The following is a 57,671-nucleotide window of genomic DNA, read 5'->3' on the forward strand; positions in this document are numbered from 1 at the left end:
GGCGACGCCGGTGCGGGCGACGCCGGTGCGGGCGACGCCGGTGCGGGCGACGCCGGTGCGGGCGACGCCGGTGCGGGTGACGCCGGCGCGGGTGAGGCAGGTGCGGGCGATGACGGTGCGGCCGGACGGTCGCCCGACACGTCGACGGCCTCGGTGGCACGCCCCGCCAGCACCGCCTGCGCCCCCGGGCTCAGCGAAGCGGCGGCAGCGCGGGGGGCCTCGCTCACGACCTGGATTCGCTCGATCGCGCGGAGTGGTTCAGGGGCGAGCGACACCATCGCCGTCGCGTAGACACGGAATGCCCCCAGGTCGGGATTCGGGGAGGCAAGCTCCTGGCGCATCGCCTTCTGCATCTCGGCGTCGGCCGAGACGTAGCCGCGCAGCCCGGCCAGCAGCTGCATCAGCGCCAGCTCATAGTCCTCGTTGCTGTCGAATTCCAGCTCCCGACGGTTGGTCCGGTACGGGACGATCTGCTGGTACAGCTGCGACACCTCGAAGCTCCGGGTGAGGAGCTCGGGGAAGCCGGCGCGAATGTTCTGGACCAGGCGGCGGTAGAGGCGTTCGAGCTCGTCCATCGGGGGCTCTTGCGGAAAGCGGCACGTGCAGCATAACGAGGCGCGCGGGACGGCGCACGCCCTAGCGCTTCTCGAGCCGATCCATCTGCGCGTCGACGTCCTGGTTGTACTTGCCGCGGGCCGAGCCTCCGACGCGCTCGATCGTGCGCGTCACGACGTCCTCGTCGTGCGCTCGGGCATCCTTGAAGCCGAAGCTGTATCCGGCAGCGAAGCCAACGGCGAGGATGAAGACGATCTTGAGCATGGGGGATACCCTGTCGGGAACGGTCCTCTCACGGACGCCCCGCGCCGACGGAGGGTAACCGCGACGCCGGGCGGAACCCGGCGGGGTCGGGGAAGGGCTCGAGCCGCATCCGGTTCGCCGCCGTGCTCACCACGGCCGCCCAGGCCTCATACCCCGACTCCACGAGGCCCGGGGAATTCGTCTGCTCGCTCGCCGCCCGCATCGCCAGGTGGTTGGCATACTCGTTCTGCGCGTGCCCGGCGTGTCCTCGCACCCAGCGCCATTCCACCTCATGGCCGTCGACCGACTGCACGGCCTCCTGCCAGAGTTCGAGGTTCTCGATGGGGCCCGCCTTGCGCTTCCAGCCGCGCCGGGCCCAGTCGTGCACCCACTGCGTCATGCCGTCCACGATGTAGCGTGAGTCCGTCGTGAAGACGACGCGAAAGAACGTCCCCTTGTGCGCGATCGCACGAAATGCCTCGATCACCGACCGGAGGGCCATCCGGTTGTTGGTCGTCGCCGGCTCCGACACCCACGCGTCGCGGCGGACGATCGTGCCGCTGGCGCGGGCGTACTCCACCAGGATTCCCGCTCCCCCCGGGTTCTCCCCCTCGCGCCCGTTCCCGAGGCACGATTCGTCGGCGTAGATCGCGACCAGGGGATGGGCGTGGCGCGCCGCCACGCCGGGCGCGGCGCTCGAGATCGTTCTCGCCATCAGCGCACGACCTCGAAGGTGTCGATCTCGTCGAGCATCAATACGATGGTATCGCCGGTGGTGGGGTGGATGGCCTCGATCGCCTCGCGCCCCTCGCGCAGGAAGAGGCGCGACGGGACGACGAGGTACTCCGTCCCGCGACGGATCACCGAGAGTCGGCGCCCCAGGGTGACGGCGCGCTCCAGCGCATCGTAGTCGGATGGGGAGAGGCGCGCCATCACGCCACCTCCCCGCGCAGCCAGTCGTGCGCAAGGCGTGTGAGGACGCGCGTGGCGCGCTCCACCTCGTCCAGTGGCACCCATTCCTCGTCGGCGTGGGCGAGCGAGATATCCCCCGGGCCATAGCAGATCGCGGGGATCCCCGCGTCGTTGAGGATCGCGGCGTCGGTCCACGCGCTCATGCCCTCGTGCAGCACCGACTCCCCCTCGGCCCGCATCGCCTCCTCGAGCGCCCGCACGATGGGGGCGCCTGCCGGCACGTCGCTCGGTCCCTGCGTGAGGACGTGTCGGAGCGTGACGTCGAGCGTCGCGTCGTAGGCGGCCACGCGCTGGCGCACCTCCTCGAACTCGCGCATCACCTGCTCCGTCGTCTCCCCCGGGAGGGTCCGGCGCTCGACGCGCAGCGTGCAGCGCTCGGGGTAGGTGGACCACCCCGTGCCGCCGGCAATGGTCGCCGCGTGCAGCGAGGCGTGACCGAGGAGCGGGTGTGTGCGGCGGTCGAGCACCTCGCGTTGCAGCTGGTCGAAGGCGGCGAGCACCAGCCCGGCATGACGGATGGCGTCGATGCCGATGTCGTAGCGGCTCCCGTGCGCGGCGCGCCCGCGGAAATCGAGTTCGGCCCAGACGAAGCCCCGGTGCGCCGGGTTCACCGCCAGGCGCGTGGGCTCGGTGACGATCGCCGCATCGGCGCGCACCCCCGACGCCACGAGGGCGCGCGTCCCCAGGCTCTCGTACTCCTCGTCCACGACGGCCGTGACGATGATCTCGCCGCCCAGCCCCTGCCGCGCGGCGCGGGCGGCCGCGGCGCACATCGCCGCCACCCCCCCCTTCATGTCGGCGCTCCCGCGGCCGAACAGCTGCCCGTCGCGCTCCTCGGCATCGAAGGGTGCGTGCCGCATCCCCTCCACGCCGACCACGTCCAGGTGCCCGTTGAAGAGGAGGGTGCGGCCGCCCGGACGCCCGATGCGCGCCACCACGTTGGGGCGTCCGGGGGCCGCCTCGGCGAGCGAGACCGCGAAGCCCCAGTCACGGAGCGTGGCAGCGAGGGCGTGCGCGACCGGTCCCTCGCCCTCGGCGCCGTTGACAAGTGACGGATTGCGGGAGTCGATGCGGACGAGCTGTCGGAGCAGGGCGACCGGGTCGCCCGACGGGATGGAGGTCACGTGGTCGTGGCGGGGGAAGATGGGGGGCCGGCGACGCTGCCGGTTGCCTCGGCGGGCCACCATGAGGCGCCGTGCACGTCGACGGAGAGGTGAAGGGGGGTGGCGAGCGCCTGGACTGCCTGGCGCACGGCGTGCTCGCCTCCGCGGGGGGCGATGACGAGGACACACCCGCCTCCCGAGGCCCCCAGCGCCTTCCCCCCGAGCGCGCCGGCGCCGGAGGCCGCCTCGAGGATGCGGTCTATGCCCGGAGTGGTGATCGCCGGGTGCAACGCGCGCTGGTGCTCCCAGTGCTCGCCGACGAGGGCGCCGAGCGAGTCGATGTCGCCCGCGGACAGCGCCCCCGCCATCGACATCGCGAGGGCCTTCATGCGCGCGAGCGCGTGCAGCACGCGGCGGTCGCGCGCTCGGTAGGCGTCGAGCACGGCGGTGATCGTGTCGCCGGAGATGCGCGATTGTCCCGTGTAGACCACCACGCAGCGCGATTCGAGCGCGCTGACCGTGTCCCCGGCCAGGGGGAGCGGGCGGACCGTGGTGTCGGCACCGAAGGTGAGGGCCAGCGCCCCGCCGAAGGCGGCCGCGTAGTGATCCTGTCGTCCGCCGGCGATGTGCAGGTCCTCGACCTCGACGCGTCGACTCGCCTCGGCGAGCGCCGCCCGGTCGAGGTGGAGGGCTTCGGGCGCGACCAGGCCCGCGCCCGCGGCGCGCGTCGCCTGCCACGCCGCGATCGCGGTCATCATGGCGACCCCGGCGGCCGACGACCCGCCGAGCCCCGCGCCTAACGGGAAGTCGTTGTGGATGGTGGCGCGCACGTCCTCCAGTCCCGCGGCGCGCAGGGCCGCGCGCGCCAGGCGCCGATCCCCGTCGACCGGCGACGCGGCTCCCGGCTCCCCGTCACCCGCCAGGCGGACCGTCGAGTAGCGGGTGACGGCGAGGTTGCACACGAAGCCCCCCTCTTCTTCCGGGTACGGGGGGACATCGGTCCAGCCGCCGCCGAAATCGATGCGGGTGGGGGCACGGGCCACGAGGACAGGCATGCCCCAAAACAAGCACACGGCGCGACGTCTCGCGACGTCGCGCCGTGCACAGGCCGATCGGACGCCCGATGGGACGCCCGATGGGACGCCCGGGGGTCCGAAGCCCGAAGGCTACCGCTTCTTCGGGGGCGACTTTGCCGGGGCCGCCTTGGCCGGAGTGGCCTTGGCAGGGGCAGCCTTGGGGGGGGTGGCGACCTTCGCGACCGTCTTGGCCGCCGGAGCGCTCTTGGTCGCGCCCTTGGCCGCAGGCTTCGTCGCCGGAGGCTTCGCGGCCGCGGTGGGCTTGGCGGCCGGGGCGGGCTTGCCCGCGGCTGGAGCCTTGGCCGCCGGTGCCGCCTTCGTGGGCGCCGCCGGCTTGGGGGGCTCTACCGTCGGGGGACGGACCTTGGGGACGACCGGGTGAGCGAAGTGGTTGATTGCCGCCTCGATCGCTGGCGCCTTCCTGGTCGCCTCGTCCTTGGCGGCTTCGACCTTGGGGGCAGGCTTGGGGAGGGCCCCGTGCGCCGCCTCCACTTCCCGCATCAGCTTGTCGGCCTCGTCCTGCGACATCTGGCCGCGCCGGACCATATACTGGACCAGGTCTCGGGCACTCTCGATGGCGAAGGCCGTGAGGCCGGCGGCGGCCCCGATGACCTCGCGCATGGTGGCGGTCATCCGGCTCCCAGCCTCGAGAGAGATCTCGTGCGCCTTGGCCGCCATCTCGGCCATCGTGTCGCGCACATCCTGCCCTCGGTGCCCTGGACCACGCTTGGGGGGAGTGGGCGCCGGTGCGGCGAGCTCCTCGGTCTCCGGGCTATCGTCAGTAGACGCCATATTTTCGGGCATGAAGCGGGTGTTCCGGCGACATGGTCAGGGGGCGGCGCGTGTCCCGCCGCACTCCCGGGACCTCTTGTCGAGCGCGACCGCGCCCGCCAAGTCGAGAAAATCGGTGCCGAAGGCGGCGGTAAGTATATGATTTTTCGTGGCCTACGCAAGTCGCGCCGCCGCTGCGCTGCGCCGAAATCGCGTCCGAAGCTCCGGTGTAACCCCAGTATAGCCGCGCCACTAACTAGACATCAAGGCAACTGTCATGCTACAGGGAATCAGAATCCTCGACCTGAGCCGAGTTCTCGCGGCCCCGTTGGCCACCATGACTCTCGCCGACCTAGGTGCAGAGGTCATCAAGGTCGAACGTCCGGAAATCGGGGACGAGACCCGCGCCTGGGGGCCTCCGTTCGACTCGCGGGGCGAGGCGGCCTACTACTTGGCGGTCAACCGGAACAAGCTTGGGGTGGCGCTCGACCTGAATGTCCCCGGGGACCGTGACGTACTCGAGTCACTCATCCGGGGGGCCGACGTCGTGGTCGACAACTATCGCCGCGGTACGCTGGAGCGGAAGGGACTCGCTCCGGAGCGCTTCCTGGCCGAGGTTCCGTCGCTCATCTGGTGTACCCTGACCGGCTTCGGCCCCGACTCGGATCGTCCGGGCTACGACTATGTCGTGCAGGCGGAGTCCGGGTGGATGGCAATCACGGGGGAGCCGGAGGGAGAGCCCATGAAGACGGGGGTGGCGCTGGCCGATGTGACGGCCGGGAAGGATGCCACCATTGCGATCCTCGGCGCCCTGGTGGCGCGCGCCCGCGCGACGGTCGCGCTCCCGGTGGAGCAGCGTCGCCTCTTCGTTTCGCTCTGGCACAGTGCCACGGCAGCGTTGGTGAACGTGGCGCAGAACGTCCTGGTGTCGGGGCGCGATGCCGGGCGTTGGGGAAACGCGCACCCCAATCTCGTCCCGTACCAGCTCTTTCGTGCTGCTGACCGGCACATCGTGATAGCGGTCGGCAACGATGGGCAGTGGCAGTCCTGCTGCCGCGCGCTTGGTCTCGCGTCGCTCGCCGACGATGCCACGTTGGCGACGAACAGTGGGCGACTGGCCAACCGGGCGCGGGTCGTCTCCGCGATCATGCAGCGCGTGGCCGAGCGTCCGGCAGCCGAGTGGCTGGCGGCGTTGGAGCAGGGCGGTGTGCCATGCGGTGTCGTGAAGGGGGTCGCCGAGGCATTGGCGGGGCGCGAGGCATCGGCGCTCACCGGCGTGTCGCCCGCAGTGCCCGGGGCGGTGCGACTGCCGCCGCCTAGGCTGGACGAGCACGGGGCGCTCGTGCGGCAGCATGGGTGGGGGGTGTTTGCGCGGGTGTAGGGGGGGAGGCGACGTCGCCGCTTTGGGGTGAGGGCAATCGTGTTACGCGATCGCGCGTCTTTCGTCATTCAGGTGTGACTGCCCTCGCACACGCCACCGTGCCCCGAACGGGACTATCGAGAGCCGGGAAAAGCGGTTATGCTAGCGCCGTGAAAACGACGGTGCCTGCCTCTCCAATAGATCAGCTCGAGGTCGACCAGGAGATCATCACCAGGGTGCTTGCGGGAGACCGCAATGCCTTCGGTGTCCTGATCAAGCGGTACAGCGATCCCCTCTACCGGCATGCCCTGGGCATGACCGGAAGTCCGGACGTTGCGGAAGACATCTTGCAGATGTCGTTCATCAAGGCGTTCCAGCACCTCTCCGAGGTGCGTGGACGGTTCGACGCCTGGGTGTTCCGTATCGTCGCCAACGGGTGCAAGGACTGGCTGAAGAACATTCGCCGGACCCACCTGAGCTACGAGGAGGACGACCAGCCCACCTCGTACGCGACCCCCGAGGAGGAGCTGGACCGGACGGAGCTTCGTGAGGATCTCGACGTGGCGCTGGGGCAACTGCCGCCATCGCTGCGCGAGGCCTTCATCATGAAGCACGTGGAAGGACGGTCCTACGAAGAGATGGCTGATCTATTGGGTACCACAGTCGGGGCGCTGAAGATGCGTGTCCATCGCGCACGCGAGGCGCTCCAGGCTCTCTTAGAGGAGAAATACGCCTGATGCTCGACAGACATAACGAGCGCGACGGCCGGACAGAGCGCGAGCGCCCGCTTCGCCCCTCCGATGAGGCGGGGAACATGCGCGAGCGTGAGGTGCCGTTGGCGCCGGTGGCGACACCGGACGTGATCAATCGCTGGCTGGATGGGGAACTGCCGGAGCCGACGGGGCTGCGTGGCGATGCCGCGCGGTCGGTGGAGTTCTGGCGCCGTATCGGCGAGGAGACGGACAAGCGCCGCCGCATGGTGACGCCGGCCGATCTTCCCGAGAGGATCATGGCCTCCCTTCCGCCCCTGGCCACCCCGCAGCAGTCGGTGGTCCCCTGGTACCGGAAGGACTTGCACCTCAACCCCATGATGGCGTTGGCCGCGGCGGCCGCGCTCTTCACGTTGGGGATCGTGGCCGCGCGGGCGCTCCTGCGCTAGGCGCGCGCACCAGGGAGGACGCCGGGGAGTCGTGCGGGGCGGTGCCTGATCCAGGCGCCGCCCCGCTCCGCTTTCCCGTCGTCTCGTCTTCCCGTCTTCTCGTCTTCTAGATTCCGGTGTGCTCCAGGGCGCCCTCCCCCAGACCGCCTTCGCGGTAGAACTCGATGCCGCCATCCTCCAGGTGGCGGTCACGCTGGGGTTGTCGGCGTATGCGGGCTTCCTGTACCGGCGCTACCGCAAGCCGCATTTTGCCTGGTTCGCGCGCACGTGGGCGCTGTACCTGCTGCGGCTCCTGGCGATCATCGCCTTCCTGGTCACGCAGCAGAGCGGGTGGCTGTACTGGCACCAGGTGGTGACGGGGTGGACGGCGCTCGCCCTGCTCTGGTCGGCGCTGACCTTCTCGCGCCAGCTGCAATTCCGTCCGGCCTACCTCCTGGCGATGCTCTTCCCGGTGGGGTGGTCGTACGTCGCCATCTACGTCATGGAGGACTTCTTCTGGGCTGCGCTCCCGGCGGTGCTCTTCCTCTCCTTCGTGACGCTGTGGACGGGCGCCGTGTTCTGGCGTCACTGGGTGCGCACGCGCGTGGGCGGGGCCCGCTTCCTCGCGGTGGCCCTCTTCCTGTGGGCGCTGCATCACCTCGACTATCCGTTCCTGCGGGCCCGCGGGGCGTGGACGCCGTGGGGGTACTACCTCGACATCGTCTTCCTGCTCGCCACGGCGGCCGGGCTCACCTTCCTGGTGCTCGACGAGCTCCGCGAGGGATTCACGGCGCTGACGTCGCTGGCCCGGGTGTCGGCGATGGGGGAGCAGGATGACGTGATTGCCGGCATCCTCGACCGGGCCATGCACCTTCCGGCCACGCGTGGCGCCGCGCTGGTGGCGCTGGCGGGGGACGACGTGCGGGTGGTGCGGGCGGCGGGGGAGTGCGTGGGGTGGGAGTCGCGTGCGTTTCCCGTGGAGGGCGCGGCGCTGATACGCGGCGCCATTGCCGGGGCGCACTCCCGGGTCCAGGGGGGGTGGCCGAGGGGCGCCGCCCCCGGCCAGCCGGGGTTCGCCTACGCCGCGGCGCTCCCGATTCCGCGCACCACGGCGGGGGCGGCGGCCCTGCTCCTCGTGGGGGACGTCCGCAACCCGTTCGCCGCCCTCGACGACGCCTTCCTCGTGGCCCTCGGGCAGCAGATCGGCTCGGCGCTCGACGGGGCAGAGCTCACCCGCCGGCTGCAAGCCCGGACCGCCGACCTCTCCCGCCTCTCCACGCGCATGGTCGAGCAGCACGAGGAGGAACGGCGGCGCATCTCCCTCGAGCTGCACGACGAGACGGCGCAGGTCTTCTCGGCGGTGAAGTTGCAGCTGGGCTTGCTGCGCGAGCGCGTGGCGGGCGACGTGGCGGCGGGGCTCGATCGGGCGGCCGGGCTGGTCGACGAGGGGATGCGGAGCATCCGCAGCGTGACCGAGACGCTGCGCCCCACCGTGCTCGATGACCTCGGGCTCGTTCCCGCCATGCGCTCGCTGGCGGCGTCGTTCGAGGGGCAGTGCGGGATCGCGGTCGTACTCGATGCCCCCGAGCACCCTCCGGCGCTCAGCGGCGACGCCGAGCTGGCGCTCTACCGGGCCATGCAGGAGGCGCTGTCGAACGTGGCGCGACATGCCCAGGCGAGCCGGGTGGCGGTGACGATGCGAGCCTCCGACGGCGAATTGCAGCTGGACATCGGCGACGACGGCGAGGGCGCGGCGTCGTCGCTCGAGCTCGAGCGACTGGAACGCGAGGGACACATGGGACTGGCCGGGATGCGCGAGCGCATCGGATCGTTGGGCGGGATGGTGACGGTCGGGAAAGCCCCCGAGGGCGGGGTGCGCCTCGCCATCCGCATCCCGCTCGACGCGGCGGGGGGGCGATGACCCCGATCCGCGTCATGGTGGTGGATGACCACGGCATCGTGCGCGAGGGGCTGCGGCAGGTGCTGCTGGCCGATGGGGCCTTCGACGTGGTGGGTGAGGCGTCGAACGGCGCGGAGGCGCTGGCCATCGCCGCGCGCGAGCGCCCGGACGTGATCCTCCTCGACATCACGATGCCGGGCGACTCCGGCCTGGTCGTGGCGCAGCAGCTGCGACAGGCGGTGCCGACGTCGAAGGTCCTCATGCTCAGCGTCCACGACGACGCCGAGTACGTCATGGAGAGCGTGCGGGCCGGGGCGCATGGCTATCTGCGCAAGGACACCACGCCGCACGACCTCCGGAGCGCGATTCGGGCGGTGCACAACGGCGATGCCTGGTTCAGCCCGGCGGTGGCGCGTCGGCTCACCGAGATGATCCGGAGCGAGTCGCTGCCCTCGGCGCCGTCGCCGGCGGCGCCCTCGGTCGAGGCGCTCACGAATCGCGAGCGCGAGGTGCTGTCGCTCATCGCCGGCGGGCTGCTGAACAAGGAGATCGCCGTGCAGCTGGGCATCAGCGTGCGCACGGTGGAGGCGCACCGCGACAGCATCGTGCGCAAGCTGGGCATCCGGAGCGCGGCGGGGCTGACCCGCTTCGCGATGGAGCAGGGGCTGCTCCGCGAAGGCGAGCGGGGCGGGTAGCCGCGCCGCGCGGGGACCGCCGTCAGCCTTCCCGGTCGAAGCGCACGTTGCGCGCCCGGCCGTTGAAGATCCGTGCCCCCACCACCTTCCCCGCGGCGTCGCGCACGAACCGGATGCTCGCGGGCGACGCGCCCATGCGGAAGCCGTCCGTGTAGAAGGGCGACAGGGTGAAGACCTCGTCCGGTGAGATGCGCAGGACCAGGCGACCATTGTCGGCGCCGATGACGATGCGCGATTCCAGCTCCGGGGAGCGATAGGTCCCCGTGAAGTCGTCCAGGGCGAGCGCGGCGGATGCGGGCGGCGCCAGCGTGGTCGCTTCCATGACGTCGCCATCGGCGGTCTCGAGGCGCAGGGCGGTCGCCTTGCCACTGGCGGGGGTGAAGGCCAGCCGCACCCCGGACGAGGTGGTGTAGCGCCCCGCCCCGCCATCGGCGCGCAGCGAGTCCGCCGAGGGACCGATCACGCGGAGGTAGTCGCCGACAGCCGCAATGCCGAGCCACGAATCGGTGCGCGGATCGCGATAGCTCCCCACCAGGTTGGCGCGCTCGGCGGGGGCGACCGGGGTCGGGGCGGGGCGCGCCGCCGCCGGGCGGGCGACCAGCAGCGCCGCCACCTGGCGCCCCAGCTGCACGGCGTTGGCGTTGGCCGCGTTGCACCAGACGGCGAGCGAGACCTTCGCCTCGGGATAGCGGGCCAGGAAGGTCCGGTAGCCGGCGGTCGAGCCCGAGTGCGAGACCTCGCGAACGCCCGGCGCCCACTCGCGCACCTGCAGCCCGAGCGCGTAGGGGATGGTGCGCCCGTCCGTGAGGCGCGCCTGCGTCTCCAGGAGGCGCGTGAGGCCGGGGTTGCCGGGGAATCCGTTGGTGAGCGCCTCGTTCCACTTGAGCAGGTCATCGACGGTGCTCAGGAGCCCGCCGTTGCCGTGCACCATGGTGAACGGCATGTCCTGCACCCACGCGCCGCGCTCGAAGGCGTAGGCGGTGGCGCGTCCCGGGACGACGCGGCGATAGTCGTCGCGCCACTGGGTATGCGTCATCCCCAGCGGCTTGAACAGGCGCTCCTGGGTGAACTGGGCGAAGGGCATCCCGCTCACGCGCGAGACGATCGTGGCCGCCAGCACGTAGCCGGTGTTGCTGTACAGGTACTCGCTCCCGGGCGCGAAGTTGAGCTCGCGCTGCCGGCGCACCAGGTCGAGGATGAGGTTGTTCGTGTGGACCTCGCTCCCCGGGCCGCGCCCCATGAGCATCAGGAGTGCCCACTGGTCGCGGAGCCCGCTGGTCATGGTGAGGATGTTGCGAATCGTGATCGTCGCGCCGAAGTCGGGGACCTCCGGGAGGTACTTCCGGACGTCGTCATCCAGCGAAAGCCGGCCCTCCAGCTGCAACAACGCGACCGCCGCAGCGGTGAACTGCTTGGCAACGGAGCCGCTCTCGGAGATGGATTCACGCGTGAGGGGGACACCGTACTCGAGGTTGGCCATGCCGTAGCCGCGCGCGTGCACCACGCTGCCGTTGCGGCCGACGCCCACCAGGCAACCGGGCGAGGTGGCGTCGAAGCGCGAGAAGAGGGCGTCGACCCGCCGGGCGGTGGAATCCGGCAGCGCCTGCGCCGCGGCCGGAGCGGGGAGCGTGCCGATCGCGGCCAGCGTGCCGATCGCGGCGAGCGTGGCGAGCGTGGGGAGCGAGGCACGCGCGGCCAACGTGCCGGACGAGGGGAGCGAGGCGGCGGCGCGCATGGCGCGAAGGCCACGGATCGGAATCATGGCGCGGGGGGCTGGAAGCGGGTGGCACCTCAACGTGACCGCCATAGGTTGCCTCGGGGCGCGACGCTGCGGCAGGGGGGGAGGTGGCCCGCGCGACGTGCGTGCCTCGACACCAGATCCCGTCCGGGGCACATTGCCCCCACACTCTTCTCCCTCGCGTCCCGCAGATGACCTCCCGTCGACTCGCCGCCGTCCTGGCGCTCCTCGCGCTGCTCCCCGACGCGCTCGCCGCGCAGCAGGCGACGCTCCCCGCCCGGTCCGACGCGACGTGGTTCGACCTCGGGCGATCGCCCCTGGCATTGCGCGGTCCGGCGCGCGCCAACGTCTATGTCGCGTCGGCGGGGCGTCGCGCGATCGCGATGGGGACCGAGGTCGGGCACTTCGAGCTGTGGTCGTGGCCGTACAAGTGGCTGCACGACTTCCAGCTCTCGTTCAAGGTCCCGAAGTTCACCACCGCCATTCCCGGGCGCGACGTGGCGCGCTGGGTGCAGGTCCGCCCCGAGGGCGTCACGATCGAGTACGCGTACGAGACCTTCACCGTCAGGCAGCATGTCTTCGCCGTGCTCGACCAGCCGGCGACCATCATGCTCCTCGAGGTGGACGCCATCCGCCCCATGGAGATCGTCGCCTCGTTCTCGCCCGACATCCACCTGGCGTGGCCGGCGTCGTTAGGCGGCCAGTACATCGCCTGGAACGACGCGGCCCGGGCGTTCGTCTTCACCGAGAGCCGCCGGATGGTCAACGGGTTCCTGGGCTCCCCGGCGGTCACCCAGGCGTCGGACGTCCCGGCACACATGCTCTCGGCGGCACTCCCGCAGTTCGTGATCGGCGTGGGGAGCGCCGCCGAGCGCTACACCGAGCCGAAGCTCGGCGAGCCGCCGGGGAAGAACGTCAACATCCGCCAGGGCTACATCCCGATCGTCATGGCGGGCGGCGAGATGCCGCGGGACTCGGCGCGCGCGCTGTACGACCGCCTCGTGGCTCCCGGGGCCGCGAAGCGCGAGTGGGAGCGGCGCGTGGCGCACTTCGATTCCATCCGTACCCAAACGACGCGCATCATCACCCCCGATGCCATGCTCAACCGCGCGGTGGAGTGGGCGAAGGTCAATCTCGACGAGGGGATGGTATGCAACCCCGACCTCGGGTGCGGGCTGGTGGCGGGGTACGGGCTCTCGGGCGCGGCGAGCGACCGCCCCGGCTTCGGCTGGTTCTTCGGCGGCGACGCGGCCATCAATTCCTTCGGGATGAGCGGGGTGGGGCAGCGCGACCTGGTGCGCGACGGCGTGTTCCGCTTCTTCGCCAGGTACCAGCGCGCCGATGGCAAGATCACGCACGAGATCTCGCAGGGGGCGGGCAAGGTCGACTGGTTCGGGAAGTATCCGTACGCCTTCTATCATGGCGACACGACGCCCTTCTGGATCCTGGCCTTCGGCGAGTACTGGAAGCAGAGTGCCGACACGGCGCTGGTGCGCGAGCTGTGGCCCAACCTCCGGAAGGCCTACGAGTGGTCGCGCAAGGCGGACAGCGACGGCGATGGGCTCATGGAGAACCCGATCGCCGGCGCTGGAGCGCTCGAGGTGGGGGACCTGCAGGCGGGGATCGTCTCCGACGTGTACCTGAGCGGGGTCTGGGCCGCGGCGCTCGATCGCTTTGCCCGGATGGCCGAGGCCATGAAGGAGCCAGCGCTCGCCGCGCAGGCGCGTGGCATCCGGGCCCAGGCGCTGCGGACGCTCGAGGAGGTGCTGTGGATGCCGAACGAGGGGCAGTACGCCTTCGCCATCCTCGAGGGGAAGAAGGTGAACGAGAACCTCACCGCGTGGCCGGCCACGGCGCTGTCGTTCGACGTCTTCGACGCCACGCGCGGGGCGCAGATGGTCTCGCGCCTGGCGTCGAACGAGATCATGACCGACTGGGGGGCGCGCCCGCTTTCGTCGCGCTCGTCGCTGTTCGACCCGCTGCACTACAACAATGGCGCGGTCTGGCCCTTCGTGACGGGGTGGGTGTCGCTGGCGCAGTACCGCTATCACAACGCGCATGCCGGACGCTTCGCCCTCGACGCCATTGCCCGCACCGGCTTCGACGAGGCGCTCGGACGGAACCCCGAGGTGATCTCGGGGCGGTTGTACAAGCCGCTCGACACCGCGGTCCCGCACCAGTTCTTCGCCACCTCGATGGTCCTCACGCCGCTGGTGCGCGGGCTGCTGGGAATCGAGATCGACGCGCCGGCAGGGCGGGTGAAGGTGGCGCCGCACCTGCCGGCCGACTGGGACAGCGTGCGGGTGGAGCAGCTGGCGGTCGGCGATGCGCGCCTCGCCCTGCGGCTGGAGCGGAAGGGGCGGACGCTCGCGCTCGCGGTGACCCGTCAGGGCGGGGGAGGGGGGCGGGCGATCGTGGTGGAATTCGCACCCGCGCTCCCGTTAGGCGCACGACAGGTGTCGCGCGCGGCCGACGGCGCGCGGCTCGAGGCACGCGCGTTCCCGGGTGCGGTGGTCGCGCACGATTCGGCCGCGCTTCGCGACTCCGTGCGGCTGGCGGTACAGTGGGAGGGAGGGTGGGAGGTCTCGCCGCCCCGGCAGGCCCCGCGCATCGGCGACCGTTCGTCGGCGTTGCGCGTGTTGAGCGAGCGCATGGAGGGCGCGACCTATCGCGTGAACCTCGAGGGGCGTGCCGGCACCTCGTACGTCGTGCGCGTGCGCGCGCCGCGGGGGGCGCCGCGCATGGCCACGGTCGGGTCCGCAGCGGCGGCATCGCGCTCGTTGCGGCTGGGTGAGCCCGATCACGACGGTTGGGTGACGCTGGCGGTCGACATCCCGTCCGTGGGAGCCGATGCAGATGGGTACGTCGCAGTATCGCTTTCCCTGACGGGGAACTGACGCGGAGGTTGCGGGTGGGATGTAAGGGGATGCGTGATGTGGCGTGTCCCCTTAACGCGAATCGCTCGCCGGCGTCTCAGGAAGTGTGAGTCGCGGCGCGCAGGACCGGAGCGCCCCCGCCGTCGGGGTGGCGCGCTCGCCGCTCGCCGATGTCACCAGGGGCGCCTCCAGGCGCTCCCGCCTCCCCCGGAGCCACGAATCCATGCGCCTGACCCGGCCAATCCTGCTGTGTGCAGCGGCGCTCGCACTCGCGGCGTGCGGCACGAGCGAAAGCACGTCGCCCGCGCGGCTGGCATCGAGCGACGACGTCATCGACATCGTCCCCGATTACGCGGCGTCCTCGACGGCGATCCTCGACCGGAGTGGCATCGGCGGGGCGCAGTTCCCCGACTCCCTCGCCCTCTCGACCGAGCAGAAGGCGAAGATCCAGGCGTTGCACGACGCCTTCGAGCGTGACAACGCGGCCGACATCACCGCCCTCAAGGCCATCGAGGCACAAGCCAGGGCGGCACGCGCCGCGGGCCAGACGCGTGAGCAGGTGCGCACGATCCTCGAGCGGGCGATCCCGATCCGCCAGCGGCTCGACGCGGCGTTCCGCGTCCTGCGGGCCGACATCAGGGCCGTCTATACGCGTGCCCAGCTGGCGTGGATCGAGGCGCAGAAGGCCCGCGAGTGCACGCCCGGGACCGCGCCGCGGCTGACGGAGTTGCAGCTGCAGCAGATCCGGTCGCTGCGCGACGCCTTCGAGACGGCAAACCGTGCCGACATCCAGCTCATCCGGCATGTGGGCGAGGAGGTCAAGGCGGCGCGCGCGGCGGGGAAGGGGGACGCGGAGCTCAAGGCGATCCTCGCCCGGGCCGAGGAAGCCCGCGCGCGACTGCGGGCCGCGGAGCGCAAGCTCCAGCAGGACATGATGTCCGTGCTGACGGCCGACCAGCGCGCCAACTGGTGCGTGGGGCGCGAGATGCGCGGCCCGGGGGGAGAGATCGGCGGGCACTAGGCCCCGGTGGCTGCAACTGATGTGCAACTGATGTGCGGCTGATGTGAGCGTCTCTGGGGGGAGCGCCACATCGAACGGCACACCCCTGGTAGCTCGCGCTACCAGGGGTGTTGTCGTCACGGGAAGGCGTACTCGCCAGTCGTCTTCACCCTCGTCCCCCACTGCATCACCGCCCTGCCGTCCCTCGCCCCGCGCCACCACACCACCGCATCACCACAGCCCCACACCACGACACCACGACACCACTTCACGTCCACACCTCCACACCTCCCCCCTCCCACCTCCACGCCAGCCGACTGGCGAGCGCGCCGAATCCCATCCGCTCCGCGTCCATCCCGCCTCCCCCCCCGACATCAGGTGACTACATCACGACGGGGCGGCCAAGCCTACCCGGGCGCCTGCAGCAGGTCGTCGATGGCCAGCAGGATGGCCTCCAGCTCGCCGCGCGCCTCGACGGGAACCCGCCCCATTTCCCCCTCGAGCTCGGAGTAGATCCGCCGAAGGGTTCCCTGACCGAACCCCTCCAGCTGCCCTCGCGCCCTCGTCGCCAGCGGAGCCCGGGCCACCGAGGGCGCTCCGTTCCCGTCGATCGTGACCACGAGATGCACCCCCTCGATGCGAATCGGCATTGCTCTCTCCAGGCGTCCCAGCCCCGATGCATGCGATCCTAGAGGACCGCCAATCCGGACGGTATTCTTACGTCGCCAGCGTCTGCTGTGCGTCATCCCTGCCCGAATCCGTACTCCCACCCGTTAGTGCCTCGTTACTTCCTGCGAACGCTCGGCTCGCTCGGCCTCAGCGAATCGCGGGCCGATGGCGAGCTGGCGGCCGTCCTCGGCGCCGGGAAGCCGACCGCCCTCCTCGCGTACCTCGCCCTCGCGCCGAATCGCTCCGCCCTTCGCGACGAGTGCATCGACCTCCTGTGGTCGAACATGGAGCCCGAGCGCGCGCGCCTCTCGCTCCGCCAGGCGCCGTGGCACCTGCGCTCCACCCTCGGCCTCGAGTGGCTGGAGTCCGAAGGCCGCCGTCTCGTCCTCCGCGCCGACCTCGCGGTCGATCTCCTCGATTTCATCGCGGCGGCGGAATCGGAGCGCCCCGAGGCGATTTCGCTCTTCACGGGGCGCTTCATGGAGGCGGTGTCGTTTCCCGGCGGGGTGGCCTTCGAGCAGTGGGCCGACCTGCAGCGCACGCGAGCGGAGGCGCTCCTGCTGCACGCGGCCGAGGCGGTCATCCAGCACGCGCTCCATGAAGGGCGTCCGAGCGACGCCCTCGCGGCGGCGCGCCGCGCGCGTGACCTCCTCCCCCGCCATCAGTCGGCGTGGCGCCTCCTGATCGAGGGGTGCCTCGCCGTCGGCGATCGGTCGATGGCCCTCGTCGAGGCCGAGGTCCTCAACCGGTGGCTCGAGGATGAGGAGGAAGATCCGGATGTTCTCCTCGGGGCGACACTCCGGCGGCTCCAGCGCGCCCGCGATGACGCCTCGGCGTCGCGGAACGAACACGAGGCGGAGTTCGTGGGGCGTGAGAAGGAGTTCGCGGGATTGCTTCGCGCTTTTCATGCCTCGGCAGGGGGGAAGCCCCGTCACGTGCACGTGAGCGGAGGGGCCGGGATCGGGAAGACGCGGCTGCTTGGCGAGTTCGGCGACCGGATTCGCGCGCTGCGAGCGCGCGTCGCCATGGTGCAGGCCGTGCCGAGCGATCGCGGACTCCCGTTCTCGCTGCTGTCACGCGTTGCCCAGTCGCTGGGGGCGCTCCCCGGGGCGGCGAGCGTCGCTCCGGAGTCGGCCGCCGTGCTGGTGCGGCTGGCGCCGTCGCTGTCGGCGAGCTTCAGTGCGCCCACGCGCGTGCACGCGCTGGACGGTGCCCTGGTGCGCACGGAGGCGGTGCGCGAGTTGATCGAGGCCGTCGCTGCCGAGCGACACCTCGTGCTGCTGGTCGACGACCTGCACTGGGGAGATCGGGAATCGCTCGACGCACTGGCTCGGCTGGCCGATCGGCTGCCGGCAAGCGTCCTGTTCGTGACCACGGCGCGCCCGCCCCGAGACACTGGAGCTCGCGCCGCTGTCGGCCGAACAGGTGCAGGCGCTGCTGGCGGGGCTGGGGTTCGAGGCGGCCGCTGATGAGGCGCGCCCGATTGCGGTTGCGCTTTCGGAGGCCAGCGGTGGCTCACCGCTGCTCGTCGTGCAGCTGGTGCGCCAGGGGGTCGAGGAGGGGTGGCTCGTGCACGCCGGCGACAGGCTGGTGGCGTCCCCGGACGTCGACGTCGCGCGCGCCATCGAGCATGCCGACCCGATCGGGCGCCGACTGCGGGACGTGACCGGCGACGCCCGGCGCGTGTTGCAGCTGGTGGCGCTGGCCGGCTTCCCGGTGGAAGATGCGATCCTGGCCGATGCGCTGGGCCACGAGGTCGACGACGTCCTGCGGTCACTGGCCTCACGCGGCGTGCTGACGCTCGGGCATGACGGGTGGCGCTGCGTGCACGATGCCATCGCCGAGCGCGTGCTCGCCCTCGCTCCGGAGGGGGAGCTGCAGCCGGCCACCGTGTCGCTGGGGCACGCCCTGGCGCGTCGGGCCGACTCCGCGCGTGACGCGCGCATCGCGGCGCGTTTCCTTGCGGCTGGCGGAGAACGCGAGGCCATCCGGTCGCTGGTGGTCGGCGAGCTGGCGCGGAACCGGGCGCTGCGGCGCTACGTCCCGGCGCGTGACGTCGCGGGCGAGGTCGCGGGAGAGGCGCTGAGCGAGGGCGAGCTGCGATCGTTGCTGCGGTCGCTTCCGCTTCGCGACCGCATCTCGCGGCGGCTGCGCATCGGGTCGGCGATCGGGGCAGCGGCAGCCGTGATCGTCCTGACGGCGTCAGCGATGACGGCGCCACGCCTCGGGCTGGAAATCGCGCAGCGCCCTGAGGGGTCGGTGCAGTCGATGGCCGACCGCCTGCAGTACCAGCTCATCCCCCCACTCGTCGTCGAGCAGCGCGATCGCGATGGCGCGCTTCGGGGCGACACGCGGGACACGGTGGACGTGATTCTCCACAACGACCCGCGCTTCCCCTCAGACACGACGTCGCTGCCCCTCGTTGGAGGGCGGGCGACGTTCAGCGCGCTTCGCGCACATTCGATTGATTCGAGGAATGCCTGGGTGCGCAAACGGGGTGCCCTGGACTCCTTGCCGGTCGTGGTCTTCTGGAACGACGACGTCGGGGTGCCCCTCAAGCTGGTCGCCTGGACGATCGGAGCGGGACAGGTGACCCCCGGGCACAACACGATCCGCGTCCCCCCCCGTGGGTCGTTCGGGGGGACGATCCGGATGTGGTACGCCTCGCGATTCGTCGATGCGACGGTGATCCTCGCCGCAACCCCCACTTGGGGCGATCCGGCGAAGGTCGGGTTCCGCCTGGCGACACTCAGCGGGCCGACGGAGGGGCGCGAGCGGGAGGATCCACTGGCGATCGTGGCGCCCGAGGCTCCGGGGGAGTACTTCCTCATTCTCATCCCGGGCGCCGAGCTGGATGCGTCGAATGTCCTGTCGGGTACCAACTGGACGTACGGCAATCCCGTATGGGGAGACGGCAACGACGTGGCGCGCTGGCCGAGGGAGCGGCTGATGCGTGCGTTACGCGGCCAGCGGGTGTGGGTGCAGGGAGCGACCCTTCACCCGGACCGGGCGGGGACGTACCGCGACGCGATGCTGCAACCCATCGTCATCCGCATCATCGTCGACCCCGCCGTGTCGCGGGTGACCATTGAATGAGGCGGGGGCGCCGTGCGCGGCGCCCCCAGCGACCATCCCGTTTTCGCAGTGGCAACCCGGCCACCCCGGCGGCAGCGCTACCTGTCGAGGACCTCCCCCAGCGCCGCCAGCACCTCGTCGAGTTCGTCCAAGGTGTGCTCGCCCATGTGCCCGATGCGCACCATCTCGTCCCGGCGTGCGCCGTAGCCGGTCGCGATCACGAATCCGCGGGCCTGCATCGTGGCCGCCACCGCCGACCCCGACTTCCCCTCGGGCATCAGGATGCAGGTGACCCCCGGCGACCGGTAGCCGGCAGGTGCAAGGACGCGCAACCCGCGTCCCTCGGCCCACGACCACGTGTGTTCGGCCATCTGCGCGTGGCGCGCCCACCGCTGCTCCATCCCCTCGGCCATGATGCGGTCCAGCTGCACGTCGAGGGCGAAGAAGAGCGAGATGACCGGGGTGTTGGGGGTCATGTGCTTGCGAGTGGCCTCGTCCAGCTCGACGAGGTCGAAGTACAGCCCCCGCCGTGCGCTGGCGCGGGCCCGCTCGAGGATGCGCTCGTTCGGGGCGCAGAAGGCGAGCCCCGGCGGAAGGGCGATCGCCTTCTGCGAGCCGGTGAGCACGTAGTCCAGCTCCCAAGCGTCGCTCTCGATGGGGGCCGCGGCCATCGACGAGACGGTGTCGACGATCACCGCGACGTCGCCCGCCTCGTGCGCCACCTGCGCCAGCTCGCGGATCGGGTTCAGGACGCCGCTGCTGGTCTCGGAGTGGACGATGGTGATCGTGTCGTACTTCCCGCCCCGCAGCGCGTCGGCCAGCATCTCGGGGGTGTGCGGCTCCCCGAACGGGGCCTCGAGGATGTCGGCCGGGATCCCGGAGTTGACGCTTGCCTTGTGGAAGCGCTCGCCGAAGGAGCCCCCGACGAGGCAGAGGACACGCTCGCGCACCGCGTTGCGGACCCCCGCCTCCATCAGCCCGGTGGCCGAGGAGGTGACGCTATGGACGGCGCGCGTGGTGCGAAAGACCTCGGCGAGTCGCGGGGCGATGCGCGCCATGAGCGACTCGAACGGCGCGCCGCGGTGGGAGATCATCGGCCGCGACATCGCCTGCAGGACCTCGGGCGAGACTTCGGTGGGGCCGGGGAGGAAGAAGCGGCCGAAGGCCGGGGCCTTCGCGCCGGCGCTGGTGGTGGAGTCGAGGACGCTGCTCATGGGGTGGCGGAGTCGCGGGGGAGGGAAGAGGGCTCGCCGAGCAGCACACGCCCGGCGACGATGAGGTCGCGCGTTGCAACTGGATAATGATCGGCCTCGCCCAGCGCGAGGGCGAGGACGGGGAGGAGCGACGGGGCGCGCACCACCGCGTCGGCGGCGGCGACGACGTGCGGGCGCGCCTCGACGCCGGCGAAGGCGACGAAGCGATCGACCCGCGGCTTGGCCTCGAGGTCGGTGGCCCCGTCGCCGACGAGCATGCTGGGACGCGGGAGGTCGCCTAACGACTCGACCAGTTCCGCCTTCCCCCCCTGGCGGGCGAGCGGCGACGCCTCGTCGAAGCCGGCGTATCGCCCCGCGTCGTCGAAGTAGACGTCCACGGCGTGCACCCGTCCGTCGGGGATCCCCAGCGCCCGCGCCGCGTGCAGCACCGCCGGGCGCAACCCGCCGGAAATGACGTGCACCGCGACCCCGGCCTCGTGCAGCGCCCGCACGACCTCGCGCGCCCCGGCGACGAGCGTCTCGACATACATCCGACCCACACGCTCGACGTCCTCCCGCGACGGGCGGATGATCGCCAGCCGCCGCCCGTACACCGACTCGAGCGTCACCTCTCCCCGCATCGCCAACTCGGTCAGCGGGACGATCTGGTCACGATACTCGCGCGCCAGCTCGTCGATCCCCTCGATGGTGGAGAGCGTCGAGTCGCAGTCGAACAGGACGGTGCCGAATCGCGTCAAGGTCCTCTCGTCTTCTCGTCTTCTCGTCTTCTGACGTCAGATGTGTATCGCCCGCCCCAGCACCGCCAGCGCCGCCTCCTTCGTCACTTCCGACAGCGTCGGGTGCGAATGGACGGTGATCCCGATGTCCTCCGACGACCCACGATACTCGAAGGCCAGCACCACCTCGGCGAGCAGGTCCGAGACGTTGGCCCCGATCATGTGGCAACCGAGCAACTCATCGGTCTCGGCGTCGGCGATCATCTTCACGAAGCCGTTGGTCTCGCCCATCGTGCGGGCCCGCCCGTTGGCGGAGAAGGGGAACTTCCCGACCTTGTACGCACGCCCAGACGCCTTCACTTCCTGCTCCGTGAGCCCCACCGTTGCCACCTCGGGCCAGGTGTAGACGACGCCGGGCATCGAGTGGTAGTGCATGCGCGCCGGCTTCCCGGCGATCACCTCGGCGGCCACGACGCCCTCTTCCTCCGCCTTGTGGGCGAGGAGCTTGCCCCCCACCACGTCACCGATGGCGTAGACATTGGGGAGGTTGGTGTGCATCCGGTCGTCGACGACCACCTCGCCGCGCGGGCCGAGGTTGAGCCCCAACGCGGCCGCGTCGACGCCGTGCAACGCCGGGCGCCGTCCCACCGAGACCAGGACGTAGTCGGCGTCGAGCACCTCCGTGGCGCCGTCCTTCTCGATGTTGACGAGCACGCGGGTCGCCTCGACCGTCGCCCCGGTCACCTTCGTGCCGGTCCGGATGTCGAGTCCCTGGCGGCGGAAGATGCGGTCGGCCTCCTTCGTGATGTCGTCGTCGTTCCCCGGGAGGATCGTGGGCATGAACTCCACGACCGTCACCTTCGCCCCCAGACGCCGCCAGACCGAGCCGAGCTCGAGGCCGATGACTCCCCCGCCGATCACCACCAGGTGGCGGGGAACCTCCGGAATGGAGAGGGCGCCGACGTTCGAGAGGACGCGCCGCTCGTCGAACTCGAGGAACGGGAGCGCGGAAGGGACCGAGCCGGTGGCGATGATGACGTGCCGCGCCTGGTAGCTGGTGACGCTCCCGTCGGCGGCCGCGACATCCACCACGTTGCCGGCCCTGAGCGTGCCGCGCCCCCGGGCCCAGGTGACCTTGTTCTTCTTGAAGAGGAACTCGACCCCGCGCGTGTTGGCGCTGACGACTTCGTCCTTGCGCCTGAGCATCTGGGCGAGGTCGAGACGGAGGCCGTCGAACTGGAAGCCGTGCTCGTGAGCGTGCAGTCGTGCGAACTCGTAGTGTTCCGACGACTGGAGCATCGCCTTGCTGGGGATGCACCCCACGTTGACGCAGGTCCCGCCGAGCGTCTTGTCCATCTCGACGCAGACGGTGGACAGGCCGAGCTGGGCGGCGCGGATGGAGGCGACGTAGCCGCCGGGGCCGCCACCGATCACCACGACGTCGGTGGCCACGAGATCGTTCGCCATCTGGAAAGCGCTGGTTGGAGGGAGGGGAGGGGCGAAAGTTAAGCGGGTGCGGCCGCTCATCGCGACCACACCCGCTCCCCACACCGCGATCCCCTGCGGTGCCCCAATCTGTATGTGCTACGCAGCGCGGTTCCCGCTCCCGGCGTGGAGTGCGCTCTTGGTGGCGGTGAAGCGCCCGCTGCGCAACGTGTTGCGCCAGTTCTGCACGCGGGTATAGAACGACCCCTCGATACGGTCGCCCGTGCGGGTTCCCTCGAAGACGGTCATCACGTCGGCGTTCTCGCGCGGGCAGAAGTACGGCCCGACGAGCGCGACGAAGGCGGCGTTGGACGCCTCCAGGAGCTTCATCCCCGTCGGCGCGACGTCGCGTGTGGCGAAGAAGAGGAACCGGCCCGCGACCGCGGCGTCGCTCGACTGGTCGCGCAGGAGCGTGAACGGCACGCTCTCTCCGCTACCGTCGACGATCATCTCGCCGCGCCAGTTCCCCGACAGTGCTCCGAGCGGAGCTTGCCGGCGCGCATCGAGGCGCGACTGTGGAAGCGGGGTGAAGGCGAATGTGGTCGACATGGGCAGCTCCTGTTGCTGTGTCCTACGGGGGCGCGTGTCGAAGAGTTTCAGTCGTGTCGGGCGCGTTCGGCACTCTCGCCACTGACTTGGACGCCGCCGAGGGGCGAAGGGTTTACTCGGTCGGGAGACGGGAGACGGGGGACGGGGGACGGGAGTGCGCGCGGCGATGCCGCGCGCAGCGCTCGCGACCGCTTTGCCTCGTCCACGCCGATGCAAGACGAACGGCGCCTCTCGGCGCCGTCTGCATTCTCGTCTCACACCTCCCGGCTCCCGTCCGCCCTACTCCACCACCATCAGCGCCGGATCCTCCATCAGCTCCTTCAGCTTCACCAGGAACAGCACCGCCTGCTGCCCGTCGATGATCCGGTGGTCGTACGAGAGGGCGACGTACATCATCGGGCGGGGGACGATCTCGCCGTTCACCACCATGGGGCGCTCCTGCACCTTGTGGAGGCCGAGGATCCCCGCCTGGGGGAAGTTGATGATGGGGGTCGAGATGAGCGAGCCGAAGACGCCGCCGTTGGTGATCGTGAACGTCCCGCCGGTGAGGTCGTCCATCGTCAGCTTGCCATCGCGCGCCTTCTTGGCGGTGGCCACGATGGCGCGGGCGATGTCGAGAATCCCCATCTGGTCGGCGTCCTTCAGGTTCGGGACGACGAGCCCGGCATCCGACGCCACCGCGATCCCCATGTTCACGTAGTGGTGGTACTGGATGTGGTCGCCGTCGACCTTGGCGTTCACCACCGGGAAGTGCTTGAGCGCGATGCAGGCGGCCTTCACGAAGAAGGGCATCATCGAGAGCCGGACGCCGTGCTCCTTCTCGATGCGCTCCTTGATGCGCGCACGAAGCGATTCGACCGCGGTGAGGTCGATCTCGTTGAAGGTCGTGAGATGGGCGGTCGCGTGCTGGGCCTCGAGGAGGTGTTCGGCGATGCGGCGGCGGCGCGTCGACATCTTCTCGCGCGTCTCGCGCACAGCGCCGGCCGCTGGGGTCTTCGCCGCGGCGGGGGCGGGAGCGGGCGTCGCCGCGGATGGCCGCGCGGTCGGGGCGGGCGAGGTGGCGGGGGACGACACGGGTGCCGTCACGGGGGTGGCGACGGCCGGGAGGGTGGACGTCGTGGCCGCCGCGAGGTGCTCGACCACGTCGGGCTTGCTGATCACCCCGCCTCGCCCCGTCCCGGCAACCGTGGCCAGGCTGACCCCCTCTTCCGTGGCCAGGCGGCGCGCGGCGGGCGAGGCTTTCGGCTCCTCGGCGGGGTGTGCGGGGGCCGGAGCTGCAACGGCAGCTGGGGTGGGAGCGGGAGGAAGCGTCTCGGCCGCCGGGGTCGGAGCAGCGGCCGACGGTGCAGCTGCGGCGACGGCCATCGTGTCGTCCAGCTCCCCCAGGACGTCGTTGACCGCCACGACATCGCCTTCCGCCTTGGCGCGACGCACCAGGACGCCCGCTTTCAGCGCCGGAACCTCGACCGTTACCTTGTCAGTCTCGAGCTCGACCAGCGTCTCGCCCGAGGCCACATGGTCCCCTTCCTTCTTGAGCCACCGGGAGATGGTGGCTTCGACGATGGATTCTCCGAGGGGGGGGACTTTGATCGAGAGCATGTTCCTGTGCCTGCGGGCTGGTTCGGTGGCGACGAGGGGCGCCCGCCAGACGTTCGGCGGCTGGCGGTCGTGACGCCGCAATCTAACCGGGTGCCTTCACCCCCGACTACTCAACCCGGCCGTTGAACCCGGCCGCTCAACCCGGCCGTTGAACCCGGCCGCTCAACCCGGCCGTTGAACCCGGCCGCTCAACCCGGCCGCTCAACCCGGCCGCTCAATCCGGCCGCGTAACTTGGCCGCTCTACCCGGCCGCTGAACCCGATCGCTCGACCGATGCGCGCGCTGACGATATCTGCACACGGCGGCTTGGAGCAACTGGAGCTTCGCCATGACCTTCCCCGGCCGGGCCTTCGGAACCCGACCGATGTCCTGGTCTCGATGAAGGCGGCGGCCCTGAATCGCCTGGACCTCTTCATGGTCGGCGGGCTCCCGCACATCACCATCACCCCGCCGTGGATCGTGGGATCCGACGGGGCGGGGGTTGTCGAGTCGGTGGGCGCGGGGGTGACGCGGGTGAAGCCCGGCGACCATGTCGTACTGAACCCCGGACTATCCTGCCGAAAGTGTGAATATTGCCTCACCGGCGACGCCCCGCTGTGCCTGCACTACGGGATCCTGGGAGAGCACTTTCCAGGGACGATCTGCGAGGCGCTGGTGATTCCCGAGAGCAACGTGGTGGCGATTCCTCCGGGAATCCCGTTCACCGATGCCGCCGCCTTCCCGCTGGCGACGCTGACGGCGTGGCGGATGATCGTGAGCAAGGCGAAGGTGCGCGCCGAGGATGACGTCCTGATCTGGGGGATCGGGGGCGGGGTGGCGCTGGCGGCGCTGCAGATTGCCAAGGCGCGAGGGGCGCGGGTCTGGGTGACGTCGGGGAGTGACGAGAAGCTGGAGCGGGCGCGGGCGCTGGGTGCCGACGAATGCCTCAACCACGCGCGAGTCGATGTGGGGCGCGAGGTGCGCGCGCGCACCGGGAAGCGCGGCGTCGACGTGGTGATCGACAGCGTGGGGGAGAAGACGTGGGGGCAGTCGTTAGGCGCGCTCGGCAAGCGCGGGCGCCTGGTGACGTGCGGGGGGACGTCCGGGCCGATGGTGCAGACCGACGTGCGGCGCCTGTTCTGGAACCAGTGGACGATCATGGGATCGACCATGGGGAACGAGGACGAGTTTGCCGCGGCGACCGCCGAGTTCGCGGCCGGGCGCCTCCGGGCGGTGGTCGACGCGACCTTCCCGATGGACCGGGCGGCGGAGGCGTATGCGCGCCTGGCGTCGGGGCGGCAGTTCGGCAAGGTGGTGGTGGAGATCTGAACGAGAAGACGAGAAGACGAGAAGACGAGAAGACGAGAGAACGAGACGTGAGCGAGACGGCGAAGTACACGAGCCAGGAAGAGGGCGAGCTCCGGCGGGCGGTGGCCGCGGGAGAGGGGGCCACCTGCCCGCGGTGCGCGGTGGCGATGACGAAGCGCTCCATCGGCGGCGGGTCGTTCGGGCTCGGCTACGCCCGGCGCCGGGAATGGTTCCTGTGTCCGTCGTGCCACCGCTCGGTGATCTTCGACCTCAAGCGCGGGACGCGGAACTAGCCGCCATCGCGAGGATCGTGGCCGGCGCGCCGCCGACAGGCGCGGCGTTCTTCCGCCGGCCGGGCGTCGTCGACTGCGGGAGCGATGGCCCCGGCGCGCCGTGGCGTGTCAGGCCGGTGGCCCCCCCCGGAAAGAAGTGCCGATCGCGGCGCCTGCGGGGGCGCGGGCGGGGCGTGGGGTGTCGCCAGATTGCACGCTGTCGCGTGACGCGACGGCGGCGCCATGAGGCGTTAGGCAGTTTGTGCCACGGCACGGCGGGGCCGGCGCCTCCTCCCGGATTCGCGGCGCACGCTCGGCACCAGCCGTTCTCCGGGTGACGCGCGGGGTGACGCGCGTGGCCGCGCGCGGCCCCGCCCGCCATCGCGGGCGCCCGCACGTTGCGCGCGTGCACGTCATGCGTCGTGACTGAGGGCGCACAACACAGGAAGTGCGTCCGCTGAGAATGCGCTAATGCGCATCCCGACCCGTGCCTAACGATTCGTGATGAACCCCCTTGCCACTCCTGCCGGGACGGACATCCCCGTCGAGCTGCGGTTCTCGGCGGAGGAGCTCCAGCTGCTCGAGGCGCTCTCCACCCGCATCGCCCAGTCGCTCATCAACGCGATGGAGGCGAAGAGCCGGTACCTTCGCGGCCACTCCCACCGGGTGGCCTCGGCCGCCGCCGCGATCGCCGCGGAACTGGGCTTCGACGACGCCAGCATCGAGCAGGTGCGCCTCGCGGGGCGTCTCCACGACGTGGGCAAGATCGGCATTCGCGAGGACATCCTCGACAAGCCGTCGGACCTGACCCCCGAGGAGTTCGCCCACGTCCGCGAGCACGTCCGTATCGGCATGGACATCCTCGCGCCGCTCACCCATCTCGGCCCCGTCCTGGACTACGTGGCGCACCATCACGAACGGCTCGACGGGAGCGGCTATCCGCGCGGGTTGCGCGGCGATGCCATCTCGCTCGGCGGACGGATCGTGGGGGCGGCCGACGTCTTCGACGCCCTCACCTCGCCGCGCGCCTATCGCGACGCCATGACCGCCGACGAGGCCTTTGCGTACATCGCCTCCATTGGGCCGCGCGCCATCTGTCCCACGGTCCTCCCGGCGCTCGGCCGCATGGTGAAGCGGGGGCACGTCCTCGTATACCTCGAAGACGCCTGAGGCATGACGCGGCGCGGGCCCCGTGGCCGGCGCCGGTCCCCGTCCTCCCCGGGCGACGTCGGCGCCTAACGCGACACTGCGGGGCGGGGCCGTCGCTCGCCCCCGCGCCCCCATCATCCAGCGCCGGCAGGAGGGGAAGCGCCGGACGTCCGGCGAAGGGAGCCGGACGATGAGTCATTCCCGCGCGCCCCCGTCGGGGCAATCGTTGTCGTGGAACTCGGCCCATCCACCACGACCAACGAACGACTCCCATGACCTCCCCTTCCACTTCACTCGCTCACGGCGCCGTCGGCGCCAACCGCCGCAGTGTGCGGGTCCTCGCGCCCGCGACCGATCCGGTCGTCCGGCGCAACCGTGCGACGTGGGTCGCCGGCGACTTCGAGCGGATCGCCGCCGGCTACCGCAGCGGCGCGGACGACTTCGTGGGCCGGCTCGGCATCACGCGCGGCGAGCGCGTCCTCGACGTGGCCTGCGGCTCGGGGAACCTGACTCTCCCCGCCGCCCGTCGTGGCGCGGTGACCGTCGGGGTCGACATCGCCCCCAACCTCCTCGATATCGCGCGAGGGAGGGTCGCGGACGAGGGTCTCGCCATCAGCTTCGACGAGGGGAACGCCGAGGCGCTCCCGTACGACGACGGCGCCTTCGACACCGTGATCACCATGTTCGGCGCCATGTTCGCCCCTCGACCCCAACTTGCCGCAGCGGAATTGCTGCGTGTCGTGCGCCCCGCCGGACGCATCGCCATGGCCAACTGGACGCCCGCGAGCTTCGTCGGCGCCATGCTGAAGGCGCACGTGGCGATGGTCCCGCCGCCGGCGGGGATTCCCAGCACGCTGCTCTGGGGCGACGAGGCCACCGCGCGCGAGCGGCTGGCGGAATCGCGCTCCCTGTCGCTCACCCGTCGCACCATCTACCTGGAGTTCCCGGTGTCGCCGGCGGACGTGGTGCAGCTCTTCCGCGACTACTACGGCCCGACCGTCCGCACCTTCGAGGCGCTGGACGACCGCGGAAGGGCGAAGCTGTTCGCCGACCTCGTCTCCCTCTGGTCCGACGCCAACGAGGCGACGGATGGCACGACGAGGGTCGCCTCCGAATACCTGGAGGTCGTGGCCGAGCGCTGAGGCGAGCGCCCGTCGCCTCTTCCTGCACCGTGCGTTCCGCCGCACCATCCCCGGGCATATGGTTGGTCCGGACACATGCACTCGCGCCCGCATGACCGACCCCTCCGGCCTTCGCCCCTCCGCGTCCGGTCCCGCCGCCGTCGTGCACGCCGCCCTCGCGGCGGCGGGGAAGTGCCGAGTCCGTGTTCGCGGGGTATTCTCCCTGCACGCCCACCTCGCCCCCATGCTCCGCTTCCTGTCGCAATCGCTTTTCCTGCCCCTACTGGCCTGGCCCGTTGCGGTCGTCGGCCAGGCGGGCGTCGCCGGCGTGTCGCGCATCGTCGCGGTGGGCGACGTGCACGGCGACTATGGACAGTTCGTGACGATCCTGCGCCAGGCCGGGGTGATCGACGGCAAGACGCGCTGGGTCGGAGGCCGGACGCACCTGGTGCAGACGGGTGACGTCCCGGACCGCGGCCCCGATTCGCGCAAGGTGATGGAGCTGCTCATGGCGCTCGCGCCTCAGGCGCAGGGGGCCGGGGGAGCGGTGCACGCGCTGGTGGGGAACCACGAGGCGATGAACATGCTGGGCGACCTGCGCTACGTGCATCCGGGGGAGTACGCGGCCTTCCGGAGCGGGCGTGCCCGCCAGTTGCAAAGCCGCGCCTGGGAGGTGCTGTCCGACTCCGCCCGGCGCGGGGACAAGGCGTACAAGGCGCAATGGTTCGCCGAGCACCCGCTGGGCTGGGTCGAGCAGCGCATGGCGTTCGAGGGGAACGGGCGCTACGCGTCGTGGATCCGGAACAACCCGGCAGTGCTGAAGATCGACGACTACCTCTTCGTGCACGGCGGGATCGGCCCCAGGTACGTCGATTCCACGATGGCGGCCATCAATGCCCACGTGCGCGAGGCGCTGCGGGGCGACGTGTCGCCGCCAGAAGGGAACATCGCCGAAGACCCCGAAGGACCGCTCTGGTATCGGGGGCTGGCCACGGGAAGCGAAGCGGAGCTCGCCGCGCACGTGGACAGCGTGCTGGCGCGATTCGGCGTGAAGCACATCGTGATCGGTCACACCGTGACTCCCGGGACGATCCTGCCGCGGTTCGGCGGCAAGGTGATCATGATCGACGCGGGGCTCTCGGCCGCCTACGGGGGACAGCAGGCCGCGCTCGTGGTGGAGGGGGACTCGACGTTCACCCTGCACCGCGGGAAGCGCCTCCCGCTCCCGCTCGCTGGCGACCTGCTCCCCTATCTCGAGGCCGCCGCCGCACTCGACCCGGCGGGTTCGCGGCTGCGGCAGTACGTCGAGCAGCTGGCGGCGGCACGCGCACCGCACGGGCGGTAGGGGCCATCGCCGCGCCCCGTGTCTTCTGGTCGACCCCCTCCACAGGAGCGCACATGAGTTCACCGCTCGTCCGTGTTCGTTCGCTCGCCCTCGCGGCAGCGTTGGCCGCGCCGGCGGCCTGCGGGAGCTCCTCCACCGCCTCGTCCCCCGTCCTTCCGTCGGTGCAGGGCGCAACCAACCGGGAGTTCGATCTCGCGGTGGGGCAGCGTGCAACGGTCGGCGCACCCTCGGTTTTCGTCCGGTTCGACACCGTGACCGCCGACTCCCGCTGCCCCATCGACGCCCTCTGCGTGTGGGCCGGTGATGCGGCGCTTCGCTTCACCATCACGGTGGGCGATGCCCCCTCGAAGGTCGTCGACCTGCATTCCTTCATCGAACCCAGGTCCGTGACCGATGCGGGCGTCACGGTCGAGCTCCTGCGCGTGACACCGGCCACCGATTCGCGCAAGCCGATTGCCCTGAAGGACTACCGGGCACGCCTGATCGTGCGCGACGGCAACTGATGACGTGCGACGATGCGGGGGCCTGCCACGCTCGTGTCGTCGCGCAAGGCGGCGCGGCGGGGTATCGTTGGCGCTTCCGCGTCGTGGCCCCGTCGGTCCGGCGTTCGCCCACCAAGGACGCATCCCGCCCCGCATGCCCCGGTCTTCCGAAACCGTCTCGATGCTCGTCGGCCAGCACGATGCGCATCTCTGCTCCGACGCCGCGGGAGCCGGGATAGGGGGGCGCGTGCACCTCGCGGTGCTTGCCCCGTTCCTGGCGTTGCGGACCGCTGCAGCCGAGGCCGGATTCGACCTGCGCATCCTCAGCGGGTTTCGTGCGTTCGACCGCCAGCTCTCCATCTGGAACCGGAAGGTCGGGGGCGAGCTGGCCGTCCTCGATTCCGCGGCACGTCCCATCGACATCGCGAACCTCACGCCGCGCGAGCTGGCGTTCGCGATCCTGCGCTGGTCGGCGCTCCCCGGCGCCTCGCGGCACCACTGGGGGACCGACGTCGACGTCTTTGATGCGGCGGCCACCCCCGGCGGCTACGAGATCCAGCTGGTCCCGGGCGAGGTGGAGGGCGGGGGGATCTTCGCCCCACTGCACGAGTGGCTCGACGCGCGTATGGCGTCGGGCACGGCGCTCGGCTTCTTCCGGCCGTTCGACGTGGACCGCGGGGGAGTCGCGCCGGAGCGCTGGCACCTGAGCTACGCCCCGCTGGCGACGGAATTCCAGCGACTCCTCACCCCCGAGCTCCTCCGGTCGGCGATCGCCGACGCCGACATGCGACTCAAGGACGTGGTGCTCGACAATCTCGACGAGATTCACGCGCGCTTCGTCGCGAACGTGAGCGAACCGGGGTGTCCGCCCGCGCCGCGCTCCGGGGGGGGCGGGCACCGTTGACGAGCAAGCCGGAGCGGGACGCGTGCGGAACGGATACCGACCGAGCTGGCGCCGTTTCGGGCCGAGGCGTACGTTCGGCGCAGCGTCCGTCATGCGGTGGCTGGGTGTGCGAGGAGCCGTCCATCCCAATGCCGCGAACGGCATGACGCCCGTGCCCCGAAGTGCAGCCGGATTCCAGCGCAGGAGGTCAGTGTGGCGCCATCATTTCGTGTTGTGCGCGACGGACTCGTGGTCGGGGTCATCGCCTACGTCGCCGTGGCGGCGTTCTACGCCATCTTCGACGTGCTCGCCGCCAGGGGGTCGCTGTATACGCTCGACTTGCTGGGCAAGGCCGTCTTCCGGGGATTGCGCGACCCGTCGGTCCTCGAGACGCCCATGCAGCCCGATGGCGCGGCGATGGCGGCGTACAACGCGTTGCATCTGGTACTGTCGCTGGCAATCGGAGTCGTCGTGAGCTGGCTCGTCGCCATGGCGGAGCACCGTCCCGAGCACGCGCGACTCGCCGGGCTCACGGTCATCGCGGGATTCATCGTGACCATCGTTGCCGTCGGGATATTGACCGCGGGGATGCGCGCCGTCCTCCCGTGGTGGTCGATCGTGGTGGCCAACGCGTTCGCCGTCGTCCTGGCGGGCGTGTACTTCCTCCGGAGGCACCCGGGGATCTGGCGCCGCATGCTGCCGCTGGGGGGTGGCGGTTCGGCGTGAGGCTTCGCCCGCGACCGGAGTGGGGGACCATCCCCTGGCCTCCGTCCACCTACGGCCGCTCGGTCCTCGGGCTTCCGCTCGAAGTCTGGCGCCCTCGTGATCGCTGCGAGCTCCTCGTCTTCTCGGCGATCCATGGCGAGGAGCCGGAAACGACCTATGCGCTCTCGCGCGCCCTGCGGCAGCTGGCGGAGCAGCCGCAACACGCCGCCGTCGTCCTCGCGGCCAATCCCGATGGGCTCATCCGGGGAACGCGCGGCAACGCACGCGGGGTCGACCTCAATCGCAACTTCCCGACGTCCAACTGGCAATCGGCCCCCGTGACCTGCCGATCGACCATCGAGGATCCGAGCGACGTGATGCTCGCCACGGGGACGCATGCGGGGTCGGAGCCGGAGGTCCAGGCGCTCCTCTCGCTGGTGGGTGAGCTGCAGCCCGACGCGGTGGTGGCGCTGCACGCCCCGCTGGCCTGCATCGACGACGCCAACGACAGTGCGCTGGGCAGGCGCCTCGCCGCGCGGACGGGGATGCCGCTCGTGCGCGACGTCGGCTACCCGACGCCGGGGTCGTTCGGCTCGTGGGGCGGCGAGAACGGGGTGCCGGTCATCACCTACGAATTCCCACTCGCCGCGACCGAGGTGCTCATGCGCGAGCATGTACCGGTGCTCGTGGAGCTCCTGGCGGGATCGCTCCCATGACGCTCAACTACATCTGGCTCGCCTTCTTCCTCATCGCCCTCGTGGTGGGGGCGGTGAAGCTCGTCTTCCTCGGCGACACGGCGGTCTTCACGTCGATGGTCCAGGCCACCTTCGACTCGGCCAAGACCGGGTTCGAGATCTCGTTGGGGCTGACGGGAGTCCTGACGCTCTGGCTGGGGCTGATGAAGGTGGGAGAGCGGGGCGGGGCGATCGGGGCGATGGCCACGGTGGTCCGCCCCTTCTTCCGGCGCCTCTTCCCCGAGATCCCGTCGGATCACCCGGCGATCGGCTCGATCATCATGAACTTCGCCGCCAACATGCTGGGGCTCGACAACGCGGCCACGCCGCTGGGGCTCAAGGCGATGAACGAGCTGCAGGAGCTGAACCCGGACAAGGAGACGGCGACCAACGCCCAGATCATGTTCCTGGTCCTCAACACCTCGGGGCTGACGGTGATCCCGATCAGCATCATGGTGTACCGGGCGGAATTGGGGGCGGCGAACCCGTCGGACGTCTTCCTCCCCATCCTCATCACCACGTATTTCGCCACGCTGGTGGCCCTCGTCGCGACGGCGGCGGTGCAGCGCATCAACCTGTTCGACCGGGTCATCATGGCGTACCTGGTCGGCGTCACCGGGCTGGTCGCGGCGACGACGTGGTACTTCACGGGAATCCCGCAGGAGCAGGTGCAGGCCATCTCGAACGTCGTGGCCAACGTCATCCTCTACGGCGTCATCTCGTCGTTCCTGGTCATGGCGATGCTGCGCAAGGTGAACGCGTACGAGGCGTTCATCGAGGGGGGAAAGGAGGGGTTCACCGTCGCCATCCGGATCATCCCGTATCTCGTGGCGATCCTCGTCGCCATCGGTGTCTTTCGCGCCTCGGGGACGCTCGACCTCCTGGTGCAGGGGCTCAGCCGGGTGCTCGAGGCGATGGGGCTCCGCAGCGACCTCGTGCCGGCCCTCCCCACGGCGCTCATGAAACCGCTGAGCGGGAGCGGGGCGCGGGGGATGATGGTCGACGCCATGAAGACCTACGGCGCCGATTCCTTCGTCGGCCGCCTCTCGTCGACCTTCCAGGGGGCGACCGACACGACGTTCTACATCCTCGCGCTCTATTTCGGCGCGGTCGGGGTACGAAAGACCCGGAACGCCGTCGCCCTCGGACTCCTCGCCGACCTGGCAGGGGTCGTGGCGGCCATCTTCGTGGCATACATCTTCTGGGGGTGATCCCCCGTGTCGGCAGACGTGACATCACCTAACGAATCCGGCGGCGGCAATGCCGCAGGTGCAGGTGCAGGTGCAAGCGACGACGGCGCGATCGTGACCGACGTCGCCCCGGGCGCGATACGCCGCATCCACCTGATCGGCGTCGCCGGGACGGGGATGGGGGCATTCGCGGGGATGCTCAAGGCGGCCGGCTACACGGTCACCGGCAGCGACGAGAACGTCTACCCTCCCATGAGCGACATGCTGCGGGAGTGGGGGATCGAGGTCTACACACCGTATGCGCCCGCGAACCTCGACCGCGCCCGTCCGGACCTCGTCATCATCGGGAACGTCATCCGGCGGGTGAACCCGGAGGCGACGGCGGTGCGCGAGCGCCGCATTCCCCAGATGTCGTTCCCGGCGGCGTTCGGGGCGCTGATCGCGGCCAGCCGGCACAGCGTCGTGATCGCGGGGACGCATGGCAAGACGACCACCTCGGCGCTGATGGGGCACGTCCTGGCCGATGCCGGGCTCGACCCGACCTTTCTGGTCGGCGGGGTGACGCTGAACTACGGGGGCAACTTCCGTCTGGGCGCGGGGCCCCACGTGGTCGTCGAGGGCGACGAGTACGACACGGCATACTGGGACAAGGGCCCCAAGTTCCTGCACTACCGCCCGCGCACCGCGCTCCTGACCAGCGTCGAGTTCGATCACGCCGACATCTATCGCGACATGGCGCATTACGAGTCGGCGTTCTCCCGGCTCGGGGAGGTGCTTCCCGCGGGGGGGTGGCTGGGCGTATCGGCGACGTACCCGCGTGCGGTCGAGATCGCGCGGGCAAGCACGAAGGCACGCGTGGTGACGTACGCGTGGGATCGCGATGCCGACTATCGCGGACACGACGCCCGCTTCAGCGAGGACGGCGCTCGCTTCCGCATCGTCGCCCCCGACGCCGAGTCGGCGGAGCTGTTCCTCCCGATGTCCGGCTTCCACAACCTCGAGAACGCCACCGGCGTCTATGCGGCGGCGCGTTCGCTTGGGCTTGCCCCGTCGGCCATCGCCCATGCGTTCGCCACGTTCCGCGGGGTCAAGCGGCGGCAGGAGCCGCGTGCGGACATCGGCGGCGTGCTGGTGATCGACGACTTCGCGCACCACCCGACCGCCGTGCGCGAGACGATCCTCGCCCTCCGCCAGCGGTATCCCACGCGACGGCTGTGGGCCGTCTTCGAGCCGCGGTCCAACACCTCGCGACGGAACATCCACCAGGCCGAGTACGCGGCGTCGTTCGACGAGGCCGACGTGGTGACCCTCCGGCTCCCCGAGCCGCACGACAAGGTCCCCGTCGACCAGCAGCTCGACGTGCCGGCCGTCGTTCGAGCGATCGCGGCCCGAGGGATCACGGCCAGCGCCGACGCGGACGTGAGTGTCCTCGTGCGACAGGTGGCGGACGGCGCGCGGGCCAACGACCTCATCCTCGTGATGAGCAACGGGGCCTTCGGGGGGTTCATCCCGTCGCTGATCGCGGCCCTGGCGGAACGAGCGGGAGAAGCTGTCCGCCAGCCGCAGTCCTGATCGTTCCGGCGCGACCGAGGCGGGCCGCGCCTTCGCTGTCAGTCCGTCGATAGTCCTGAAGCCGACGAACCAAGGAGAACCCGATGTACGCGCCGTTCCGGTTGGCCTCGCCCGTCACCCTGGGGGTGCTCGTGCTCGCGCTGGCGTCGTCTCCGTCGGCCTCGGCACCCCCGGCGCGGGCGAGCGTCGCCGACTCGCTCACGCGCGAGGAGCGCGCCCTCCTCGCGGCCGTCGATGCCGCCAACACGGAGGGACTGGCCCTCCTCGAGCGCGTCGTCAACATCAACAGCGGGACGCTGAACCTCGCCGGAGTCCGCGCGGTGGGCGACGTCTTTCGCGCCGAGTTCGACCGCCTTGGCTTCCACACGCGCTGGGTCGATGGGGCTCCCTTCCAGCGTGCCGGCCACCTGGTGGCGGAGCACCCGGGGAAGGGGCCGAAGTTCCTCCTCATCGGGCATCTCGACACCGTCTTCGAGCCCGACCATCCCTTCCAGCGCTTCGAGCGCGTCGACGCCACGCATGCACGCGGCCCCGGAATCAGCGACATGAAGGGGGGCGACGTGATCATCGTGCTGGTGCTCAAGGCGCTGGCTGCCCGCGGGATGCTCGAGCACATGAACGTGACCGTCGTGATGACGGGTGACGAGGAGCGAGCCGGCGAACCGTTGGCGCTCGCGCGCGAGGCGCTGGTGGCGGCGGCCGAAGGGGCCGACTACGCCATCGGCTTCGAGGACGGTGACGGGGAACCGGGGCACGCCGTCGTCTCGCGCCGGGGCGCGTCGTCGTGGGAGCTGGCGGTGAAGGGGGTCGCCGCACACTCGTCGCAGATCTTCCAGCCCGAGGTGGGGGCCGGGGCGATCTACGAGGCCTCGCGCATCCTGACCGAGTTCTACCGCCGCCTGTCTGCGGAGCCCAACCTCACCTTCAACCCCGGGCTGATCCTGGGCGGGACGGCGGTGCAGTACGACGCGCCTAACGCGAAGGGGAGCGCGGCCGGGAAGGACAACGTGGTCGCCGAGCACGCCGTCGCGTCGGGCGACCTCCGCGCGCTCACCCCCGAGCAGTACGCGCAGGCCAAGGCGGTGATGCAGCAGGTCGTCGCCGCCTCGCTCCCGCACACCTCGGCGACCCTCACCTTCGACGATGGCTATCCCCCGCTCGCCCCGAGCGATGCGAATCGCGCGCTGCTGGCCATCTACGACCGGGCGAGCCGTGACATCGGTGCGGGGGCGGTAACCGCCGTCGATCCGCGCCGGGCCGGCGCCGCCGACGTCTCGTTCGTCGCCGGCCGCGCCAGGGCGATCATCGACGGGATCGGGATGCGCGGCAAGGATGGACACACGGCCAACGAGACGGCCGACCTCGCGATGCTGCCGGTGCAGGCCAAGCGCATGGCGCTCGTGATGCACCGCATCGTGCGTGGAGCGAAGGCCGGGGTCATGTAGGACGCACCCTCACCAGCGAGCGAGCGATGCCAAGGAGATCCTTCCCCCTCGCCAGGGTCTACACCCTTCTCGAGCCGGGGCCGGTCACGCTCGTCACCACGGCCCATGCTGGCAGGTACAACGTGATGCCGATGTCGTGGCACACCATGCTCGAGTTCGAGCCGCCACTGGTGGGGTGCGTCATCAGCGACGGCAACCGCTCGTTCTCCATGCTGCAGCGCTCCCGCGAGTGCGTGCTCGGCATTCCGACCGTCGAGATCGCCCCCCAGGTGGTGCGCTGCGGCAACTCCTCGGGTGCGCGGGTGGACAAGTTCCGCCGGTACGGGCTCACCCCGGCACCCGCGTCCCTCGTCGCGGCGCCCCTGGTGGAGGAGTGCTACGCCAACCTCGAATGTCGCGTGGCCGACACGGGCATGGTGCGGAAATACTGTCTCTTCGTGCTCGAGGTGGTGAAGGCGTGGGTCGATCCCGCCGTCAAGGCGCCGCGCACGCTGCACCACCGTGGCCGGGGTGCATTCATGGTGGCCGGAGAGACGATCCGCCTGCGGTCGCGGATGAAGTAGCGTTGCAGCTGTGGCCGCTGGTGCGGACGGCACCCGCTGGCGTGCCGGGTGCGCGAGCGAGGCGCCTCCAGGACGAGCGTGCAGCCGGGCACTTGGAGGGTCCTTGCGCGCGGCCTGCACGCGGAGCAGAAGAACGAGCTACCTGCGACCTGCAGGAAGGTGCGACCATGCATGGGAGGGGGCCGGATGGCGGGGGCCGGATGGCAAGGGCCCTGTGGCGCAATGATCCGTTTCCCGTATCATAGGGAACGCGTTCGTCATCCGCCGCCGCACCCCACAGACGGGAGGAACCGGCCATGGCCCTACGATCGGGGATCTACGTAGTTCCGACACACCGCTGGTACATCGAGCGCACGGTCTGGTGCATCGCCGGCGTGGTCCTCCTCTTCTCGACATCGCTGGCAGCGCTGGTCCACCCACTCTGGGTTGTCGGCGTGATCGTCACCGCCCTCAGCTCCATCGGCGTTTCCCTCACCGGCTTCTGCATCGTCGGGAACGTCCTCGTCAGGCTCGGCTTCACCCCCATGCTCGCGCGTCCCGGCTGGACTCCCGGCCAGCCGTACTTCATGCAGACCGATCGCTGGTTCCTCGAACGGCGCATCTACCTCGCCGTCGGGATCAACCTCACCCTCGCCTCGATTCTGTCGCTGGTCCACTCCCCGTGGTGGCTCGCGTTCACCGCGTTCGTGGGCGTCGCGATGGTCTGGTTCGCGGTCACGGGCTTCTGCATCATGGCCAACGGGCTGTACTGGCTGGGAGCGGAGCCGCGCCTTGCGCCGCTGTGCGAGACCGCGGCACGGGGCGGCGAGACCAGGCGCGCGCCGGCCTGAGCAGCGCGTCCAGGGGCAGGAGTGCGGGGGGCGGGGCCGGGGTGCTATCGCATCGCGTCGCGTCGCCGGTCGGAATCCACCTGTCCGTCGACCAGGTGCACGATGCGGTCGCACCGCTCCGCCAGCCGGTCGTCGTGCGTGACGATCACGAAGGCGGTGTGATGGCGCCGATTGAAGTCGCGCAGCAGCTGGAAGACCTGCTCGCCCGACTCACTGTCGAGGTTCCCGGTGGGCTCGTCGGCAAGGACGAGGGGGGGGCGCATCACCAGCGATCGGGCGAGCGCCACGCGTTGCTGCTGGCCACCGGAGAGGTCGGTGGCCTTGAACGACGCGCGATCGGCGAGCCCCACCTCGCCCAGCAGGTCGCGGGCGCGCCCCACCATCTCCTCGTCGCGACGTCCGCGATCGGCGAGCAGCGGGAGCATCACGTTCTCCTGCGCCGTGAAGGCCGGGAGGAGGTAATGGAACTGGAAGACGAAGCCGATCCCCCGCCCGCGCAGGGCGGTGGTCTCGCCTTCGTCCAGCGTGGCGACGTCCCACCCCTGGAAGGTGATGCGGCCGGCGGTGGGACGGTCGAGCAAGCCGATGAGGTTGAGCAACGTCGTCTTCCCCGACCCCGACGGGCCGGTGAGGGCCAGGAACTCGCCGGGCTCGACCACCAGGTCGATGCCACGCAGCACGTGCGTCACTACTCGCGTCCCGTAGTCCTTGGTGACGCCGTGCAGCTGAAGCAGGGGCGGGTGCGCGGCTCCAACGGGAGTGGACATCTGCGCACTCACCCGGTCCGGATCACCTGCGCGGGGTCCATCCGCGCCGCGCGGCGTGCGGGGAGGATGGCCGCCGCGCACCCGACGCCGATCGCGAGGGCCGCCGACCGCAGGTAGAGCCTGACGTCGAGCGAGACCGGAAAGGTCGGTGAGCCATCGGGATTGGTGGCGAGGCTCGAAAAGAAGGCGCCGAGCGCGATCCCGAGCGCGATGCCGACCGCCGACCCCAACAAGCCGACGATGGTCCCCTCGATGAGGAAGATGCGCAGGACCTGCTCCCGCGACGTGCCGGTGGCGCGCAGGATCCCGATCTCGCGCGACTTCTGCACGACCGAGACGGCCAGGACGCTGGCGATCCCCAGGGCGACGGCAAGGATCACGAACACCTGGATCATGATGCTCGACGAGCTTTGCGACCGCAGCCCGGTGAGGAGCTGCGCGTTGGCCCGCATCCAGCTGTCGGCCACTAGTCCAGTGCGTCCCGCGATCTCGACCGCGAGCCGCTCGGCGTCGTATATCTCTCCCCCCTTCACCTCGATGGCTGACACCCCGCCCTCGAGCCCGAACAGCGTCTGTGCGGCGCGCAGCGACACCAGCACCCAGCGCGCGTTGAGATCCTTGTTGCCGATGTCGAAGATCCCGGTGACGGTGTACGCCACGCGACCGACGTCGTCGCGTTCCGTCCCGGCGCGCAACCGGAAGCGGTCGCCGACCTGAAGGCCAAGGTCCTTGGCCAGCCCGGTCCCGATGACGGCCTCGAAACCGTCCATCTTCAGGCGACCCTCCACCAGGAACCCCTCGAGGTCGACGATGCCGCGATAGCTCTCGGGGTCGATCCCGCGAACGAGCACCGAGTTGGCACCGTCGCCTCGGACGGCGATGGCGGCCCCCGAAATGCTCGGCGCGGTGGCGATGACGCCGGGGATGCCGGCGATGTCGGCTTGCGCCCGCTGCCACTGCACGATGGACCGCACCCGTTGCGCCGGACGCTCGACCTGGGCCTCCCGCACCACCTCCGTGCCGGCGGGGAGGACGCGCGGGACCTCCTCTCGCGGGCGCACGACGACGTGCGCCTGCGTGCCGAGGGTGCGCTCGATCAGGCTGTCCTGCAGCCCGCCGATGAGTGCGGACAGGAAGATGATCACCCCTACGCCAACGCCGACCCCGGCCAGGATCAGCCAGGTCTGCCCGCGCCCCTCCCGCAGGTAGCGCAGGGCGACGATCAGTTCGAACGGCATCTCACGGCTCCGGGGCGACAGGCCCACGGCTCGTGTCGCCGGCGATGGCGCGCACGCGCACCCGGTGCCCGGGTTGCAGCTGCACGGGTAGGACGCGGGTCCACTCCGTGAGCCCGTCGATCACTTCGACATGCCGGTCGCCCCGGATCCCGAGCCGTACCGCCTGACGCACCGCACGCCCGTCGCGCTCGATCATCACCCACGGCACGGTCGACGAGATCTCGCCAACCAGGTCGCGCGGCACCACCAGCGCCCGCTCGCGCCGCGCCGCCTCCACGTTGACCGAGATGGTCATGTCGGCGCGCAGGTACGGCGGCGGCTCGGGGATGGCGAACCGCACCTCGACGGTCCCCTGCGCGGGGTTGACCACAGGCGCCACCCAGCGAAGCCGCGCCGGGAACGTGCTGTCGGGAAAGGCGTCGGCCGAGGCGATGGCGCGTGCGTCGGGTTCGAGGTCTCCCAGGTTCTCCTCGCGCGCGTAGGCCACCAGCTCGGTGGCCCCGTCGAGTGCAAGCTCCATGAGCAGCTGGCCGGGGACCACGGCGTCGCCGGGTTCCACGCTGCGGGTGAGGACGATTCCGGCCGCCGGTGCGCGCACGCGGGTGAGGGCGAGGAGCGCCTCCGCCGACGCCACGGCGGCGCGGGCGCGCGCCTCCTCGGAGAGAGCCGCCGATGCCGCGTCGCCAGCGCGTGCGCTTGCCGCCTCCAGCTCCGCCGCGGCGTTCGCCGCCGCGCGCTCGGCGTCCTCCTTCTCCTTCTCGCTAATGGCCCCCTGCGCGTACAGCGCCCGCGCCCGCTCGGCGTCGCGGCGCGTGCCCTGCGCCGCCAGATCGGCCTGTTCCCTCGTGGATCGCGTGCGGGCCATCGCGGTGGCCAAGGCGGCGCGTGCTTGCGCGAGTCCGGCGGCGGCCTGGGCATCGTCGATTCGCGCGAGGAGCTGTCCCACGGTAACGCGCGCCCCCTCGCGCACCAGCACCTCGCGGACGGTTCCGGATACGCTGGTGCCGAGCTGCGTGCGCCCCTGGGGACGCACGCGCCCGGTGAGCACGAGCGTCCGCACCACGTCGCGTCGCGCGACGGGAGTCGCGTCCACCAGAGCGGGGCGCGCCAGCCACAAGGGGACGGCGACGATGGCGGCGAGAGCGATCCCGCCCAGGATGCCCCAAGCGAGTCGCCGACGCCGTCGCGCGCCCCCGCCGCGACGCGGTGATGCCGCCCGCGCCGTGGTCCCACCGCTCCCCTGCTGCTCGCTCATGAGTGGTCCTGTCGTGGTCGTCGCGCTGCCGAAGTCGTCGTCGACGCGGCTGCCTGGTGCAACCCCGGCACCAGGGGGATCGGAGGCGCCCGGGCTGCCGCGCCCGACGCCGGGCGCCGTCCACCGCAATTCGTCGTGAACGCCGAGCGCCACATGCGCGGTTTCGACGAACGTGCCGAGGGGGGCGTTCCGTGGGAAGGTCGGAGTCGAATCTAGGTTGGGCGGCGCAGGGCGCAGTCGGGCGGTTACGCACGTCCGGCGGGCGAAATGCCGACCGGCGCAAAGGGGGGCGAAAGGGGGGCGGGACGTACGCGCTCAGGCGAGAACTCCCAGGGGCGTGTTAGATTCTCTGCGCTCCCCGCGCCACCCGAGCGGCGGGGCTTCCCGAACCTGGCGCAGCGCGCCCATCCCGTGACGTTCTACGAACGCCTGCAGGACTCCTTCGCCCAGCTCGTCGAGATCGTCCCCGCGATGGCCGGGGCCCTCGTCATCCTCTTTGCCGGCTACCTCCTCGCCAAGTTGGTGGAGAACGGCACGGAGCGCCTCCTTCGGAAGATCCGCCTCAACCGCTGGCTCGAGCGCGGGGGGGTGTTGGAGGCCGTCGAGCGCACGGGGTCGCACTTCAATCCCACGCGCGTCGTGGGGCAGGTGCTGTTCTGGTTCGTGATGTTCGCGGTCATCATGCTGGCCGCGAATGCGTTAGGCATGGAATCGCTGGCCTCGGTCTTCACCGAGCTGGTGGGCTACCTCCCGTCGCTGATGTCGGCGATCGTGATCCTGATCGTCGGCATCGTCCTCGGGCGATTCACCGGCGGGTTGATCATGGCCTCGGCGGGGGCGGTGCAGGGCGGGCCGACGCTGGCGCGCATCGGGCGCTGGATGGTCGTCGTCCTCGCGATCTTCATGGCGCTGCAGGAGCTCGGGATCGCCTCGGACATCGTCACCACGGCCTTCGCGATCCTCTTCGGTGCCGTGGCCCTCGCGCTCGCGCTGGCCTTCGGCCTCGGCAACCGTGAGCTCGCGGGGGAGGTGACGCGCGAATGGTACGCGCGCTATCGCGCCGAGCGCGACGCCATCGAACGCGAAGTCGAGGCGCGCGAGGAGGCCGAGGACGCCGCGATGGCGCTCGAGGACATGACGACGCAGGAGCGGCAGGCGGCGGGCATCCCGCCGGCTCCCCCGTCGTCGGTCACCCCATGACGTCGCGGTAGAGCCGGAAGACGTTCCCGCCCATCACGCGCTCCACGTCGCGGGTGGAGAGTCCGCGTTTCACCAGTCCGTCCCACACCACTTCCATGCGGCGCGGGCCGTTGAGTTCGTCGATGAAGTAGGGGAGCTCGCTGTCTTGCACCTGGGCGCCCTCCTCCTTCTTCAACTCGGCGACGTACTCCGGCGAGAGGGTGATAACGCGGTGGTCGCGATCGCTCCCGATGCACACGTGCTCCGCGCCGGCCACCTTGATGGCGTGCACGATGTGGTCGAAGTAGACCGGGAGCGCATCCTTGCCTCGCTTGCTGGTCAGGAATGGGCGCATCTGGCAGATCCCCACCACGCCGCCGCGATCGGCCAGCGCCCGCAGGACGTCGTCGGTCGTGTTGCGCCGGTTCTCGTGCACCGCCATGCAGGCGGTGTGCGAGATGATCACCGGCGCCCGGGATGCCGCAATGGCCTCGCGCATCGTCTGCATGTTGGCATGCGAGAGGTCGACGAGCATCCGCCGCTCGTTCATCCGCCGGATCAATTCGTGGCCGAAGGGAGTCATCCCCCCCTCCTCCCAGCAGCCGACCCCGACGTGGTTCCGGGTGTTGTAGGTGAGCTGGCACGATCGCACCCCGAGGCGGTGGAACATGTCGACGCGGTCCAGCGAGGTCCCGAACTGCACCGTGTTCTGGAAGAGGTAGAAGACGGCGAGCTTCCCCGCCCGGCGAGCGCGATCGATGTCGGCGGCGGTGGTGGCCTTGACGTAGAGGTCGGGGCGCGAGGCGAGGTAGCGATCGTGCGCCAGGAGCGAGTCCACCGCCAGGGCCAGCGCCTCGTCTCCCTCCGGCTTGGGGTCGCAGAGGGTGATGGTGATGGCATCCATCCCGCTCGCCAGCATCGACCGCACGACGTCGTCGGTGTATTCCATCCGCAGTTCGCCCATCGCGTCGATCACCAGCGTGTCGCGCAGCTGCCGCGGCGTCGTTGCGGCTCGCGGGAGCGGGGAGGTGCGCTGCGCGTGCAGCGATGACGCGGCCGCTGAGGCGGCGAGCGAGAGCAGGAAGTGGCGGCGATACATGGGAGTCGAGAAGACGAGAAGACGAGAAGACGAGAAGACGAGAAGACGAGAAGACGGGAAGACGAGAGGACGGCAGGTGGAGACGACGGGAAGGTGCCGGCATGAGCGTGACTTGGCTAGCGTCTGACGGGGGAGAGGGGCGCCGCCCGAGTCTTCCCGCGGGCGGTGCGGCAGCGATCCCGGCCCCGCGTCGCGCCGGCGCGCCCCGGAGCCGTCGCGTCGTGCCGCTCCCGGTGGCGCGCGCCGCTCAACGCTTGCGCTCCCCCGAGCGTCCAGCAGGTAGACGTTCCCTGTTCCGCTCCCCAGAATAGGGAAGGCACCTCGTCTTCCCGTCTTCCCGTCTTCTCGTCCTCTCGAGGAACATGTCCGCTCCCGCCTCCCTCTCGCTCGAGCCGTTGTGGATGCCCTTCACCGCCAACAAGGCGTTCAAGAAGGCCCCCCGCCTCCTGGCCTCGGCCAAGGGGATGTACTACCAGGACGTCGATGGCAACCAGATCCTCGACGGCACCGCCGGCCTCTGGTGCGTCAACGCCGGGCATGCGCGCGAGAAGATCGTCGACGCCATCGCCCGCAGCGCCTCGACGCTCGATTACGCACCGGGGTTCAACCTGGGACATCCCTACCAGTTCCAGCTGGCATCGCGGCTGGCGGCGATCACCCCGGGGGACCTCGACCACGTCTTCTTCACCAACTCCGGGTCCGAGGCCGTCGATTCGGCGCTCAAGATCGCCATTGCCTATCACCAGTCGCGCGGTGATACGCGCCGCACGCGGCTGGTGGGGCGGCAGCGCGGCTATCACGGCGTCGGCTTCGGGGGGATGTCGGTCGGGGGGATCCCGGCGAACCGCCAGGCGTACCTCCACCACCTCCTGCCTAACGTCGATCACCTCCCGCATACCCACGGGATCGCCGAGAACTTCTTCAGCAAGGGACAGCCGGCGCACGGCGCCGACCTGGCCGACGCGCTCGAGGGGCTCGCCGCGCAGCACGGGGGGGAGACGATCGCCGCGGTGATCGTCGAGCCGGTGGCCGGCTCCACCGGGGTCCTCGTCCCCCCGGTCGGCTACCTCGAGCGCTTGCGTGCCATCTGCGACAAGCACGGGATCCTCCTCATCTTCGACGAGGTCATCACCGGCTTCGGGCGGTTAGGGGCACCGTTTGCCGCCGACTACTTCGGCGTCGTCCCCGACATGATGACCGTGGCCAAGGGGATCACCAACGGGAACGTCCCCATGGGGGCGGTCTTCGTGCGCCACGGCATCTACGACACGGTGGTGAACGCATCGCCCAGCGGGATCGAGTTCTTCCACGGGTACACGTACTCGGGGCACCCGCTGGCCTGCGCCGCGGGGCTGGCGACGCTCGACGTGTACGAGGAGGAGGGGCTCTTCCAGCGGGCCGCCGGGCTCGCGCACTACTGGCAGGAGGCGATCCACTCGCTGCGCGGGCGCCGGCACGTGATCGACGTCCGCAACCTGGGACTCGTGGCCGGGATCGAGCTCGAATCACGCCCCGGCGCGGTCGGGGCGAGAGCCATGGCGTGCCACGTCGACTGCTTCCGCCACGGTCTCCTCGTTCGCACCACCGCCGACATCATCGCCCTCTCGCCGCCGCTCATCATCGAGAAGCAGCACATCGACGAACTGGTGGACAAGCTGGGGAGCGCGCTCGATCGGCTGGAGTAGCGCCGCCGCGCGCGGGCGCCGCCGGGGATGTGGCCCGCGCGGTCTGGCGGGGGCGATCGCCGGGGACGAAGTTCCCCGGCGATTTCGCATCCTCCCCAGACCTTGCCCGGACGCATGCTGACCTTCACGCAGAACCCTCGGCGCGCTCGCCGTGTCGTCCGTTCCCACGCCCGTACCGGCGCGCTCGCCTGCGCCCTGGCGTCCGTCGTCGCGGCGAGCCTCCCAGACGTACTCGCCGCCCAAGGCAAGCCGCGCGAGCACGAGCTCCACCTTCCCATCGGCGGGATACCGGGGCCGCTGAACGCGATCACCGACGTGAAGGGGGTGGAGGTGGGGCACGCCACCATCATCAGCGGGAGCGGCAAGCTGGTGGTGGGAAAGGGCCCCGTCCGCACCGGGGTGACGGTCGTGCATCCGCGCGGCAGGGCGAACCACGACCCGGTCTTCGCCGCCTGGTTCACGCTCAACGGGAACGGGGAGATGACGGGGACCACGTGGGTCCAGGAGAGCGGTTACCTGGAGGGGCCGGTCGCCATCACCAACACCCACAGCGTGGGGGTCGTGCGCGATGCGATCATCAAGTGGGAGGTGGGTCAGAAGAACGTGTTGCAGCCGTGGTGGCTCCCGGTGGTCGCCGAGACGTATGACGGCGCGTTGAACGACATCAATGGCTTCCATGTGAAGGAGGAGCACGTGATCGCGGCCCTCGACGGCGCCACCGGCGGGCTGCCGCGTGAGGGCGTCGTGGGAGGGGGGACGGGGATGGTGTGCCACGGCTTCAAGGGAGGGATCGGGACGGCGTCGCGCGTCCTCCCGGCGTCGCAGGGCGGGTACACCGTCGGCGTCCTGGTCCAGTGCAACTACGGGGCACGCCGCGACCTCCGCATCGCCGGCGTTCCGGTGGGCGAGGAGATTCCCGACCTCACGCCGTGCCTGGCCGTCAGCAGCATCGCGCCGGCCGACGCGGCGCGCGGGGCGCGTCGCTGCTCCGACGCTCCCGGCCCGGAGGACGAGGACCGCCCCGAGCAGGGGTCGATCATCGTGGTGGTGGCCACCGATGCCCCCCTCCTTCCGCACCAGCTCAAGCGCGTCGCCACGCGGGTCTCGCTGGGAATCGGGCGGCAGGGCGGATTCGGCGGCAACGGGTCGGGCGACATCTTCATCGCCTTCTCGACCGCCAACCCGGGAAGCTGGTCGTCGGACAGCGCGACGACGGTGACGATGCTGACGAACGACCGCATCTCCCCGCTCTTCACCGCGACCGCGCAGGCGACCGAGGCGGCCATCACCAACGCCCTCCTCGCCGCCGAGACCACGACGGGGGCGAACGACCTGCGCGTCTACGCGATGCCGGTGGACCGGATGCTGCAGGCGATGCGGAAGTACGGGAGGGCGAAGTAGGGGAAGGGAATCGGGAAGAGGGAGCGCCCGCCCGCTCGTCTTCTCGTCTTCTCGTCTTCTCGTCTTCTCGTCTTCTCGTCTTCTACTTGAGCGTCGGCATCACGAACTCGCTCCCGCTCCTGATCCCCTTCGGCCAGCGCTGCGTCACGGTCTTCACCTTCGTGTAGAACCGCACGCCGTCCATGCCGTGCTGGTTGTGGTCGCCGAATGCGGACGCCTTCCAGCCGCCAAAGGAATAGAACGCGAGGGGGACGGGGATCGGGACGTTGACCCCGACCATCCCGACCTGGACGCGATGCACGAACTCGCGCGCCGTGTCGCCATCGCGCGTGTAGATCGACACGCCGTTCCCGAACTCGTGGGCGTTGGCGAGGCCGATCGCCTCGTCGAAGGAGCTGGCGCGCACGACGCAGAGCACCGGGCCGAAGATCTCCTCGCGGTAGATCCGCATTTCCGGGGTGACGTGATCGAACAGGCACCCGCCCAGGAAGTAGCCGTGGTCGTGCGTCCCGTCGGCGATGCGGACGCCGCGCCCGTCCACCACCAGCGTCGCCCCCTCCCCGACACCTAACGCGACATACCCGCTCACGCGCTCGTGGTGCGCCGCCGTCACCAGCGGCCCCATCTCCATCCCGTCGGCAAGGGACGGCCCGACCCTGAGCGCCTTGACCCGTTCGGCGAGCCGCGCGACGAGCGCATTCGCCACCGCCTCGCCCACGGGGACGGCCACGGAGATCGCCATGCACCGCTCCCCCGCCGAGCCGTAGGCGGCGCCCATGAGGGCATCGACCGCCATGTCGAGGTCGGCGTCGGGCATGACGATGAGGTGGTTCTTCGCGCCGCCCATCGCCTGCACGCGCTTCCCGTGCCGCGCGGCGGTCGCGTAGACGTGTTGCGCGATCGGCGTCGAGCCGACGAACGAGACCGCCGCGACGTCGGGGTGCGTGATCAGCGCGTCGACCGCGACCTTGTCCCCGTGGACGACGTTGAGCACCCCGGGGGGCGCGCCGGCCTCCACCAGAAGCTCCGCCAGCCGCACAGGCGCCGAGGGGTCCTTCTCCGACGGCTTGAGGACGAAGCAGTTCCCGCTGGCGATGGCCGGGGCGAGCATCCAGAGGGGGACCATGACCGGGAAGTTGAACGGCGTGATTCCCGCCGCCACGCCCAACGGCTGCCGCAGCGAGTACGAGTCGATCCCCGTCGAGACCGTGTCGGAGAACTCACCCTTCATCAGGTGCGGGATCCCGCAGCAGAACTCCACCACCTCCACCCCGCGCTGGACCTCGCCCTTGGCGTCGAGGAAGACCTTGCCGTGCTCGCTGGCGACGAGGCGCGCCAGCTCGTCCATGTGCGCCTCGATCAGCTCCTTGAAGCGGAACATCACACGCGCGCGCTTGAGTGCGGACCAGCTCCCCCACTCGGCGAACGCTGCGAGCGAGTTGCGCACCGCCGCGTCGACGTCGGCCGCCGAGGCGAAGGGGACGGCCGCGACCCGCGCCCCGGTGGAGGGATTGCAGACGTCGCCCCACCGCTCGACCTCGGTCAGCTGCCTGGCGCCGTTGATGACATGGTGGACGAACGGGGTCGCCTCGTCGTCGCCGTCGGGTGAGGCGCCTGCGAGGTGCTGGAGGGTGGAAGCCATGGGATCGTCTGGTGGTGGGGTCATCCGTGCCGCAGGACCTCGGCGGCGATCGCCATCGCCCGCTGCATCTCCTCCATCGTGCCGATGGAGATGCGGGCGTGCGTCTCGAGGGGGGCGAAGTAGCGCCCCACGGCCACGCCGCGCGCACGCATCTCGCGCTGGAAGGCCCTGGGGTCGCGCCGGATGTCGGTGAGGAAGAAGTTGGCCTGTGACGGGACGACCGTGAAGCCGAGCCCCCGCATGGCGTTCATCGCGAACGTCCGTGCCTCGCTGTTGAGGGCGCGCTGGCGCGCGACGTGGTCGGGGAGCTCGAGCGACGAGAGCGCTGCCGCCGCGGCGAAGGCATTCACCCCGCTGGGGGTGCGCCATGGTTGCAGCCGGCGGATGGTCTCGGGGTGGGCGATGGCGTATCCCGCGCGCAGCCCGGCCATGCCGTACACCTTCGAGAAGGTGCGGCTCACGATGACGCGCGGGTTCCCTTGCGTGAGCGGGATCGCCGTCCCGTAGGCGGGGTCGCTCACGTACTCGAAATACGCCTCGTCGACCAGGACATGGCTCTCGGGCGAGCGGGCGCGCACCTGCCCGATGAAGTGGGTCAGGTCGCCGATACCGTGCAGCGTCCCGGTGGGGTTGTTCGGGTTGCAGATGAACAGGAGCCCGGCTCCGCGGCACCGCTCGTACATCGCCTGCAGGTCGATGCGCAGGCTCCCGTCGACGGCGATCGCCTGGATCGGGACGTTGTTCCGGGCCGCCACGTCGCGCGGCGTCTCGAAGGTGGGGGCGACGGTCAGCAGCGGGCGCGTGGGCGACGTCAGCGCCTGCGTGGCCAGCGCCAGGATCTCGGTCGATCCGCAGCCGAGGAGCACGGCGTCGGTGCCGACCTTGTGGTGCGCCGCGATGGCCGCCTGGAGCGCCTCCTCGTGCGCGTCCGGATAGCGCGGCGCCTCGGAGAACATGCGCATGACGGCGTCGAGGGCGTCCGCCGCCGGGCCGTAGGGGTTCTCGTTGGAGTCGAGCTTGATGATCGCCTCGCCCCCCGTCAGCTGCTGGCCGCCGTCGCGTGAGCCCTCACGTCCGCGTGACGCGATCCACGCCAGGGCGTGCGCCGATCGCGATGCGACCACGGTGCCGGCGCCGGCGGCGCCCACGGAAGCCAGGAAGGTGCGACGGGAGAGGGGCATGAGGCGGCCGCCCGATGCGTGGTGGGGAAGTCCCGAATGTAGCCCTGGGCGAGCGGCGCAGCGACGCCGGCCGCATGGGGGAGCCACCGCCGTTCCTTCGCGGGTACAGTCACCGACCCACTCGCCCGCACGCGTTGCGAGCATGGCGAACAGATACCGAAAGACGCGGGGGCGGAACGTGGGGCGCGGAGGGGGTGGCCCGAACGGGGTGCAGATTCGCAAGTGGCGATGCCGCAAGGTGTTACGAATTCGCCGGAGAGTTGATTTCACCCCCTCCCGAGGGTACTTTTCCAGTCTCTCCGGAACGCCGTTTTTCCACCGCATCCCGGCCCCATGACTGCCCCGCATCAACGCGAGCGAATCGTCCCCCGCCTCATCGACGAAGAGATCAAGGAATCGTTCATCAACTATTCGATGAGCGTCATCGTCGCGCGTGCCCTCCCGGACGTGCGCGATGGTCTCAAGCCGGTGCATCGTCGCGTGCTGTACGCGATGAACGAGCTTGGCCTCACCCCGGGGCGCCCGTTCAAGAAGTCGGCGACCGTCGTCGGTGACGTGTTAGGCAAGTACCACCCGCACGGCGACTCGTCGGTGTACGACGCCCTCGTGCGCATGGTGCAGGAGTTCTCGCTCCGCTACCCGCTGGTGGACGGGCAGGGGAACTTCGGCTCCATCGAGGGCGACTCGGCGGCGGCCTACCGCTACACCGAGGCGCGCCTCACGCAGATCGCGGTCGACATGCTGGCCGACATCGACAAGAACACGGTCGATTTCGCCCCCAACTTCGACGACCGCCTGCAGGAGCCCAAGGTCCTCCCGGCGTCGTTCCCGAACCTGCTCGTCAACGGCTCGGCCGGGATTGCGGTGGGCATGGCGACCAACATCCCGCCGCACAACCTGGGCGAGATCGTCAAGGCGACCATCGCGCTGATCGACAACCCCCAGCTGGACGCCGCGGAGCTGCGCAAGTTCGTCAAGGGGCCGGACTTCCCCACCGGTGGCTTCATCTACGGACGCGCGGGGATCAAGGACTACCAGGAGACCGGGCGCGGCAAGATCGTGATGCGCGCGCGGGCCATGATCGAGGAGAAGGAGTCCAGCGGCCGCTCGCAGATCGTGATCACCGAGGTCCCGTACCAGGTGAACCCGATCAAGATCGTCACCGAGATCGTCGAGCTCGTGAAGGAGAAGAAGCTCGAGGGGGTCAGTGACCTGCGCAACGAGTCCGACAAGGACGGGATGCGCATCGTGATCGAGCTGAAGCGCGACGCCATCCCGCGCGTGGTGCTCAACCAGCTGTACAAGCACACGCAGATGCAGGCGTCGTTCGGCGTCATCATGCTGGCGCTGGTCCCCGACCCGCACACGCGCCAGCTGGTGCCCAAGGTCATGCCGCTCAAGGACGTGCTGGGGCATTACATCGCCCACCGGCACGAGGTCATCGTCAGGCGCACGCAGTACGACCTCGACAAGGCGCTCGAGCGCGAGCACATCCTCGAGGGACTCAAGATCGCCGTCGACAACATCGACGAGGTCATCAAGATCATCCGTGCCGCCGAGGATACCCCCACCGCCAGCGCGCAGCTGCAAGCGCGCTTCAAGCTTTCGGAGCGCCAGGCGGAGGCGATCCTCAACATGCGCCTCGCCAAGCTGACCGGGCTGGAGATCGAGAAGCTGGAGGCGGAGCTGGCCGAGGTGCGGGCGATGATCGCCGAGCTGCGGGCCCTGCTGGCCTCGAAGGACAAGCGCATGGCGGTGATGAAGGCCGAGCTGACCGCCGTGGCCGAGAAGTACGGGGACGAGCGCCGCACCGAGATCACCAGCGACGAAGGGGAGTTCACGATCGAGGACCTGATCGCCGAGGAAGACATGGTCGTGACCGTGTCACACTCGGGGTACATCAAGCGCACCTCGATCTCCACCTACCGCAAGCAGCGCCGCGGCGGCACCGGGGCGTCGGGGGCCGACCTGCGCGAGGGCGACTTCATCGAGCGCCTCTACGTGGGGTCGACGCACGACTACATCCTGATCTTCACCGACGATGGACGCTGCTACTGGCTCAAGGTCTACGAGATCCCGCAGGCCGGGCGCGCCACCAAGGGGAAGCCGATCGTCAACCTGATCAATACCACCCCCGACACCAAGATCCAGTCCATGGTCTTCGTGCGGGAGTTCCCCGAGGACCAGTACCTCCTCTTCTGCACCCGGAAGGGGACGGTCAAGAAGTCCGCCCTGAGCGAGTACTCCAACCCGCGCTCCACGGGGATCAAGGCGATCAAGATCGAGGACGGGGACGAGCTCATCGACGTGCAGGTGACGCACGGGACCAACGACATCGTCCTGGCCACCCAGCACGGCCTCTCCGTGCGCTTCCACGAGAGCGACGTGCGTCAGATGGGGCGCGATACCACCGGTGTGAAGGGGATCGAGCTGCGTCCCGACGATCGCGTGGTGGGGATGGTGGTCGTGAAGCGCGAGGCGACGCTCATGGTGGTCACCACCAAGGGGCTGGGGAAGTGCTCGCACATCGACGACTACCGGGTGCAGAAGCGCGGGGGGAAGGGGATCCTCACGCTCAACCGCACGGAGAAGACCGGCGACGTGGTCGCCCTCATGGAAGTCCTTCCCGAGGACGAGATCATGATCATCACCAAGAACGGGATGGTCATCCGCTCGCCCGTGTCGCAGGTGCGGGTTGCCGGGCGCGCCACGCAGGGGGTCAAGCTGGTCAACCTCGAGGCGGGGGATGGCGTGACGGCGGTGGCGCGCGTGGTGCCTGACGACAAGGAAGGCGTCGACGACGACGGCGGCAGCGTGACGCCCGATGAGGCCAACGAATTGCCGCTGGAGAGCGAGGGCGAGTAGCCGCACCACCCGCCAGGAGGCGGACATGTCGCAGGCACGGGGAGCCTGGTCCACGCGCGTGGGCCAGGCCGCACGGTGGATCGCAACGGGGAGCTGGCTGCTGGCGACGGCGGTCGGCTCCCCGCTGCCTGCGCAGCAGGTGGCAACCGTGACCCTCCGAGCGCCGCTCAGCGAGCACCCGGAACCGCTCTCGCAGCCCATGGCGCTTCTCGAGCTGCGTGACGGGCGCGTGCTCGTGGCCGACGCGAAGGAGCGCCTCCTCTATCTCTACGACTTCGACAACGAGACGGCGACCCGGGTCTCGCGCCAGGGGGGCGGGCCGCTGGAATACCAGCTCCCCAGTGGGATCTTCGGCTCGGGTGACTCCATCCTCGTGACCGACATCCTGCAACAGCGGGTGTTGGTGCTCGATGCGCAGGGGACGCCCAGGCGCGCCCACCGGCTCGTCCCGGCAGGCGACCTGGCGAGCACGATCATGAAGGTCGGTGCGATCGTCGCCATCGATGCCCGAGGGCGCTACTACTCGGAGTCGCGCGGCATGACGCTCGTCCCCGGCAAGATGCCGGTCCTGAGCGACACGGTGGCCCTGGTGCGGTGGACGAGCGTGGGGACGCGCGGCGACACCATCGCGACGCGCGTCGAGCCACGCTCGACCCCGAGGATGGGCGGGAATCCGACCGATGGCATGCGCGTCGTACTTCCGCTGGTCACCTTCCAGATGCGCGACACGTGGGCGGTCTTTCCCGATGGCCGGGTCGCCGTGGCGCGAGCAGCCGATTACCACACCGAGTGGATCGACCCCTCCGGGCGATCGACCCCCGGGCCGCGCGTCCCGTGGACCCCGCTCCCCATCACCGAGGGCGACAAGGCGCGTGCGCGAAAGGTGACGCGAGAGGCGGCCGAGCAGGGGCTCAAGCTCGGAGCGTCCATGGCCGCCGGAAGTGGGCAAAAGATGCCGAAGATCGCCATGGAGGTGGAGGAACCGTCCCCCTGGCCCAAGGTGCGACCCCCGTTCGCGGCGGTGCGCGCCGCTCCCGACGGGCGCCTCTGGGTGGCGCGCACCATGGCGGGGTACGATGCCGCCATGGAGTACGACATTCTTGCCCCCGGCGGGCGGCTCGAGCGCCGGGTGCGCGCCCCGAAGGACGTCGCGCTCATCGGCTTCGGGAAAGGGGTGCTCTACGCGGTCAGGAAGGACGAGGACGACCTGCATTACCTCCAACGCTACCGCTATCCCTGATCAGGGCGGAACGAAGCGCCGTGCCAAGCGTGGTTCTTGCAGAGTACATTAGCGAGCGGGGCCGTTCGCGGGTCTGCAGCTGCTCCCGCCCATGGTGTCTCCCGTCCTCCCCGCCCTCCGCCCTCCCCCGCACGCGTGACCCCCACTTCGAGCCGTCACCCCCTCGTCACCCTCGATGACCTCCGCGCCGCCGCCGCGATGCTCCGGGGGGTGGCGGTGCGCACCCCCCTGCTGCCGTTCGACGCGCTCGCCGGGCAGGCGGGGGCCAACGTCTGGATCAAGCCGGAGATGTTGCAGCGCGGCGGAGCCTTCAAGTTCCGCGGAGCGTACACGTACCTGGCACGCCTGGCCCCCCCCGATCGCGCCCGCGGCGTGATTGCCCCTTCGTCAGGGAACCACGCGCAGGCGGTGGCTTACGCCGCCCGGCTTTTCGGCGTCCCGGCCACGGTGGTCATGCCGATCACGGTGACCGCGGCGAAACGCGCCGGCGCCGAACGCCTGGGGGCCCGCGTGGTACTGGCCGGGACGACGACCAAGGATCGCATGGATCGGGCGCTCGAGCTGGTGCGCGAGGAGGGAGTCGCCCTCGTCCCGCCGTACGACGACGCGACGATCATCGCGGGGCAGGGGACGGTGGGGCTGGAGATCGCCGAGGACCTTCCCGGGGCGACGACGGTCCTCGTGCCGGTCGGCGGCGGGGGGCTGAGCGCCGGGGTATCGGCGGCGATCAAGTACCTTGCCCCTTCTGCACGGGTCGTCGGGGTGGAGCCGGCCGGGGCGCCCAAGCTCACCAGGGCGCGCGAGGCGGGCGAGCCGGTCGTGTTGCCGAAGACGGAGAGCATCGCCGACGGGCTCCTGGCGGTGCGCATCGGGACCACGACCTTCGCCCATCACCAGGCGTTCGTCGACGACGTGGTCACGGTCGAGGATCGCGACATGGCGGCCGCGGTGCGCCTCCTCCTCGATCGCGCCAAGCTCGTGGCCGAGCCGAGCGGGGCGATCACGGTGGCCGCGCTGCTGGCGGGGACGGTGAAGCTCGAGCCGGGCGACCGCGCCGTCTGCGTCCTCAGTGGGGGGAACATCGAGTGGGACGGGCTGCGGGAGCTGCTCGGGAATGCCTAACGCCCGCATCCTCGTCGCCGACGACGATCCGTCGGTGGTCCAGACCATGACCTGGGTGCTCAAGGAGCACGGCTACGACGTGGTCTCGGCCCGGCGGGGGATGCAGGTGCTGGAATTGATGGAGGAGCGCACCCCCGACCTGGTGATGCTCGACGTGATGATTCCCGACCTGGACGGCTACCAGGTCCTCGAGCGCATCAAGGACGACGAGCGATTCCACGACGTCCCGGTGATGATGGTCTCGTCGCTCCCGCCCGAGGAGGCGGCCGTGCGGACGCTGGGACTCGGCGCGGCCGACTTCGTGCGCAAGCCGTTCCGCGTGAAGGAGCTGCTGGCCCGCATCCAGGCGCAACTCCGGATGCGCGCCATCCTCAAGTCGGCCAACGACACGCTGCGCCAACGCGAGGAGGAGCTGGTCCGGGTGCGCGAGGAGGCCGAGAGTCGCCGGAAGCTCGTCGACATCCTGCACGACGTGACCGAGGACCTCTCGTCGGACGAGATCTACCACCTGCTGGCGCGCCGCGTGGCGCGTGCGCTCGACCTCACGCACTGTTCGGTGATCCTGGCACGACACGGCGAGCGCCCGCGGGTGGTGGCGACGGCCTTCGAGCAGGGCGCCGAGCGACAGTTCGAGCTCGAGCTCGACCGCTATCCGGAGATCCGCGCCGCCCTCGACAGCGGGCGCCCGGTGCTGGTCGAGGACGTGATGACGGCGCCGCTCTACGCGGAGGCGCGCCGTCGCTGGCTGCTCGAGGGGACGACCGTGCACACCCGCTCCGTGATCGCGCTCCCCTTCGCCCTCGATCCGTCGCAGGCCGGGGTCTTCTTCCTGCGCCGCTCGGTGAACGAACCGCCGCTCACGCCCGATGACGTCGAGTTCGCCGACACGGTGGTGAAGGCGGCGGTGGTGGCGGTGCAGCGCGCCAAGGTGCTGGAGACGACGATGGAGGACAATCGCCGTCTCGAGATGCTGGCGCACACCGACCCGCTCACGGCGGTGCTCAACCGGCGCGCCCTCACCGAGCGCCTCGTCTCCGAGCTGGAGCGCGTCAGGCGCTACGACTCGACGGTGTCGCTCCTCCTCATCGACATCGACCACTTCAAGCGGGTCAACGATACGCACGGGCACCTGGTGGGTGACGACGTGCTGATGGACGTGGGGGCGCTGCTGCAGGGCGCCGTGCGCGCGGTGGACGTGGTGGCGCGGTACGGGGGGGAAGAGTTCGTCATCGTCCTCCCCGAGACGGCGGTGTCGGGGGCGACGGTCTTCGCCGAGCGGATCCGCGAGCTCATCGAGGCACACCCGTTCCCGCTCCCGGACGGGGGACACTTGCATCTGACGGCGAGCGTGGGAGTGGCCTCCTACCCGGCGCCAGGGCTCGAGACTGCCGAGGACCTGCTGGCTGCCGCCGACCAGGCCCTCTACCGGGCCAAGGCCGAGGGACGCAACCGGGTCCGTAGCTGAGCGTCACGCAGTATCGTTCCCAGGCCGCTTCGTCCCCACGCCAGGCCCCATCATGCGAGTCTCCCTCCCCCGCGTCCGCCGTCGCACGTCCGCCATCGCCGCCCTCCTCCTCGGGGCCTGCACCACGAGTGCCACCTCCCAACCCCCGCGCGCGCCGCACCTGGTGCAGGCCACGTACGGCGGACGGCTCTGGGCCCCGGACGGCTTCTCGGTGCGGGAGTTCGCGAAGGTCGGGCGCGTGCGCTTCATGGCGCTGGGGCCCGACGGCGCCGTGTACGCGTCGCGCCCGCTGGCTGGCGAGATCGTGCGCCTCGTCGACGCCGATGGCGACGGGGTCGCGGAGCAGCAATCGGTCGTGGTCCGCGGCCTCGAGCGCCCGCACGGGCTCGCCTTCCACGACGGATGGCTCTACATCGCCAATACCGGCGCGGTGGTGCGCGTGCGCCTCGACCCGGCGGCCGGGATGAAGGCGGCCGCGAAGCCCGAGACCGTCGCGACGTACAGCAGCGCCGGGGGGCACTGGACGCGCACCGTGATCTTCGGCCCCGACGGCGGCATGTACGTCTCCATCGGCTCCACCTGCAACATCTGCGAGGAGCGCACGCCGGACCGCGCCGCGGTCATGCGCTACGACGCGGACGGGACGAATGGGCGGGTGTACTCCAGCGGGCTGCGCAACGCGGTGGGGATGGCGGTCCATCCGGTCACGAGGCAGATCTGGGTCACGCAGCACGAGCGCGACAACCTCGAGCCCGATCACCAGGACCTCCCCTTCGAGGAGATCAACATCCTCCGTGACGGCGGGCACTTCGGGTGGCCCTACTGCCATGGCGACCGCATCCCCAACCCCGAGTACCGCGACGCGGCGCGCTGCGCCACCACGATCCCGCCGGCGTTCAAGATGCAGGCGCACTCGGCGCCGTTAGGCATCGCGTTCCTCGACCGGGCGACGACCTTCCCCACCGAGTACCGCGGCGACGCGCTCGTGGCGTTCCACGGCTCGTGGAACCGCGACGTCCCCACCGGGGCCAAGGTGGTGCGTATCAGGGTGGCCGACGGGAAGCCCGTCGGCATCGAGGACTTCCTGGTGGGGTGGCAGGACGCCGACGGCAAGCGGTGGGGACGCCCGGTCGACGTCCTGGTGGCGCGTGACGGCGCCGTCCTGATCTCGGACGACCAGGCGGGGCTCATCTACCGGGTATCGCGATGATGGGCGCCGC

The 57,671-nt window shown here is 70.5% G+C and carries 50 protein-coding genes and 1 pseudogene; 31 read left to right on the plus strand and 20 right to left on the minus strand.

The annotated features are described in order from the left end of the window. From ABS52_14915 to ABS52_14945, 7 genes and pseudogenes are all read right to left on the minus strand, one after another. Positions 1-575 (minus strand): annotated as a pseudogene (locus ABS52_14915) (hypothetical protein). Positions 576-636: 61 nt separating this feature from the next. Further along, positions 637-819: a hypothetical protein gene (locus tag ABS52_14920; protein ID ODT02135.1), complete on the minus strand. Its 183-nt coding sequence runs from the start codon at positions 817-819 to the stop codon at positions 637-639. 28 nt (positions 820-847) lie between these two features. Further along, positions 848-1,513 carry a hypothetical protein gene (locus ABS52_14925; GenBank protein ID ODT02136.1) on the minus strand — a complete coding sequence of 222 codons (666 nt, stop codon included), beginning with the start codon at positions 1,511-1,513 and terminating at the stop codon, positions 848-850. After that, positions 1,513-1,731 (minus strand): hypothetical protein, encoded by a 219-nt coding sequence (locus ABS52_14930; protein ID ODT02137.1) that lies wholly within the window; start codon positions 1,729-1,731, stop codon positions 1,513-1,515. Before ABS52_14930 ends, ABS52_14925 begins: the two co-directional genes overlap by 1 nt. Further along, positions 1,731-2,885, minus strand: coding sequence for a hypothetical protein (locus tag ABS52_14935; GenBank protein ODT02176.1), 1,155 nt, complete (start codon positions 2,883-2,885; stop codon positions 1,731-1,733). The genes ABS52_14930 and ABS52_14935 overlap by 1 nt, the downstream gene beginning before the upstream one ends. Before the next feature lie 5 nt (positions 2,886-2,890). After that, positions 2,891-3,928: a hypothetical protein gene (locus tag ABS52_14940; protein ID ODT02138.1), complete on the minus strand. Its 1,038-nt coding sequence runs from the start codon at positions 3,926-3,928 to the stop codon at positions 2,891-2,893. A gap of 111 nt (positions 3,929-4,039) precedes the next feature. After that, positions 4,040-4,648, minus strand: a complete 609-nt coding sequence (locus ABS52_14945) for a hypothetical protein (GenBank protein ID ODT02139.1) — start codon at positions 4,646-4,648, stop codon at positions 4,040-4,042. Between the two features lie 367 nt (positions 4,649-5,015). On the opposite strand from ABS52_14945, the gene ABS52_14950 reads away from it, so the two are divergent. From ABS52_14950 to ABS52_14970, 5 genes are all read left to right on the plus strand, one after another. Then, the gene (locus ABS52_14950; GenBank protein ODT02177.1) at positions 5,016-6,101 is read left to right on the plus strand and encodes a hypothetical protein; all 1,086 of its coding nucleotides are present in this window, start codon (positions 5,016-5,018) and stop codon (positions 6,099-6,101) included. 149 nt (positions 6,102-6,250) lie between these two features. Then, positions 6,251-6,817, plus strand: coding sequence for a hypothetical protein (locus ABS52_14955; GenBank protein ODT02140.1), 567 nt, complete (start codon positions 6,251-6,253; stop codon positions 6,815-6,817). After that, positions 6,817-7,239, plus strand: coding sequence for a hypothetical protein (locus ABS52_14960; protein ID ODT02141.1), 423 nt, complete (start codon positions 6,817-6,819; stop codon positions 7,237-7,239). The genes ABS52_14955 and ABS52_14960 overlap by 1 nt, the downstream gene beginning before the upstream one ends. A gap of 118 nt (positions 7,240-7,357) precedes the next feature. Then, a complete protein-coding gene (locus ABS52_14965; protein ID ODT02142.1) occupies positions 7,358-9,139 on the plus strand; it encodes a hypothetical protein in 1,782 nt (593 codons plus the stop codon). Next, a complete protein-coding gene (locus tag ABS52_14970) occupies positions 9,136-9,813 on the plus strand; it encodes a hypothetical protein (protein ODT02143.1) in 678 nt (225 codons plus the stop codon). Before ABS52_14965 ends, ABS52_14970 begins: the two co-directional genes overlap by 4 nt. Positions 9,814-9,835: 22 nt before the next feature. On the opposite strand, the gene ABS52_14975 is transcribed toward ABS52_14970, so the two are convergent. Further along, complete coding sequence (locus tag ABS52_14975) at positions 9,836-11,548, minus strand: hypothetical protein (GenBank protein ODT02178.1); 1,713 nt, start codon at positions 11,546-11,548, stop codon at positions 9,836-9,838. A gap of 194 nt (positions 11,549-11,742) precedes the next feature. Between ABS52_14975 and ABS52_14980 the strand changes: the two genes are divergently transcribed. Both ABS52_14980 and ABS52_14985 read left to right on the plus strand, forming a co-directional pair. Continuing rightward, positions 11,743-14,448 (plus strand): hypothetical protein, encoded by a 2,706-nt coding sequence (locus ABS52_14980; protein ODT02144.1) that lies wholly within the window; start codon positions 11,743-11,745, stop codon positions 14,446-14,448. 202 nt (positions 14,449-14,650) lie between these two features. Continuing rightward, positions 14,651-15,448, plus strand: coding sequence for a hypothetical protein (locus ABS52_14985; GenBank protein ODT02145.1), 798 nt, complete (start codon positions 14,651-14,653; stop codon positions 15,446-15,448). 386 nt (positions 15,449-15,834) lie between these two features. Here ABS52_14985 and ABS52_14990 read toward each other — a convergent pair whose 3' ends face one another. After that, positions 15,835-16,077, minus strand: a complete 243-nt coding sequence (locus tag ABS52_14990) for a hypothetical protein (protein ID ODT02146.1) — start codon at positions 16,075-16,077, stop codon at positions 15,835-15,837. 126 nt (positions 16,078-16,203) lie between these two features. On the opposite strand from ABS52_14990, the gene ABS52_14995 reads away from it, so the two are divergent. Together ABS52_14995 and ABS52_15000 are read left to right on the plus strand one after the other, a co-directional pair. Beyond that, positions 16,204-17,565 (plus strand): hypothetical protein, encoded by a 1,362-nt coding sequence (locus ABS52_14995; GenBank protein ODT02147.1) that lies wholly within the window; start codon positions 16,204-16,206, stop codon positions 17,563-17,565. Further along, a complete protein-coding gene (locus tag ABS52_15000) occupies positions 17,522-19,192 on the plus strand; it encodes a hypothetical protein (GenBank protein ODT02148.1) in 1,671 nt (556 codons plus the stop codon). The genes ABS52_14995 and ABS52_15000 overlap by 44 nt, the downstream gene beginning before the upstream one ends. A gap of 77 nt (positions 19,193-19,269) precedes the next feature. On the opposite strand, the gene ABS52_15005 is transcribed toward ABS52_15000, so the two are convergent. From ABS52_15005 to ABS52_15025, 5 genes are all read right to left on the minus strand, one after another. Then, positions 19,270-20,385, minus strand: coding sequence for a hypothetical protein (locus ABS52_15005; protein ID ODT02149.1), 1,116 nt, complete (start codon positions 20,383-20,385; stop codon positions 19,270-19,272). Continuing rightward, the gene (locus ABS52_15010) at positions 20,382-21,122 is read right to left on the minus strand and encodes a hypothetical protein (protein ODT02150.1); all 741 of its coding nucleotides are present in this window, start codon (positions 21,120-21,122) and stop codon (positions 20,382-20,384) included. The genes ABS52_15005 and ABS52_15010 overlap by 4 nt, the downstream gene beginning before the upstream one ends. Positions 21,123-21,158: 36 nt before the next feature. Further along, positions 21,159-22,568 (minus strand): dihydrolipoyl dehydrogenase, encoded by a 1,410-nt coding sequence (locus ABS52_15015; GenBank protein ID ODT02151.1) that lies wholly within the window; start codon positions 22,566-22,568, stop codon positions 21,159-21,161. A 117-nt stretch (positions 22,569-22,685) separates the two neighbouring features. Continuing rightward, positions 22,686-23,135: a hypothetical protein gene (locus tag ABS52_15020; protein ODT02152.1), complete on the minus strand. Its 450-nt coding sequence runs from the start codon at positions 23,133-23,135 to the stop codon at positions 22,686-22,688. Between the two features lie 279 nt (positions 23,136-23,414). After that, positions 23,415-24,734 (minus strand): dihydrolipoamide succinyltransferase, encoded by a 1,320-nt coding sequence (locus tag ABS52_15025; GenBank protein ID ODT02153.1) that lies wholly within the window; start codon positions 24,732-24,734, stop codon positions 23,415-23,417. 273 nt (positions 24,735-25,007) lie between these two features. Between ABS52_15025 and ABS52_15030 the strand changes: the two genes are divergently transcribed. From ABS52_15030 to ABS52_15095, 14 genes are all read left to right on the plus strand, one after another. Beyond that, entirely contained in the window at positions 25,008-26,042 is a 1,035-nt protein-coding gene (locus ABS52_15030; GenBank protein ODT02154.1) for a hypothetical protein, read from the plus strand. Positions 26,043-26,089: 47 nt separating this feature from the next. Further along, positions 26,090-26,314 carry a hypothetical protein gene (locus tag ABS52_15035; GenBank protein ODT02155.1) on the plus strand — a complete coding sequence of 75 codons (225 nt, stop codon included), beginning with the start codon at positions 26,090-26,092 and terminating at the stop codon, positions 26,312-26,314. Between the two features lie 483 nt (positions 26,315-26,797). After that, positions 26,798-27,463 carry a hypothetical protein gene (locus ABS52_15040; GenBank protein ODT02156.1) on the plus strand — a complete coding sequence of 222 codons (666 nt, stop codon included), beginning with the start codon at positions 26,798-26,800 and terminating at the stop codon, positions 27,461-27,463. A 308-nt stretch (positions 27,464-27,771) separates the two neighbouring features. Beyond that, the gene (locus ABS52_15045) at positions 27,772-28,584 is read left to right on the plus strand and encodes a ubiquinone biosynthesis methyltransferase UbiE (GenBank protein ODT02157.1); all 813 of its coding nucleotides are present in this window, start codon (positions 27,772-27,774) and stop codon (positions 28,582-28,584) included. Between the two features lie 223 nt (positions 28,585-28,807). Continuing rightward, positions 28,808-29,908: a hypothetical protein gene (locus tag ABS52_15050; protein ODT02158.1), complete on the plus strand. Its 1,101-nt coding sequence runs from the start codon at positions 28,808-28,810 to the stop codon at positions 29,906-29,908. 101 nt (positions 29,909-30,009) lie between these two features. Further along, positions 30,010-30,411, plus strand: coding sequence for a hypothetical protein (locus tag ABS52_15055; GenBank protein ODT02159.1), 402 nt, complete (start codon positions 30,010-30,012; stop codon positions 30,409-30,411). Between the two features lie 160 nt (positions 30,412-30,571). Beyond that, positions 30,572-31,294, plus strand: a complete 723-nt coding sequence (locus tag ABS52_15060; GenBank protein ID ODT02160.1) for a hypothetical protein — start codon at positions 30,572-30,574, stop codon at positions 31,292-31,294. 213 nt (positions 31,295-31,507) lie between these two features. Continuing rightward, positions 31,508-31,999 (plus strand): hypothetical protein, encoded by a 492-nt coding sequence (locus ABS52_15065; GenBank protein ODT02161.1) that lies wholly within the window; start codon positions 31,508-31,510, stop codon positions 31,997-31,999. Beyond that, positions 31,996-32,694 (plus strand): hypothetical protein, encoded by a 699-nt coding sequence (locus tag ABS52_15070; GenBank protein ID ODT02162.1) that lies wholly within the window; start codon positions 31,996-31,998, stop codon positions 32,692-32,694. The genes ABS52_15065 and ABS52_15070 overlap by 4 nt, the downstream gene beginning before the upstream one ends. Beyond that, complete coding sequence (locus ABS52_15075) at positions 32,691-33,923, plus strand: hypothetical protein (GenBank protein ID ODT02163.1); 1,233 nt, start codon at positions 32,691-32,693, stop codon at positions 33,921-33,923. Before ABS52_15070 ends, ABS52_15075 begins: the two co-directional genes overlap by 4 nt. A gap of 156 nt (positions 33,924-34,079) precedes the next feature. After that, a complete protein-coding gene (locus ABS52_15080) occupies positions 34,080-35,474 on the plus strand; it encodes a UDP-N-acetylmuramate dehydrogenase (GenBank protein ID ODT02179.1) in 1,395 nt (464 codons plus the stop codon). A gap of 83 nt (positions 35,475-35,557) precedes the next feature. Beyond that, the gene (locus ABS52_15085) at positions 35,558-36,919 is read left to right on the plus strand and encodes a peptidase M20 (GenBank protein ODT02164.1); all 1,362 of its coding nucleotides are present in this window, start codon (positions 35,558-35,560) and stop codon (positions 36,917-36,919) included. Between the two features lie 26 nt (positions 36,920-36,945). After that, on the plus strand, positions 36,946-37,482 hold the full coding sequence (locus ABS52_15090) for a flavin reductase (protein ODT02165.1): 537 nt from the start codon (positions 36,946-36,948) through the stop codon (positions 37,480-37,482). Between the two features lie 296 nt (positions 37,483-37,778). Then, positions 37,779-38,312, plus strand: a complete 534-nt coding sequence (locus ABS52_15095; protein ID ODT02166.1) for a hypothetical protein — start codon at positions 37,779-37,781, stop codon at positions 38,310-38,312. A 44-nt stretch (positions 38,313-38,356) separates the two neighbouring features. Here ABS52_15095 and ABS52_15100 read toward each other — a convergent pair whose 3' ends face one another. Genes ABS52_15100 through ABS52_15110 form a run of 3 tightly spaced genes read right to left on the minus strand, consistent with a single transcriptional unit; the run spans position 38,357 to position 41,572 of the window. Further along, positions 38,357-39,079: an ABC transporter ATP-binding protein gene (locus ABS52_15100; protein ID ODT02180.1), complete on the minus strand. Its 723-nt coding sequence runs from the start codon at positions 39,077-39,079 to the stop codon at positions 38,357-38,359. Between the two features lie 8 nt (positions 39,080-39,087). Beyond that, positions 39,088-40,317 (minus strand): hypothetical protein, encoded by a 1,230-nt coding sequence (locus tag ABS52_15105; protein ID ODT02167.1) that lies wholly within the window; start codon positions 40,315-40,317, stop codon positions 39,088-39,090. Between the two features lies 1 nt (position 40,318). Beyond that, the gene (locus ABS52_15110) at positions 40,319-41,572 is read right to left on the minus strand and encodes a hypothetical protein (protein ID ODT02168.1); all 1,254 of its coding nucleotides are present in this window, start codon (positions 41,570-41,572) and stop codon (positions 40,319-40,321) included. 411 nt (positions 41,573-41,983) lie between these two features. Here ABS52_15110 and ABS52_15115 point away from each other — a divergent pair, with 411 nt between their 5' ends. Then, positions 41,984-42,772: a hypothetical protein gene (locus ABS52_15115; protein ODT02169.1), complete on the plus strand. Its 789-nt coding sequence runs from the start codon at positions 41,984-41,986 to the stop codon at positions 42,770-42,772. Here ABS52_15115 and ABS52_15120 read toward each other — a convergent pair. Then, positions 42,762-43,850, minus strand: a complete 1,089-nt coding sequence (locus ABS52_15120) for a hypothetical protein (protein ODT02170.1) — start codon at positions 43,848-43,850, stop codon at positions 42,762-42,764. The two genes, ABS52_15115 and ABS52_15120, sit on opposite strands and share 11 nt — an antisense overlap. 362 nt (positions 43,851-44,212) lie before the next feature. Between ABS52_15120 and ABS52_15125 the strand changes: the two genes are divergently transcribed. Together ABS52_15125 and ABS52_15130 are read left to right on the plus strand one after the other, a co-directional pair. After that, positions 44,213-45,535 carry an omega amino acid--pyruvate aminotransferase gene (locus tag ABS52_15125; GenBank protein ID ODT02171.1) on the plus strand — a complete coding sequence of 441 codons (1,323 nt, stop codon included), beginning with the start codon at positions 44,213-44,215 and terminating at the stop codon, positions 45,533-45,535. A gap of 195 nt (positions 45,536-45,730) precedes the next feature. Then, positions 45,731-46,936, plus strand: coding sequence for an aminopeptidase (locus ABS52_15130; protein ODT02181.1), 1,206 nt, complete (start codon positions 45,731-45,733; stop codon positions 46,934-46,936). An 82-nt stretch (positions 46,937-47,018) separates the two neighbouring features. Here ABS52_15130 and ABS52_15135 read toward each other — a convergent pair whose 3' ends face one another. Together ABS52_15135 and ABS52_15140 are read right to left on the minus strand one after the other, a co-directional pair. Beyond that, positions 47,019-48,500 (minus strand): methylmalonate-semialdehyde dehydrogenase (acylating), encoded by a 1,482-nt coding sequence (locus ABS52_15135; GenBank protein ID ODT02182.1) that lies wholly within the window; start codon positions 48,498-48,500, stop codon positions 47,019-47,021. Positions 48,501-48,598: 98 nt separating this feature from the next. Then, positions 48,599-49,759, minus strand: a complete 1,161-nt coding sequence (locus ABS52_15140; protein ODT02172.1) for a hypothetical protein — start codon at positions 49,757-49,759, stop codon at positions 48,599-48,601. A gap of 333 nt (positions 49,760-50,092) precedes the next feature. Between ABS52_15140 and ABS52_15145 the strand changes: the two genes are divergently transcribed. The 5 genes from ABS52_15145 (at position 50,093) to ABS52_15165 (ending at position 57,661) form a co-directional block, all read left to right on the plus strand. Further along, positions 50,093-52,624, plus strand: a complete 2,532-nt coding sequence (locus ABS52_15145; protein ID ODT02173.1) for a DNA gyrase subunit A — start codon at positions 50,093-50,095, stop codon at positions 52,622-52,624. 58 nt (positions 52,625-52,682) lie between these two features. Continuing rightward, positions 52,683-53,864 carry a hypothetical protein gene (locus ABS52_15150; GenBank protein ODT02174.1) on the plus strand — a complete coding sequence of 394 codons (1,182 nt, stop codon included), beginning with the start codon at positions 52,683-52,685 and terminating at the stop codon, positions 53,862-53,864. A gap of 198 nt (positions 53,865-54,062) precedes the next feature. Next, positions 54,063-54,986 (plus strand): hypothetical protein, encoded by a 924-nt coding sequence (locus tag ABS52_15155; GenBank protein ID ODT02183.1) that lies wholly within the window; start codon positions 54,063-54,065, stop codon positions 54,984-54,986. Beyond that, the gene (locus tag ABS52_15160; protein ODT02175.1) at positions 54,979-56,451 is read left to right on the plus strand and encodes a hypothetical protein; all 1,473 of its coding nucleotides are present in this window, start codon (positions 54,979-54,981) and stop codon (positions 56,449-56,451) included. The genes ABS52_15155 and ABS52_15160 overlap by 8 nt, the downstream gene beginning before the upstream one ends. A gap of 160 nt (positions 56,452-56,611) precedes the next feature. Continuing rightward, positions 56,612-57,661 carry a hypothetical protein gene (locus ABS52_15165; protein ODT02184.1) on the plus strand — a complete coding sequence of 350 codons (1,050 nt, stop codon included), beginning with the start codon at positions 56,612-56,614 and terminating at the stop codon, positions 57,659-57,661. Positions 57,662-57,671 lie beyond the last annotated feature (10 nt).

This window comes from Gemmatimonadetes bacterium SCN 70-22 (assembly GCA_001724275.1).
Classification (GTDB): Bacteria; Gemmatimonadota; Gemmatimonadetes; order Gemmatimonadales; family Gemmatimonadaceae; genus SCN-70-22.

Excerpts from the sequence above, each read along its gene's own strand:
- ABS52_14990 (ODT02146.1), bottom strand. The coding sequence starts at position 16,077 with ATGCCGATTCGCATCGAGGGGGTGCATCTCGTGGTCACGATCGACGGG.
- ABS52_15075 (ODT02163.1), top strand. The coding sequence starts at position 32,691 with ATGACGCTCAACTACATCTGGCTCGCCTTCTTCCTCATCGCCCTCGTG.
- ABS52_14975 (ODT02178.1), bottom strand. The coding sequence starts at position 11,548 with ATGCGCGCCGCCGCCTCGCTCCCCTCGTCCGGCACGTTGGCCGCGCGT.
- ABS52_15080 (ODT02179.1), top strand. The coding sequence starts at position 34,080 with ATGGGGGCATTCGCGGGGATGCTCAAGGCGGCCGGCTACACGGTCACC.
- ABS52_15050 (ODT02158.1), top strand. The coding sequence starts at position 28,808 with ATGCTCCGCTTCCTGTCGCAATCGCTTTTCCTGCCCCTACTGGCCTGG.
- ABS52_15030 (ODT02154.1), top strand. The coding sequence starts at position 25,008 with ATGCGCGCGCTGACGATATCTGCACACGGCGGCTTGGAGCAACTGGAG.
- ABS52_15160 (ODT02175.1), top strand. The coding sequence starts at position 54,979 with ATGCCTAACGCCCGCATCCTCGTCGCCGACGACGATCCGTCGGTGGTC.
- ABS52_15015 (ODT02151.1), bottom strand. The coding sequence starts at position 22,568 with ATGGCGAACGATCTCGTGGCCACCGACGTCGTGGTGATCGGTGGCGGC.
- ABS52_14960 (ODT02141.1), top strand. The coding sequence starts at position 6,817 with ATGCTCGACAGACATAACGAGCGCGACGGCCGGACAGAGCGCGAGCGC.
- ABS52_15145 (ODT02173.1), top strand. The coding sequence starts at position 50,093 with ATGACTGCCCCGCATCAACGCGAGCGAATCGTCCCCCGCCTCATCGAC.
- ABS52_14940 (ODT02138.1), bottom strand. The coding sequence starts at position 3,928 with ATGCCTGTCCTCGTGGCCCGTGCCCCCACCCGCATCGATTTCGGCGGC.
- ABS52_15040 (ODT02156.1), top strand. The coding sequence starts at position 26,798 with ATGAACCCCCTTGCCACTCCTGCCGGGACGGACATCCCCGTCGAGCTG.
- ABS52_15020 (ODT02152.1), bottom strand. The coding sequence starts at position 23,135 with ATGTCGACCACATTCGCCTTCACCCCGCTTCCACAGTCGCGCCTCGAT.
- ABS52_15025 (ODT02153.1), bottom strand. The coding sequence starts at position 24,734 with ATGCTCTCGATCAAAGTCCCCCCCCTCGGAGAATCCATCGTCGAAGCC.
- ABS52_14920 (ODT02135.1), bottom strand. The coding sequence starts at position 819 with ATGCTCAAGATCGTCTTCATCCTCGCCGTTGGCTTCGCTGCCGGATAC.
- ABS52_15005 (ODT02149.1), bottom strand. The coding sequence starts at position 20,385 with ATGAGCAGCGTCCTCGACTCCACCACCAGCGCCGGCGCGAAGGCCCCG.
- ABS52_15110 (ODT02168.1), bottom strand. The coding sequence starts at position 41,572 with ATGAGCGAGCAGCAGGGGAGCGGTGGGACCACGGCGCGGGCGGCATCA.
- ABS52_15095 (ODT02166.1), top strand. The coding sequence starts at position 37,779 with ATGGCCCTACGATCGGGGATCTACGTAGTTCCGACACACCGCTGGTAC.
- ABS52_15085 (ODT02164.1), top strand. The coding sequence starts at position 35,558 with ATGTACGCGCCGTTCCGGTTGGCCTCGCCCGTCACCCTGGGGGTGCTC.
- ABS52_15125 (ODT02171.1), top strand. The coding sequence starts at position 44,213 with ATGTCCGCTCCCGCCTCCCTCTCGCTCGAGCCGTTGTGGATGCCCTTC.
- ABS52_14930 (ODT02137.1), bottom strand. The coding sequence starts at position 1,731 with ATGGCGCGCCTCTCCCCATCCGACTACGATGCGCTGGAGCGCGCCGTC.
- ABS52_15105 (ODT02167.1), bottom strand. The coding sequence starts at position 40,317 with ATGCCGTTCGAACTGATCGTCGCCCTGCGCTACCTGCGGGAGGGGCGC.
- ABS52_15090 (ODT02165.1), top strand. The coding sequence starts at position 36,946 with ATGCCAAGGAGATCCTTCCCCCTCGCCAGGGTCTACACCCTTCTCGAG.
- ABS52_15120 (ODT02170.1), bottom strand. The coding sequence starts at position 43,850 with ATGTATCGCCGCCACTTCCTGCTCTCGCTCGCCGCCTCAGCGGCCGCG.
- ABS52_14925 (ODT02136.1), bottom strand. The coding sequence starts at position 1,513 with ATGGCGAGAACGATCTCGAGCGCCGCGCCCGGCGTGGCGGCGCGCCAC.
- ABS52_15155 (ODT02183.1), top strand. The coding sequence starts at position 54,063 with ATGCTCCGGGGGGTGGCGGTGCGCACCCCCCTGCTGCCGTTCGACGCG.
- ABS52_15100 (ODT02180.1), bottom strand. The coding sequence starts at position 39,079 with ATGTCCACTCCCGTTGGAGCCGCGCACCCGCCCCTGCTTCAGCTGCAC.
- ABS52_15140 (ODT02172.1), bottom strand. The coding sequence starts at position 49,759 with ATGCCCCTCTCCCGTCGCACCTTCCTGGCTTCCGTGGGCGCCGCCGGC.
- ABS52_14980 (ODT02144.1), top strand. The coding sequence starts at position 11,743 with ATGACCTCCCGTCGACTCGCCGCCGTCCTGGCGCTCCTCGCGCTGCTC.
- ABS52_15060 (ODT02160.1), top strand. The coding sequence starts at position 30,572 with ATGCTCGTCGGCCAGCACGATGCGCATCTCTGCTCCGACGCCGCGGGA.
- ABS52_14970 (ODT02143.1), top strand. The coding sequence starts at position 9,136 with ATGACCCCGATCCGCGTCATGGTGGTGGATGACCACGGCATCGTGCGC.
- ABS52_14985 (ODT02145.1), top strand. The coding sequence starts at position 14,651 with ATGCGCCTGACCCGGCCAATCCTGCTGTGTGCAGCGGCGCTCGCACTC.